47 protein-coding genes and 2 tRNA genes (2 of these 49 cut by a window edge) are annotated in these 57671 nt (G+C 31.2%); 36 read left to right on the forward strand and 13 right to left on the reverse strand.

The window, feature by feature from the left end:
- Together DTL3_RS01635 and DTL3_RS01640 are read right to left on the reverse strand one after the other, a co-directional pair.
- On the reverse strand, nt 1-559 hold the beginning of the coding sequence (locus DTL3_RS01635) for a PD-(D/E)XK nuclease family protein (protein WP_045087246.1). Its footprint begins 2699 nt before the window's first position; 559 of the gene's 3258 nt are visible here — the first part of the coding sequence; the start codon lies at nt 557-559; its stop codon lies beyond the left edge, outside the window.
- A 17-nt stretch (nt 560-576) separates the two neighbouring features.
- Nucleotides 577-1026 carry an early set domain-containing protein gene (locus DTL3_RS01640; RefSeq protein ID WP_045087247.1) on the reverse strand — a complete coding sequence of 150 codons (450 nt, stop codon included), beginning with the start codon at nt 1024-1026 and terminating at the stop codon, nt 577-579.
- A gap of 233 nt (nt 1027-1259) precedes the next feature.
- Here DTL3_RS01640 and DTL3_RS01645 point away from each other — a divergent pair, with 233 nt between their 5' ends.
- Nucleotides 1260-2852: a DEAD/DEAH box helicase gene (locus DTL3_RS01645; protein ID WP_045087248.1), complete on the forward strand. Its 1593-nt coding sequence runs from the start codon at nt 1260-1262 to the stop codon at nt 2850-2852.
- Between the two features lie 104 nt (nt 2853-2956).
- Here the strand turns inward: DTL3_RS01645 and DTL3_RS01650 are convergent, their stop codons facing one another.
- Both DTL3_RS01650 and DTL3_RS01655 read right to left on the reverse strand, forming a co-directional pair.
- Complete coding sequence (locus DTL3_RS01650; protein WP_407919244.1) at nt 2957-3439, reverse strand: FumA C-terminus/TtdB family hydratase beta subunit; 483 nt, start codon at nt 3437-3439, stop codon at nt 2957-2959.
- 1 nt (nt 3440) lies between these two features.
- The gene (locus DTL3_RS01655) at nt 3441-4262 is read right to left on the reverse strand and encodes a fumarate hydratase (protein ID WP_045087250.1); all 822 of its coding nucleotides are present in this window, start codon (nt 4260-4262) and stop codon (nt 3441-3443) included.
- A gap of 228 nt (nt 4263-4490) precedes the next feature.
- Between DTL3_RS01655 and DTL3_RS01660 the strand changes: the two genes are divergently transcribed.
- From DTL3_RS01660 to DTL3_RS09505, 8 genes are all read left to right on the forward strand, one after another.
- Nucleotides 4491-5519, forward strand: coding sequence for a LacI family DNA-binding transcriptional regulator (locus DTL3_RS01660; RefSeq protein ID WP_062198228.1), 1029 nt, complete (start codon nt 4491-4493; stop codon nt 5517-5519).
- Nucleotides 5520-5588: 69 nt separating this feature from the next.
- Complete coding sequence (locus tag DTL3_RS01665; protein ID WP_045087251.1) at nt 5589-7949, forward strand: glycoside hydrolase family 94 protein; 2361 nt, start codon at nt 5589-5591, stop codon at nt 7947-7949.
- Between the two features lie 237 nt (nt 7950-8186).
- Complete coding sequence (locus DTL3_RS01670) at nt 8187-11210, forward strand: glucoamylase family protein (RefSeq protein ID WP_052670244.1); 3024 nt, start codon at nt 8187-8189, stop codon at nt 11208-11210.
- Nucleotides 11211-11252: 42 nt separating this feature from the next.
- Nucleotides 11253-12452, forward strand: coding sequence for a sugar ABC transporter substrate-binding protein (locus DTL3_RS01675; protein ID WP_052670246.1), 1200 nt, complete (start codon nt 11253-11255; stop codon nt 12450-12452).
- 78 nt (nt 12453-12530) lie between these two features.
- Complete coding sequence (locus DTL3_RS01680) at nt 12531-13409, forward strand: carbohydrate ABC transporter permease (RefSeq protein ID WP_052670248.1); 879 nt, start codon at nt 12531-12533, stop codon at nt 13407-13409.
- 32 nt (nt 13410-13441) lie between these two features.
- Complete coding sequence (locus DTL3_RS01685) at nt 13442-14275, forward strand: carbohydrate ABC transporter permease (RefSeq protein ID WP_045087253.1); 834 nt, start codon at nt 13442-13444, stop codon at nt 14273-14275.
- Between the two features lie 131 nt (nt 14276-14406).
- Nucleotides 14407-14565, forward strand: a complete 159-nt coding sequence (locus tag DTL3_RS09580) for a hypothetical protein (RefSeq protein ID WP_171820572.1) — start codon at nt 14407-14409, stop codon at nt 14563-14565.
- Nucleotides 14528-14719: an alpha/beta hydrolase-fold protein gene (locus DTL3_RS09505; protein WP_144403457.1), complete on the forward strand. Its 192-nt coding sequence runs from the start codon at nt 14528-14530 to the stop codon at nt 14717-14719. The genes DTL3_RS09580 and DTL3_RS09505 overlap by 38 nt, the downstream gene beginning before the upstream one ends.
- A gap of 59 nt (nt 14720-14778) precedes the next feature.
- On the opposite strand, the gene DTL3_RS01690 is transcribed toward DTL3_RS09505, so the two are convergent.
- The gene (locus tag DTL3_RS01690) at nt 14779-15045 is read right to left on the reverse strand and encodes a thioredoxin family protein (protein WP_045087254.1); all 267 of its coding nucleotides are present in this window, start codon (nt 15043-15045) and stop codon (nt 14779-14781) included.
- A 265-nt stretch (nt 15046-15310) separates the two neighbouring features.
- Here DTL3_RS01690 and wrbA point away from each other — a divergent pair, with 265 nt between their 5' ends.
- The 7 genes from wrbA to DTL3_RS01725 all read left to right on the forward strand — a co-directional run bounded on the left by wrbA (nt 15311) and on the right by DTL3_RS01725 (nt 23811).
- The gene (gene wrbA / locus DTL3_RS01695) at nt 15311-15922 is read left to right on the forward strand and encodes an NAD(P)H:quinone oxidoreductase (RefSeq protein ID WP_045087255.1); all 612 of its coding nucleotides are present in this window, start codon (nt 15311-15313) and stop codon (nt 15920-15922) included.
- A gap of 162 nt (nt 15923-16084) precedes the next feature.
- Nucleotides 16085-16741 carry a winged helix-turn-helix transcriptional regulator gene (locus tag DTL3_RS01700; RefSeq protein WP_045087256.1) on the forward strand — a complete coding sequence of 219 codons (657 nt, stop codon included), beginning with the start codon at nt 16085-16087 and terminating at the stop codon, nt 16739-16741.
- Nucleotides 16741-17910 (forward strand): DegT/DnrJ/EryC1/StrS family aminotransferase, encoded by a 1170-nt coding sequence (locus DTL3_RS01705; RefSeq protein WP_084217086.1) that lies wholly within the window; start codon nt 16741-16743, stop codon nt 17908-17910. Before DTL3_RS01700 ends, DTL3_RS01705 begins: the two co-directional genes overlap by 1 nt.
- A 34-nt stretch (nt 17911-17944) precedes the next feature.
- Nucleotides 17945-19252, forward strand: coding sequence for a nucleotide sugar dehydrogenase (locus DTL3_RS01710; protein ID WP_045087257.1), 1308 nt, complete (start codon nt 17945-17947; stop codon nt 19250-19252).
- Between the two features lie 43 nt (nt 19253-19295).
- The gene (locus DTL3_RS01715; RefSeq protein ID WP_045087258.1) at nt 19296-20369 is read left to right on the forward strand and encodes a Gfo/Idh/MocA family protein; all 1074 of its coding nucleotides are present in this window, start codon (nt 19296-19298) and stop codon (nt 20367-20369) included.
- A gap of 138 nt (nt 20370-20507) precedes the next feature.
- Entirely contained in the window at nt 20508-22265 is a 1758-nt protein-coding gene (locus DTL3_RS01720) for an LVIVD repeat-containing protein (RefSeq protein WP_045087259.1), read from the forward strand.
- 37 nt (nt 22266-22302) lie between these two features.
- Nucleotides 22303-23811 (forward strand): gluzincin family metallopeptidase, encoded by a 1509-nt coding sequence (locus DTL3_RS01725; RefSeq protein WP_052670252.1) that lies wholly within the window; start codon nt 22303-22305, stop codon nt 23809-23811.
- An 18-nt stretch (nt 23812-23829) separates the two neighbouring features.
- On the opposite strand, the gene DTL3_RS01730 is transcribed toward DTL3_RS01725, so the two are convergent.
- Genes DTL3_RS01730 through DTL3_RS01760 form a run of 7 tightly spaced genes read right to left on the reverse strand, consistent with a single transcriptional unit; the run spans nt 23830 to nt 34054 of the window.
- Complete coding sequence (locus DTL3_RS01730) at nt 23830-25806, reverse strand: glycoside hydrolase family 13 protein (RefSeq protein ID WP_045087260.1); 1977 nt, start codon at nt 25804-25806, stop codon at nt 23830-23832.
- 52 nt (nt 25807-25858) lie between these two features.
- The gene (gene abc-f, locus DTL3_RS01735) at nt 25859-27664 is read right to left on the reverse strand and encodes a ribosomal protection-like ABC-F family protein (RefSeq protein WP_045087261.1); all 1806 of its coding nucleotides are present in this window, start codon (nt 27662-27664) and stop codon (nt 25859-25861) included.
- Nucleotides 27665-27666: 2 nt separating this feature from the next.
- A complete protein-coding gene (locus DTL3_RS01740) occupies nt 27667-28608 on the reverse strand; it encodes an ABC transporter ATP-binding protein (RefSeq protein ID WP_045087262.1) in 942 nt (313 codons plus the stop codon).
- The gene (smpB, locus tag DTL3_RS01745) at nt 28595-29047 is read right to left on the reverse strand and encodes an SsrA-binding protein SmpB (protein ID WP_045087263.1); all 453 of its coding nucleotides are present in this window, start codon (nt 29045-29047) and stop codon (nt 28595-28597) included. Before smpB ends, DTL3_RS01740 begins: the two co-directional genes overlap by 14 nt.
- A 38-nt stretch (nt 29048-29085) precedes the next feature.
- Nucleotides 29086-30201, reverse strand: coding sequence for a DNA integrity scanning diadenylate cyclase DisA (disA, locus tag DTL3_RS01750; protein ID WP_052670254.1), 1116 nt, complete (start codon nt 30199-30201; stop codon nt 29086-29088).
- Complete coding sequence (radA, locus tag DTL3_RS01755; protein ID WP_045087265.1) at nt 30198-31550, reverse strand: DNA repair protein RadA; 1353 nt, start codon at nt 31548-31550, stop codon at nt 30198-30200. Before radA ends, disA begins: the two co-directional genes overlap by 4 nt.
- Nucleotides 31547-34054: an ATP-dependent Clp protease ATP-binding subunit gene (locus DTL3_RS01760; protein WP_045087266.1), complete on the reverse strand. Its 2508-nt coding sequence runs from the start codon at nt 34052-34054 to the stop codon at nt 31547-31549. Before DTL3_RS01760 ends, radA begins: the two co-directional genes overlap by 4 nt.
- Before the next feature lie 321 nt (nt 34055-34375).
- Between DTL3_RS01760 and DTL3_RS01765 the strand changes: the two genes are divergently transcribed.
- The 11 genes from DTL3_RS01765 (at nt 34376) to DTL3_RS01810 (ending at nt 47230) form a co-directional block, all read left to right on the forward strand.
- Nucleotides 34376-34451 (forward strand) — tRNA-Thr (locus DTL3_RS01765).
- Between the two features lie 28 nt (nt 34452-34479).
- A tRNA-Tyr gene (locus DTL3_RS01770) sits at nt 34480-34566 on the forward strand.
- 33 nt (nt 34567-34599) lie between these two features.
- The gene (rpmG, locus tag DTL3_RS09370) at nt 34600-34764 is read left to right on the forward strand and encodes a 50S ribosomal protein L33 (RefSeq protein WP_084217088.1); all 165 of its coding nucleotides are present in this window, start codon (nt 34600-34602) and stop codon (nt 34762-34764) included.
- 42 nt (nt 34765-34806) lie between these two features.
- Nucleotides 34807-35025: a preprotein translocase subunit SecE gene (gene secE / locus DTL3_RS01775; protein WP_045087267.1), complete on the forward strand. Its 219-nt coding sequence runs from the start codon at nt 34807-34809 to the stop codon at nt 35023-35025.
- Nucleotides 35026-35090: 65 nt separating this feature from the next.
- Nucleotides 35091-36155, forward strand: a complete 1065-nt coding sequence (locus tag DTL3_RS01780) for a transcription termination/antitermination NusG family protein (RefSeq protein WP_045087268.1) — start codon at nt 35091-35093, stop codon at nt 36153-36155.
- Between the two features lie 60 nt (nt 36156-36215).
- On the forward strand, nt 36216-36644 hold the full coding sequence (gene rplK / locus DTL3_RS01785) for a 50S ribosomal protein L11 (protein ID WP_045087269.1): 429 nt from the start codon (nt 36216-36218) through the stop codon (nt 36642-36644).
- Between the two features lie 19 nt (nt 36645-36663).
- Entirely contained in the window at nt 36664-37374 is a 711-nt protein-coding gene (gene rplA, locus DTL3_RS01790) for a 50S ribosomal protein L1 (protein WP_045087270.1), read from the forward strand.
- 188 nt (nt 37375-37562) lie between these two features.
- Complete coding sequence (gene rplJ, locus DTL3_RS01795; RefSeq protein WP_231854026.1) at nt 37563-38108, forward strand: 50S ribosomal protein L10; 546 nt, start codon at nt 37563-37565, stop codon at nt 38106-38108.
- A 19-nt stretch (nt 38109-38127) separates the two neighbouring features.
- A complete protein-coding gene (gene rplL / locus DTL3_RS01800) occupies nt 38128-38511 on the forward strand; it encodes a 50S ribosomal protein L7/L12 (protein WP_045087272.1) in 384 nt (127 codons plus the stop codon).
- Between the two features lie 113 nt (nt 38512-38624).
- Nucleotides 38625-42200, forward strand: coding sequence for a DNA-directed RNA polymerase subunit beta (gene rpoB / locus DTL3_RS01805; protein ID WP_045088539.1), 3576 nt, complete (start codon nt 38625-38627; stop codon nt 42198-42200).
- A gap of 83 nt (nt 42201-42283) precedes the next feature.
- Entirely contained in the window at nt 42284-47230 is a 4947-nt protein-coding gene (locus tag DTL3_RS01810; protein ID WP_045087273.1) for a DNA-directed RNA polymerase subunit beta', read from the forward strand.
- Nucleotides 47231-47298: 68 nt separating this feature from the next.
- Here the strand turns inward: DTL3_RS01810 and fliD are convergent, their stop codons facing one another.
- Complete coding sequence (gene fliD / locus DTL3_RS01815; protein ID WP_045087274.1) at nt 47299-48792, reverse strand: flagellar filament capping protein FliD; 1494 nt, start codon at nt 48790-48792, stop codon at nt 47299-47301.
- Nucleotides 48793-49012: 220 nt separating this feature from the next.
- On the opposite strand from fliD, the gene DTL3_RS01820 reads away from it, so the two are divergent.
- The 9 genes from DTL3_RS01820 to DTL3_RS01860 all read left to right on the forward strand — a co-directional run.
- Nucleotides 49013-50173: an RNA-splicing ligase RtcB gene (locus tag DTL3_RS01820; protein WP_045087275.1), complete on the forward strand. Its 1161-nt coding sequence runs from the start codon at nt 49013-49015 to the stop codon at nt 50171-50173.
- A gap of 82 nt (nt 50174-50255) precedes the next feature.
- On the forward strand, nt 50256-51233 hold the full coding sequence (gene trpS, locus DTL3_RS01825; RefSeq protein WP_045087276.1) for a tryptophan--tRNA ligase: 978 nt from the start codon (nt 50256-50258) through the stop codon (nt 51231-51233).
- Complete coding sequence (locus DTL3_RS01830; protein ID WP_045087277.1) at nt 51227-51907, forward strand: segregation/condensation protein A; 681 nt, start codon at nt 51227-51229, stop codon at nt 51905-51907. Before trpS ends, DTL3_RS01830 begins: the two co-directional genes overlap by 7 nt.
- Before the next feature lie 31 nt (nt 51908-51938).
- Entirely contained in the window at nt 51939-52475 is a 537-nt protein-coding gene (scpB, locus tag DTL3_RS01835; RefSeq protein WP_045087278.1) for an SMC-Scp complex subunit ScpB, read from the forward strand.
- Nucleotides 52435-53166 (forward strand): pseudouridine synthase, encoded by a 732-nt coding sequence (locus DTL3_RS01840; protein ID WP_231854028.1) that lies wholly within the window; start codon nt 52435-52437, stop codon nt 53164-53166. The genes scpB and DTL3_RS01840 overlap by 41 nt, the downstream gene beginning before the upstream one ends.
- A gap of 278 nt (nt 53167-53444) precedes the next feature.
- Nucleotides 53445-54077, forward strand: coding sequence for a sigma-70 family RNA polymerase sigma factor (locus DTL3_RS01845; RefSeq protein WP_045087279.1), 633 nt, complete (start codon nt 53445-53447; stop codon nt 54075-54077).
- Nucleotides 54074-54685, forward strand: a complete 612-nt coding sequence (locus tag DTL3_RS01850) for a hypothetical protein (RefSeq protein ID WP_045087280.1) — start codon at nt 54074-54076, stop codon at nt 54683-54685. Before DTL3_RS01845 ends, DTL3_RS01850 begins: the two co-directional genes overlap by 4 nt.
- Nucleotides 54686-54779: 94 nt before the next feature.
- Complete coding sequence (gene leuS / locus DTL3_RS01855; protein WP_045087281.1) at nt 54780-57281, forward strand: leucine--tRNA ligase; 2502 nt, start codon at nt 54780-54782, stop codon at nt 57279-57281.
- 99 nt (nt 57282-57380) lie between these two features.
- Nucleotides 57381-57671: the start of a redox-sensing transcriptional repressor Rex gene (locus DTL3_RS01860; RefSeq protein ID WP_231854030.1), read on the forward strand. 411 nt of this gene lie beyond the right edge of the window; the window shows 291 of its 702 coding nt (coding positions 1-291); it begins with the start codon at nt 57381-57383; its stop codon lies off the right edge, out of view.

Genomic DNA, 57671 nt, shown 5'->3' on the forward strand with positions numbered 1-57671 from the left:
TTGACATATCAAATTTGGTGGAAAGCACATCTTCCAAACTTTTTTCTAACTTATTATAAAGTTTATACAAATGAGAATCAACACTTATTGAATCATTTAATATTTTATATTCTTCAGAAGCAGAAACAACTTTTTCATCTTGTACCCTTGAGATTTCCCATTTTTTTTCAAATATTTCTAAAAGATATTCTACAGATTTTTGTGAATTAGAAATTACATTTAAATATTGAGAAAATTCTTCATCTTTCTTTTCACTTTCTATTAAACCTATAATCTCATGCTCTAAATAAACTTTTAAGAAATCTCTATCTAAAATAATCGCATCAGGTTCATAAAACTTAAGTAACTCTGTAATATATTGATTAATAACCATAAACGCATTACGATTGATAGTTTTATTCGTCTTCAATGCAATTTTTTCTGCTACTTGTTTTGCATAAAATCCTGAAGGAGCTATAAATAAAAAATCTAGAGGATTTTCTTCATAAAATGGAAAGATAAAATCAGAAACTTTCTCAAAATGGTCATTTTTTAAATCTAACATGTGAACTTTTTTCATTTCTTTTATATATCCTCCTACCAACTTTCTATCTCATCACGCACTACATCTCTATTATATTCAAACTTATATTTTCTATTTTCTTTTTCATTTCCATAGAAATCTTTTTCTATATAATCAGAGAATCCTAAATTATAATTATACAGAATTTCTGTATTCGGAGGCATCTTGATTATTAACTGATAGGTACCATCTTCGATCTTTTCAAATCTATAGTTTTCATCTCCAACAAGCCAATTGTTAAAATTACCCATCATATAGATAGTAGCATCTTCAGGAGTATTTTCAGGAACAGAAATTATAATAAAAGTAGTTTCAAAAAGATTTTCATCGTCCTCAGAAAATGAAGGTATTTGTGTAGAAATATCGGATGGCTTTTGAGAAGTTGTTGGAGCCTTATTGAACGAAACTCCTAAAAGAACGATAATTAATGCAAAAGGAATAAAAATTTCCAAAAATCCTTTCATAATAAGTTCACCTCTCAATTAAATAAGCCATTATTAGACAAATTATACCACGAAATGATGAATTTTTTCTTTAATTATTGGACTGCTATTCATAATTGAAATAATTTAACATTATAAGTAAACAAATTTTTATAAACAAGTAATTACTAATTGAAATAATTTGTGTTATAATGTTTTGAGAAGTTTATTAGAGACCCATTCTCAAATTTATGAACTAAAAGGAGTTATGTTACATGGAAAAATTTCAAAATATGGGTCTTTCCGAATCGACATTACACGCGATTTCGAATAAAGGTTACAATGAACCAACTGCCATTCAAGAAATGGTGATCCCATTCCTCTTATCGGGGGAAAGTAATGTAATCGGACAGGCTCAAACAGGAACAGGCAAAACAGCAGCATTTGGTATTCCTATGATTGAAAAACTTAAAGAGAAGGCAGGTTATGTTCAGGCACTTGTACTAACGCCTACGAGAGAATTAGCGGTGCAAGTATGCGAAGAGCTAGATTCTCTAAAGGGAAATAAAAAACTTAAAGTTATTTCAATATATGGGGGAGTTTCAATTAGTGAACAAATTAGAGCTTTAAAGAAACACGTTGATATTGTGGTGGGTACCCCAGGACGTATTATTGACCATCTCAATCGTGGAACCTTAGACATTAGCAATATTGAATATTTAATTATTGATGAAGCGGACGAGATGCTAGATATGGGTTTTATAGAAGATGTTGAGTTTATTATTTCAAAAACCAACGAAAAGAAAAAAGTACTAATGTTTTCAGCGACTATTCCAGCAAGAATTATCTCATTGGCAAAAAAATATATGGGAAAGTTTGAGATAATTTCTACAATCAAAGATAGCAAGGAAGATTTGACTGTAAAGAAAGCAAGACAAATTTATTTTAAAATTCAAGAAATTGATAAAATCAATCTTCTAATTAGACTCATAGATTTAGATGATGATTTTTATGCTCTTGTTTTCACCAATACGAAAGTTCAATCTGAAGAAGTTGCTAACAGATTAATTGAAAACGGATATGAAGCTGAGGTTTTAAATGGTGATGTATCACAATATCAAAGAGAAAGAATATTAAACAAATTTAAGGACAAAAAAACGAAGATATTAATTGCTACTGATGTTGCAGCACGAGGAATTGATATAGACAATCTTAAATACGTAATAAACTATTCACTTCCACAAAATCCAGAAAACTATATTCATCGCATTGGAAGAACAGCAAGGGCAGGTAATGAGGGTACTGCAATAACTTTTGTTACACCAAGAGAATTTAGAAAATTTTTATTTATCAAAAATTCTGTAGGCTCAGACATTAAAGAAGCCAAAATTCCTAATATTTCAGATATTATCAATTCTAAAATTGATAGAATTAAAGGCGATATAGTTGCTTCTTCTTCTGAAAATGTCGAAAAGATTTATAAATTATTGGCACAAAGAATTTTAGAAGAATCTGAAGAAGACCCTGAAACAATTATTTCTAGTATATTAAAGTATTTTCTAAAAGATACTTTAAATACAAAAAAATACGAAGAAATAAGAAAAGTGGAAAGAAATACCACTTTTAAAAACACTAGATTGTTTGTAGCATTAGGAAACAGCGATAATATATCTCCCAAAAAATTGGCTGAATTTATTGAAAAAGAAACGGGTATCAGCAAAAAAAATATAAGAAATATACAAGTGCTTGAAAAGTTTTCCTTTGTTTCTGTTCCATTTGAAGAATCTCAAGTAATTTTAGAAACCTTCAAACGTAAATCAAAAGGTAGAAAACCACTTGTTGCTGAAGCCAAAAATCAAGGAAAATAGAAACTTTTTTAATAATTCAATAAATTAGAGATAAAAAAGCTTCGGAAATTTAGAGTAATAACCGAAGCTTTTTATTATTTATATTAGAGAAAAATTATATATAATTAAAAAATTTGATTCCCTAAGCTATCTATTGCAACCATCATAGGAAAATCTTTGACTTCTATTCTGTAAATAGCTTCTGGACCTAATTCATTAAAGGCTACTATTTCTGCATCTACTACACATTTTGAAAGATAAGCTGCTGCTCCACTTGGGGAAATGAAGTATACTCTTTGATATTTTTTACACAGTTCAACTGCAAGATTTGATCTTTTTCCTTTCCCTATAGTTGCTATAACTCCAAGATAATACAACATTTCAAGAAATTCGTCCATTCTCTCACTTGTTGTGGGACCGATTGCTCCTATCTTAAGGTTTTTTGGAGGCTTTGCTGGTCCTGCATAGAAGATTATCTTCCCACCTAAATACACAGGAATTTCTTTACTACTAGCAATTAGTTCTCTCAGTCTTCTTTGCGCTGCATCACGCATTACTATTAATTCTCCATTATATTTTAAAGTTTCACCCACCTTTAATTTCGCCATCTCATCGATCTTCAATGTCAATCACACCTTTTCTACAAAGATAACAATCAGTTGAAATACCAACAGGTAGAGTTGCAATATGAGTAGGAAAAGCCTCAATATGAACTGAAAAAACTGAAACTCCTTTCCCTAATCCTTGAAATCCAATCTTTAATTCATTCAATCTTTTTATCAATTCTATTTCTAAGCTTGCATATCGAGATTCAATATTTCTTTCTTTAAAGTTTTTTGTTAATGCTAATTTTGACAGAATCATAGCTTCATCTGATGTCCCACCAACTCCAATACCAACATGCAAAGGCGGGCAACCTTTGGCACCATTTTCCTTAATGTGTTCTATTATAAGTCTCTTAAAATCTTCTATATTTGAAGAAGGTCTCATCATGTACAATCTTGAAAGATTTTCGCTGCCTCCCCCTTTAATCAAAAACCTTATCTCTAAATTATTACCCTTGGTCTGAAATATATGAATAATAGGTGGGGTGTTGTTTTGTGTATTTTTTCTTTCAAAAAGTGGATCTTTTACAACAGAATATCTAAACGGATTCTGAGAATATACATTTTCTACAATTTCATTTAAAGTATCGGTTATAGGCTCTTCTAGTCTAACTCCATAACCAATAAAAACAAAAAACTCTATTACACCGGTGTCTTGACAAAGTGGAATTCCTTCTACCTGAGCAATTTTATAATTTTCCTTCAATACTTCACAAAAAGGGCCTTTATATTCATCCACGAAGTATTTTACCTCTTCGTTAATTATACAATTCTTCTCAACTAATGATTTACTTAATTTTTCCACTATTTCATTTTTAAATATCATTATATATGTACTCTCCTTTTAATTAACATTAGCTGGAAAACAATATAATTTTATCACAATTATTCTTTAAGTTATATTTGTTAGATCTTCAAAGATATTCGCTAATAATTGCTTTTATTTCCATTTATTCTTATCTTATCGGCTGTAATCCGATTTTATTTTCTGTCTAATTATGATTATAATACTAGTGAAGCGGTTAAGAAAAATAATTTATCTGGAGGATTATAGGTGTCTGCAAAAAAAATAAAGAATTCAAAATTAACTATAGATGATATTGCAAAATTAGCCGGAGTATCTAAAGCCACTGTTTCATACGTAATTAATGACAAACCAGGAGTTAGCCAAGAGCTTCGATGCAAGATTAAAAAAATAATAGAAGATTGCAATTATGTTCCCAACTCTGCTGCAAGAGGCTTAGCAGGTGAAAAAACGCATTTTATTGGTCTGGTTATTCCTGATGTCTCTGATATGTTTTACGCTAATATTATTAGAGGTGTTGAAAAAACATCTAATAAATATAACTATTTATTAAACTTATATACAACTCACGGAGAAGAAGAAAAAGAACAACGCGTTATAAAGTTGATAAACAGTAGCATGGTTGATGGTTTAATTATAATGGCTTACTATATTAAAGATAATTTCATAGATTTTTTAAAAAATGAAGGAATTCCATTTGTATTCATCGATTATCCAACTAAGGACGAGGAAATATATTCAGTTGTTGTGGATAATGAAGCTGGAGCATTCGAAGCTGCTGAATACCTCATTTCATTGGGACACCAAAAAATTGCATTTTTGGAAGGTCACGAAGCAGCGTGGGATTCAAGAGCTCGCTTCATAGGTTTTTTAAAAGCTTTAACAGTAAATTCGATTGAATTCAATCCTTTACTGGTTGAAAAAGGAGATTTCACTAGAGAAGGCGGCTATAAAGCAACTAAAAAATTGTTAGAAAAAGGAGAAGAATTTACAGCTATATTTGCATCAAACGATCAAATGGCAATTGGTGCTGTAAGGGCTATAAAAGAAAAGGGATTAAAAGTTCCTGATAATATTTCTATTATAGGATTTGATAATATAGAAGCGAGTTCAATAATTGATCCTCCTTTGACAACTGTGATGCAACCAATATACGAAATAGGAAAAAAAGCCACAGAAATTTTAATACGTTTAATAAATGAAGAAAAGATTGAACAAAAGAAATTTATGTTAAAGACTAAATTAATTAAGAGAAATTCTTGTAAGGCTTTAAATTAAAAAAGTTATTTTTTGGTTTAAAACTTAACCGATTAAGTACCATTCAATTATAAGTAGGAGGTTCTAAAAATGTTTGAAACAGAGTACGGTTTTTTCACTCCTGATGGGAGAGAGTACGTTATCAAAACACCTATAACTCCAAAACCATGGATTAATGTAATTTCAAACGGTGATTATGGTTTTGTTATTTCTCAAGCAGGATCAGGTTACAGTTGGAGAACTCACGCAAGCCTAAATAGAATTACTCGTTGGGAACAAGATTTAATAAAAGATGACTGGGGAAAATACATCTATATTAAAGATGAAGAAAGTGGAGAATTCTGGTCTCCAAGTTGGAAGCCTGTGTGTAAAAAACCACAAGATTTCAAAATAAGACATGGACAAGGTTACTCAATATTTGAAACCAGATACTTTGATATTGAAACAAAACTTACAATGTTTGTTGCAAAGGATGATCCAATAGAGATATGGCATTTAAATATCAAAAACGTCTCTAATAAATCGAGAAAATTGTCTACTTTTACTTACTTAGAGTGGAATTTAGGTGCAGCTCCTGATTGGCATCGAGAATTTCATAAAACATTCATCGAAACTTCGTTATTAAATAATTTGAACTGCATAATAGCTGAAAAGAGAATGTGGGAAATACCCAATGAAAAAGGTCAAAACTGGAACAGAAGCTGGGAATATACAGCTTTTCATGCTGTTAATGAGAAGGTAAGTGGTGCAGAAGGATCGAAAGATAAATTTTTAGGTAGATATAATTCACTATCTAATCCTCAAGCTCTTTTAGACAGTAAATTAACGAACACTTTTGGAAAATGGGAAGATTCTATAGCTAGCTTAAAAAACGATATTTCTCTGGAACTTGGGGAAGAAAAAACCTTGATATTTTTATTAGGAGCGGTTAAAAAAACAGGTGAAAAGGAAAATTTGACTTCTCTTATCAAAAAATATCAAGATGAACAAAATGTAAAAACTGAATTAGAAAAAGTTAAAAAAATGTGGGAGGAAATGTTCTCAAAATTTACGGTTGAAACTCCAGATAAAGGACTTGATTTTTTAATTAATAGGTGGCTAAAGTATCAAGCTATTTCTGGTAGATTATGGGGCAGAACAGCTTATTATCAAACTGGTGGTGCTTATGGTTTTAGAGATCAGTTACAAGATAGTCAAATATTTCTATATATAGATCCTGAAAAAACTAAAAATCAAATAAAACTCCATGCAGCTCACCAATATAGTGATGGAAGTGTTCTTCATTGGTGGCATCCTATTTCTGAAATAGGTCTTAAAAATAATATATCTGACAATAGATTATGGCTCACTTTTGTAACCGTCAAATATTTAAAAGAAACGAATGATTTCGAATTTCTCAAAGAAAAAGTTAGCTTTCTAGATGGCGGAGAAGGAACTATATATGAACACTGTATTAAAGCCATAAACTATAACTTAGAAAGATTAAGTAGTCGTGGTTTACCTTTGATAGGTGATGGTGACTGGAATGATGGAATGAATGCCGTAGGAACAGAAGGCAAAGGAGAAAGTGTTTGGCTTGGACACTTTCTTTATGGAATACTTCAAGAGTTTTCTTACGTATGTCAAAAGGTAGGAGATATAAAAAATAAGACAAGATTTTTGAAAGAGGCGACAACACTAAAGGAAAACATTAACAAATACACTTGGGATGGAGAATGGTATACAAGAGCCTATAAAGATAACGGTGAGCCTTTAGGAAGTAAAAATTGTGAGGAAGGTAAATTATATTTAAATGCACAGACTTGGGCGATCATAAACGATACTGCAAATCAAGAGCGAAAAAAAATTGCATATCAATCTATCAAAAAATACTTGTTTAAAGATTATGGTCCACTTCTTTTCCAACCTGCATACAAAACCCCAGATCCCAAAATAGGATACTTAACAAGATATGCCCCAGGTGTAAGAGAAAATGGAGGATTATATACACATGCTGGGACATGGGCAGTTTTAGCAGCAGCAAAAATGAAAGATCCTGATACCTACAATATATATAAAAGCTTCATGCCTATTTATAGAGGTATGGAACCTGAAAAATATCTTGCTGAGCCTTATGTAACTCCAGGAAATGTCGATGGACCCGACTCTCCATACTTTGGAAGAGGTGGATGGACTTGGTATACTGGTTCTGCAGCATGGTATTTTATTGTAGGAGTTGAGGGAATTTTAGGTTTAAAACCAGATTGGAACGGATTAATAATAGATCCGCTTTTGCCAGAAGGATGGAAAGAAGCTAATGTCAAAAGATATTTTAGGGGAAAACTTTTAAACATTACCTACAAAAAAAGTAGTGAAAAAAAGATACTTGTAAATGGGAAAAAGTTAGAAGGTAATCTTTTGAATCCAAAAGATTACAAAGAAGAAATTTTAAATGTAACAGTCTATTACTAATTTTTGGGTTTTAGAAACGAAGTTTTTCGAAAAAACGTTTTGAATTTAAAGTGTGTCGAGTGCGGAGCCTTCCCTATTCCTTAGAACAAGAATTGAAAAAGTTAAAGAAATTAAGAATTAGTAAGGATTCGAAATAGTGAGGTATTTTGTAAAAAAATCAATTCTAAAACATATATAATAAGGATTTTAGAATTTCTAAGGTGGGTAAGTACATATTATGCGAGGAGGTAAGAAAGAATGAAAAAAGTAACGTATTTACTGATGGCTGTAGTACTACTTTTTAGTTTATCTATTTTTTCACAATCCCTTATTCACAGTTTTGAATATACTCATGATTTAAACAATGATAACTCAGGATCGACCTTTGAATTAAGCGAAAGATTTGTATATGAGGGTAAATACTCAGCAATCATAGTGCCCTCTGGAGAATCAGCCGAAACAAAGATGGCTTTTGAATTATCTGGAGAAAGATTGAACAATTGGTTAGGGAACGACACTTTAAGGTTAGCAGTTTATACCAAACCTGTCACATCTTTGAAGCCTAATAAATTCTTTTTAGGCATGGCAGATGTTACAGAAGGTTGGAAATGGGTAGATGGAATATTTTCTGAAACAGAACCAAAAGATGGATGGAATATTGTAGAATACAAACTTAATGATAAGATGAAGGATGTAATACTAGATGGAAAATACATGCTTTATTTCTCTTTTATGCATACTCAAGGAGTTACGAACATTCCTTTGAAAGATCCTTTTTACGTAGACAATTTAATAGCTTTAAACTCAGAAGAGCCTGAAATCGAAAGAATATATATTTGGTCTATGGATAGTGAAGAAGAGATAGGAACTTTTGGTAATGATAATACAGGGGCAAAATTTGAATTAGTAAAAGATTTAGCCGCTGAAGGTTTATACGCAATGAAAGTAATTCCTGATGGTGAAGCAATCGAAGCAAAAATCGCTATTGAACTATCTGGTGAGAAAGTACCTCTTTGGATGGGCAGAAACGAAGTAACGATGAACGTTTATATTCCAAAAGAAAATAAAATTAAACCTACTATGTATTTCTTAGGTATGGCAGATGTTACTTCTGGATGGGAATGGGTTGGAGGAGTATTTTCCGATACTCAAGTAAGTCCTGGATGGAACAAAGTAAAGTTTGAAATTGCAGGTAACATGAGCAATTTGGTAGAAGGAAATAAATACATGATTTATCTCGCATTTGCTGGTTTCAATGAAAACAACGTAAAAACTCCTCTATATGAACCATTCTATGTAGACGGAATATTTGTTGAAAAATCAAGCAAGCCTACGTTCGAAGAACTATTAGCTATGGCTCCATCAAACATCAAAGAAGAAGTACAAACCCTTTTAGAATTAGATGATGAAGCTTTGCTCGAAGAAATTCAAAAAAGAGCTTTTTTATATTTTTGGAATGAAGCGAACCCTCAAAACGGTTTAATAAAAGACAGAAGCACAAACAATTCTCCAGCTAGTATAGCAGCTGTAGGAATGGGACTGTGCGCTATTCCAATCGGAATAGAAAGACACTGGATTTCCTATGAACAAGGATATGAAAGGGTATTAACAACGTTAAAAACTTTTGTTGAAGGAAAGGTAGAGGGATTAAATGGTTTCTTTTATCATTTTGTAGACATGAATGACGGGAAAAGAGCCGGCAATAGTGAAATCTCTTCAATAGATACTGCCATACTTATTGCTGGAGCACTAACATCAGGCGCTTATTTCAAGGATACGGAAGTTGAAATACTTGCAAACAAATTATACGAAAATGTAAATTGGCAGTGGATGTTAAACGGAGAAGACACTTTATCGATGGGATTCAAACCTGAAGCAGGCTTTTTAGGAGCAAGATGGGATTCATTTAACGAAGGATTATTAGCTTATGTATTAGCAATTGGTTCTCCAACATATCCTATATCACCTGATTCTTGGGACAAAATATTTAGACCTGTTAAAAATGATACATACATATATTTGCCACAAGAAACTCTATTTGTGTATCAATATCCAAATATTTGGATAGACTTTCGAGATAAAGAAGATAAATACGCAAATTATTTCAACAATGCAGAAGCTGCTACCAGATATAATTGGTTGTTTGCGGTGCAAAATAGATTCAAATACGAAACATATGACATGGATATTTGGGGCCTTTCTGCAAGCGACGGCCCAAATGGATACAAGGCTTATGGTGCGGTTGATGGTAATCATGATGGAACTGTCGCTCCATATGCATCGATATCTTCGATACCATTCACTTATGATCTTTCAATGAACGCTATCAGAGGTATGTTAAGTAAATACGGGCCTTTGGTATGGGGAGAATATGGATTCTATAGTGCGTTCAATGTTGACGAAATTTGGTTCTCAGATCAATATATAGGAATAGATCAAGGAGATATTATCTTAATGATTGAAAACTATAGATCAGGATTGATATGGAATTTGTTTATGAACAATGAAAATATTCAAAGAGCTTTAGATGAAATAGGTTTTGTTAATAAAGAATCAGATTATGCAGTAACACCTTGGTACGTTGAAGAGTACAAGAGACTTCTTACCAGCTCGGAAGAAAAGCTTGCAGAAGCTCCTAAAATTTCTCATGTAATGATTGATGGTAAATTAACTGAATGGGAAAACATTCCAAGATATTCAGTAACAGAAGATATGAATGTACCTGCAGGTGGTATAAAACCCATTGATAAAAAAGCTCAAATATTGCATAGTTATTTTTCAGTTGCTTGGGATGATGAAAACCTATATATTTCAGCAGATGTATATGATGAATACGTTGTAATCAATATTACTCCAGATGACGTTGGAGGATACTACAGAACAGATTCTGTTGAATTCTATATAAATCCAAGTATCGCAGGTTCTAATGCTGGATTATTTAAAATAGCAATTCTCCCTTTTGATACAGAAGGAAATGTACAAGCTGTAAGACACGAAGATGCTAATCCTGGACCCATATCCAAATCTGCTTCAAAAGTTGAAGTTGCATCTAACAGAACTGATTATGGTTACATAATTGAATTAAAAATCCCTTTTGAATATTTAGGAATAACAAATCCTCAACCAAACCTTAAATTAGGTTTTAGCTATACAATCCATAACTCAAATAAAAAAGATGCTTCTCTTGGAGAATACGTTAGAGAGAATATTATATCTTGGAATCCTTTACCCGATATCTGGGCTAATCCACAAAATTGGGGAACAATTGAATTAAAGGAGTAAAAGTAAAAAATAAAACTATATTAATATAGGAGGTGCAACGCTATGAAAAAAAGTGTTATGATTCTCAGTATTTTATTGTTAATAATTTCATTCAGTTTTGGAGCAAAAAAGATAACTGTATGGGCTATGGGTGAAGAAGCTAAAAGTCTAGATAAGTTGGCTCAAATATTTATACAAGAATATCCTGAGTATGAAGTTAATATACAAGCTATTCCTTGGGCAAACGCTTTTGATAAAATTTTAACTGGAATTGCAGGAAGACAAGTCCCAGATGTAGCCCAGATGGGAACTACATGGATGGCTCCTTTCGGAAGTATGGGAGCTTTTGAAAACCTTGAACCTTTTGTTAAAAACTCAGAAATTATACAAGAAGATACTTTCTTTAAAGGTTCTTGGGAAACTGGAATAGTAGATGGAAAGCTACTAGGTATTCCTTGGTATGTAGATACAAGAATTTTATATTATAGAACTGATCTACTATCAGAAGTAGGTTATGAGCATGCTCCTTATAATTGGGATGAATTGTATAACGCTGCAAAAAAATTGACTGAAAAAGGAAAATACGGTATTACTTTATATCAGCCTCAGGACAATTACCAAATTTTATTACCCTTCGTTTGGCAAAATGGTGGAGATATCTTGGACGATAAAGGAAGAGTTATTGTAGATCAGCCAGAATTCGTTGAAGCATTTGAATATTATACAAGATTTTTTACAGAAAAACTTGCACCTATTGGAGGAGGAGGAAATTTATTCCAAGATTTTGCATCAGGAGATACACCTATGTTTTTTTCAGGACCATGGATGGTAAGTATGATCAGAGAACAAATTCCTCAAATCGAAGGTAAGTGGAATGTTGCTTTAATGCCCCAAAAGAAAACAAGAACTTCATTTATGGGAGGAAGTAACCTAGTTATATTTAAAGATTCAAAAAATAAGGAAGGAGCTTGGAAATTCATTGAATTCCTTTCAAGACCAGATATACAAGTTAAGTGGTATCAATTAGTAAATTCTCTTCCAGCATCTATAGAAGCATGGAATAGTCAAATATTACAAGCTGATCCAATGATTGCGTTATTTGGCGAACAATTATTTGATGCAAAAGCTCCTATTAATAAACCAGAATTCCAAGAGATTTCTGTGTCAATAGATAGACGAGTTGAAGAGGCTATATATGGTAAAAAATCCCCAGTAGAAGCAGCAAAAGATCTAAAAAATGATATTGAAAAGATTCTTAAATAATAATTTTGTATTATAAGACCCTCTCTCCAATAAGGAGAGAGGGCATTTAGAAATCTAAACAAGCAAGGAGAGATAAAATTGAAAACTCCATTAAAGGCAATTATTGCTTTTATAGGTCCTTCAATAATTTTACTACTGATTTTTATGTTAATACCAATATTAGTATCACTAACTCTCAGCTTTACTGATTTTAATGTGTTTGCAATATATGATTGGAGCAACGCTAGTTTTATAGGTTTTGAAAATTATAATAATTTAATGAAAGATCCACTTTTTTGGAAAGCGTTGCTTAATACTTTATACGCCTTAGTAGTAGCAATGCCATTAACAATAATTTTAGCTTTAAGTTTTGCTGCATTACTAAACAGAGAAACTACATATTTTAAAAATTTTTTCAAAGTTAGTTTTTATCTTCCTTCTATCACAAACACTGTTGCAATTGCCATAGTGTGGGCCTGGATGCTGAACCCAGATTATGGATTAATCAACTGGTTTTTGGGTTTATTTGGAATTCAAGGTCCAAACTGGCTTGGAGATCCTGCATGGGCTATGCCATCTGTAATAATGCTTGTAGTTTGGAAAGCAGTTGGATATAACATAATTCTTTTTACGGCAGGCTTACAAAATATTCCAGATTATTTATACGAAGCTGCAGAATTGGATGGAGCTTCAAAGTTTCAACAATTTCTTCATGTTACCATCCCGGCATTAAGACCAACAATTTTTTTTGTAACGGTTATGACAATTATAGGTTATCTTCAACTATTTGAAGAACCTTATATGTTAACTAGTGGAGGTCCTCTAGATTCGACCCTATCTATAGTCTTATATCTTTACAGACAAGGATTTAGATTTTTTAAATTGGGATATGCTTCTTCTATTGCTTTTGTATTGTTTATAATGATATTTGCACTAACTTTTATTCAAATGAAAGTTGGTAAAAATATTGAAGTCTAAATCTAACTAACCTAGATTGGAGTGTGCTTGTTATGAGAAAAATAAAAGTATCACCTATAGAGCAAATCGTTGTACACCTAATATTGATAATTTGGCTACTTATTTCGGTAATTCCCTTTTTGTGGATGCTTTCCACATCGTTCAAAGGACCCGGGGAAATTTTTCTCTTCCCACCTAAATGGATTCCTAAAAATCCAACACTCAAAAATTATAAGGATTTATTTCAACAAATGAATTTTGGACGACCTTTCCTAAATTCTATAATTGTTTCTCTTTCTACAACCTTTTTATCTGTTGTATTAGCAACTATGGCAGGTTATGGTTTTGCCAAGTTTAATTTTAAAAACAAAAATGTTTTATTTTTGATCATATTAGGAACGGTCATGGTTCCAGGACAAATTACTATGATTCCTGTTTTCTTATTATTAACTAAACTGAATTTACTAAACACTTATTGGGGTTTAATATTGCCTGCATTAGCAAATGCATTTAATATATTCTTTATGAGACAATTCATAAGTGGCATTCCGGACGAATTAATAGAAGCAGCAAAAATGGATGGTGCTAATGAAGGATGGATCTTTTTCAAAGTAATTCTTCCTTTATCAAAACCCGCAATGGCAGCTATTACTATATTTACTTTTACAGGATCATGGAATAACTTTTTATGGCCATTAATTATAGCTACAGATGAAAGCATGTATACCCTACCTGTAGCAATTTCAGTACTTGGAGGTCAATATACGGAAAATATCGCAATGCAAATGGCCGGCTCTGTTATCGTCATTTTACCTTTAATAATAGTATTCTTATTCACACAAAAATATTTCATCAAAGGTATTACTTTTACTGGATTAAAAGGATAAATTAAGATCGTTGAATGTTATTCATTTAGTAGATAAATAACATTAATTCCTTAATGATTTACTATAATGGATAAAACAAAAATCAAACTTATTACGTCTAAAATATGTGTCTTTATAATGGAGGAACTAATATGAAGAAAAATAATACAACTATTTTAGATTTATTATCTATTGAAATGATGAAAATATCAATGCATGAAGAAAGAGGAACTGTCGAACATAGATATTTTTTTCTAATATTCTTCAAAAAAAGTGGCGTACTCTATTTATCTACCAAAATGTTATGCTAATTCTAATTTACGCTATCCTGTTATTTATTTACTACACGGATCTGGTGGAGATGAGTATCAATGGATAAACGGTGGAAAAATAGATATTGTCGCAGAACTACTTATAAAAAAAGGTGAACTACCCCCCAGCATCAAAGTTTATGTCTCAGCCTAAATAAACTCTAATTAAGAAAATTTTAGTTTAGCAATATTTTCAACTTTTTTAGGCAATGTTTAGTAAGTTGAATAATATCTATCTAAAAAGTTTTTGATCTCATAGCTTCCAAAATAACCTGAAAATCTTATTAGTTCATAGTTTTCTTCATTCAAAAAAATAATAGTTGGAACAGAAAAAACCGTCAATTGACCAGCTTTTTCCTGATTATCAGATAAATCAATAATCTCATAAGGTATATTGTATTCATTACAAATTAGAATAAACTTAGGTAAAAAGTCCTTACAAACAGGACAATTATTACTTTTAAAATAAAGTGCTTTCATTATATGTATTCCTCCTTTATCCATTTGCAATTACTAACCTTAAAAATTGTTAAAATTTTAATCTATATATATCGCTTCCTAACCGACTACAATTTTTTATACTATTGAGTCACATTCGAAAATATGAATAGAATTATGCCCTTGTTAATTTTATAAATTCTTTTTTATGTATGCTCATAAATTATTATATATTTTAAATATTTTTAAAATATTAATGTTATCATAAAAAGAGACTAAAATTGTCTTAATTAAAGGAGGTTATTTTATGGCAAGAATAAGTATAATTTTTTACAGTATGTATGGTCATACATACAAAATGGCAGAAGCAGAAGCTCAGGGGGCTAGAGAAATTGAAGGCGTTGAAGTAAATATTTATAGAGTTCAAGAAACTGTTCCAGAAGATATCCTAATAAAATCGGGCGCAAAAAAAGCCCAAGAAACCTTTAAACACATTCCTATTGCTACACTTGATTCTTTAACACAAGCAGATGCTATAATATTTGGAACGCCAACAAGGTTTGGAATGATGGCTGCTCAAATGAGACAGTTTTTAGACACGACAGGAGGATTATGGAGTAGAGGAGAATTAGTTGGAAAAATTGGAAGTATTTTTACTACTACTAGCACGCAACACGGAGGACAAGAATCCACTATATTGAGTTTTCATACAACCTTGTTACATCATGGAATGATAATTGTGGGGTTACCTTTTACTTTGCCTGCTTTAAGTGATACTTCTAGCGTTCACGGAGGAACTCCTTACGGTGCTTCAGCAATTGTTAATTCAGAAAATAACTCCCCTACAGAATTAGAATTGGAGATCGCAAAAGTACAAGGAAAAAGAGTTGCAGAAATAGCAAAAAAACTTTTTGTGTAAATTTATAAATAAAATCACTAACCCTAAAGCGAACGCTTTGGGGTTATTTATTTTAGTTAAGAAATGAGATAAATTAAAAACTTGACATTGATTATATGAAATGTTATAATGAAATAAATCATTCACTTAGTGAGTGAATTAAAGTTTTAAGGTGGTATCTTAATGTTAAACATAGAAAAATATACTTTTTTTAATCCTTCTCCAAATTTCAGGGAAATGATGATATTAAAACTAATCTCTGAAGACAACGATATTTCTCAAGATAAAATATCAAAAAATGTTGGCATTGTCCCATCTATGGTTAATAAATATTTAAAAGATTTTGAGGAAAAGGGATATATACTAAAATCTGGAGAAAACAAAAGAAATATGACCTATCAACTAACCGAACAAGGAAAAAAGAGGTTGCAATTCCTTACTGTAAGTTTTGTTGATGAGGTATCAGAATTATACTTTGATACAAAAGAATCTTTTAAAAAGGTTCTCCATACAATAAAAAAAGATAACCTTGAAAACATCTTGCTATATGGTGCTGGTGTGGTTGGTGGAATAGTTTTAAAAATATTAAAAAGCGAAAATGTTAATGTTATCGGCTTCCTGGATGATTCTATCTCAAAACAAGGTGATCAGTTAAAGGGTATAGATATATATCCTCCAGAAAAAGCTAAGGAAATAACTTATGATGCGTTAATAATTGCTTCTTTTAGACATTATGAAAAAATTTTAAACAAGGCTTTAGAGAGAAATTTAGAAAAATTATATGTTTTTCAAATAGATGAGGAAGGAAATATCTCATTAAGAAAGGGGGAGCAAAACTAATGGAGGAAAAGATGCAAGTTCCTCTTTTTGATTTAACTCGTCAATACAAAAAAATAAAAAAAGACGTGCTTAAAAATTTAGATGCTGTTTTTACATCTGGAAATGTAATTATGGGAAGTAATGTTAAAATGTTTGAAAAAGAGATAGCTAATTATCTTGGAGTAAAATATGCTATAAGCGTGGCAAATGGTTCTGATGCCCTTAGACTTTCGGTTCAGGCACTTGATATAACAAAAGGAGATTACGTTATTACTACACCATATACTTTTTTTGCAACAGCAAGTGCTGTAGTTTTAAATCAAGCAACTCCTATTTTTGTCGATATAGAAGAAGATTTTTACAATATAGACTTAGATCAAGTAGAAAAAGTTCTACAAACACATCCAATGAAAAAAATGATAAAAGGTATAATCCCTGTACATCTTTTTGGCAAGACTGTTGATTTAGAAAGATTAGAAAAAATTAAAAATAATTATAAAATAGCCGTTATTGAAGATTGTGCTCAATCTATAGGATCTGTTTGGTACTATTCAAATGGCAAAAAAAAGTGTAGTGGAACGGTTGGAGATCTAAATACATTTTCATTTTTTCCTACAAAAAATCTTGGCGGTTATGGTGATGGTGGTTTAGTTGTTACAAACGATGAAAAGTTAGCCGATCGAGTTAGAAAACTAAGAGTTCACGGAGCAGCAAAAAAATATTATCATGATGAAGTTGGATACAATTCACGATTAGATGAAGTACAGGCAGCTATTTTGCGCATAAAATTAAAAAACTTAGACTATTACATTGAAAGAAGAATAAAAAAGGCACAATATTATAGCAAATTTTTTGAAGAAAAAGGTTTGGATAGATATATAGCCTATCCAAAATATTTTAATAACCGAGTTCATGTCTACCATCAATATGTAATTTCCGTCAAAAACAAAGAAGAACGTGACAATCTGAAGAAATTTCTTAAAGAAAACGGAATTGAAACGGGAATTTACTACCCATTAGGTTTACACCTTCAAAAATGTTTTGAAAATCTTGGTCATAAAGAAGGTGATTTTCCAATAACCGAAAAAGCTACAAGAACAACGTTAGCTTTACCTATGTTTCCAGAATTAACCAAATATGAACAGGAATACGTTGTTAATAAAATAAAAGAGTTTTATACCAGTTTGTAATTCTTTTTAAAATAAACAAAGGGGGTAAAAATCGATGGCTTTACTAGAAAAAATACAAAATAAATCCGCAAAAATTGGTGTAATAGGGCTAGGTTATGTTGGATTACCACTAGCTGTAGAAAAAGCTAAAGCAGGATATACCGTACTAGGATTCGACATTCAGGAAGAAAAAGTTGATAAAGTTAATAAAGGTATAAATTATATAGGTGATGTAGTCACTTCCGAACTAGAAGATATAGTAAGAGATGGAAAATTAAGTGCAACAACTGATTATGATAGAATAAGGGAATGTGACGCAATAATGATATGTGTCCCTACTCCACTCAATAAATACAAGCAACCTGATTTAAGTTTTGTAATTAATTCAACTAATGAAGTTGCTAAAAGAATGAAAAAAGATACTCTTATAGTTTTAGAAAGCACCACTTACCCAGGAACTACAGAAGAAGTTATGCTACCAATATTAGAGCAAAATGGTTACAAAGTAGGCGAAGACTTCTTTTTAGCTTTCAGTCCCGAAAGAGTGGATCCGGGTAATTTGGTTTATAAAACAAAAAATACCCCTAAAGTTGTTGGTGGCGTAACAGAAAAATGTACCATGCATGCAAAATCATTATATGAAAGGGTTTTAAACGCTGAAGTTTTTACAGTTTCCTCTCCTAAAGAAGCTGAAATGTCAAAAATTCTAGAAAACTCTTTTAGAATAGTAAATATAGCTTTTATCAACGAAATGGCTATTCTTGCTAAAAAAATGAATATTAATATTTGGCAGGTAATAGATGCCGCTGCAACAAAGCCTTTTGGATTTATGCCGTTCTACCCTGGACCTGGTGTCGGTGGACATTGTATACCAATAGATCCTTTTTATTTAACCTATAAAGCACGAGAATACGATTATCATACTAGACTCATTGAGTTGGCTGGTGAAATCAATGATTATATGCCTGAATATGTAGTTGAAAGATTAATGGATATCTTAAATAACAATAAAAAATGCTTAAATGGTGCAAAAATTTTAATGCTGGGTGTCAGCTATAAAAATGACATTGATGATTTGCGAGAATCCCCTTCCTTAAAAGTTCTAGAGCAATTGGAAAGTAAAAAAGCCAATGTATTAATACATGATCCCTATGTTAAACAATTCAAATATAAAGATCATTTATATACAACTATAGATTTAACAAAAGAAATATTAAATGAATCTGATGCTGTTATTATTACTACTGGACATAAAAAAGTTGATTATGAATTCGTAGCAAAAAATGCAAATATTGTTTTTGATACCAGAAACGCTACTAAACATATAAAAGACAAATATCCCCAAAAAATAATATTAATTTAATATATTAATTCAAAAACTAATTTTATCTATGGTAGGTGTTGAGATGTTAAGAATGGCTATAATAGGTTGTGGAAGAATTGCTCAGCAAAAACATTCAGAAGCTTTAATAAAAAATTTGGATTTTATAGAAACAGTTGCAGCATGTGATTTAGTTGAAGAAAGAGCTGAAGAATTTGCAAACAAAATTGAAAATGCAGGTTTAAAAAGGCCAGAAATTTATATAGATTACAAAGAACTTTTGAAAAGAAATGATATAGACGCTGTAAGTATAGCTACAGAAAGCGGAAATCATTATGAAATTAGTATGGAGGCTTTAATAAACAACAAGCATGTTTTAGTAGAAAAACCTATGGCTTTATCAACAAAACACACTAAAGAAATGATTAAAACAGCAAAAGACAAAAATGTAAAGCTAGCGGTCTGTTTTCAAAATAGGTTTAACCCACCAATACAAGAATTAAGAAAAAAAATCGAACAAAACGCATTTGGTAAGATTCTTCATGCTCAAGCTTCAATAAGATGGAATAGAAACAGAGCATATTACGAGCAGGCAAAATGGAGAGGTACTTGGAAAGATGATGGGGGCACCTTAATGAATCAGTGCTCGCACAATATTGATTTGTTAATATGGAATATGAATTCCGAAATTGACGAAATATACGGTGTCATAAAAAATTTTACCCATCCTTATATAGAAGCAGAAGATTTTGGAAGCGCAATAATTAAATTTACAAACGGCTCTGTTGGTTTAATAGAAGGCTCAGCAAATGTTTACCCAAAAAATTTAGAGGAAACTTTGTCTATCTTTGGAGAAAAAGGAACGGTTGTTATTGGAGGAATAGCTGTAAATAAGATTAAATGTTGGAGATTCCCCGACGAGGATGGGCATCCATTTCAAAATCTACCAGATCCTGATACTGTTTACGGAAGCGGTCATATCCCACTATACAAAGACTTCTATGAATCGATCAATAATGACAAAGAACCTTATATTAATGGAGTTGAGGGTCAAAAAGCGGTCGAAGCAATTTTAGGAATTTATAAATCCTCAAAAGAAGGAAAACCTATTAAATTCCCTATAGAATTTTCAACATTGGATATGCTTTCTGACATTTAAGTTTGGTGAGTACACAGTGAATCTTTATTCCAATTTATTAAATGTCATTATTATGGTATAATTTAAATACTATAATAATAAAAGTTAAAGGAGGACAGAATTTTCCGTATTTATATTTACGGAAAATTCTTTATTTTTATGTTAGATGAAAAAAAACGGATTTCCCTGCTTTTCTTTTATGTCACTATTATTCTTATTATTTTCTTTTTAACAATTGTTTACTATAAAACTTTTCAAACAAAACAAATTGAAGAAAAAACACCTACAGAAAAAAGATATGGAGTAATACTCGCAGGATATGAAGGTTTTTACATATACGATATTATTCAACAAGATATCGTATCCTTACATAACACAGGCCAGTACGTAAATGATGCAAAAATAATTGGAAATTATCTCTATTTAGTAGATAGAAGTGGAGTTAAGATATATGATTTCTCTAATCCCCTTGAACCTGTATTAGTTAATTCTTATAGTACTTTTGGGACTTCTCTTTCAATTACTTTGGTTGATAAAACTGTTTATGTTGCTGATGGTCAAAATGGTTTGGTCATTTTTGAATTAGACGATGATATTTATTTAAAGTTAAAAAATCATCTAATTCTTCCAGGTATAATAACCCAAATTGAGATTTATGAAAATTACTTATTTGCTTTAGGACCAGGACTAGGGTTAAAAGTATTTAAAATAAAAGAAGGTTTCAACCTAGAAGAAATTAACTCATACAATGAGTTCGTTTCGCCGCGAATGATGACCTTAAGCAACGAATTTTTGATAATTAATGACGATCTTATAGGAATCTTATTATTTAAAATATCTGATCTTATTAAATCAAAGAATGTAGATTTAAAATTGTTTAGTACCTTAAACTATAAAGCCTTTTCTATTTCATGTATAGACGATGTGCTTTATTTTTCAACAAATACAGGTATTTATATCATAAATTTTTCTACTCAAGAGATAAAAGAAATAGTATCCAACAACTTTTCTAGAGCAAATATTACAGTTTATAATAATATGATTTATCTGTGTAATAATGAAGATGGTTTATACGTATATGACTTAAGCACCGGAAACTTAATAAAAAGATTTAATATAGTTAATTTTATAAACGATTTCATTGTTTTAGATGAAGGAATCTTAATTGACGATGGTTTAAACCTTGTATTTTTAAACTATCAAAAAGAAAAAGTTTTCGAGCAAGAATACTTAGGAAGAACTTATAAAGGTAAAAATGGCTTTTACATAATTAAAGATAATGTTGTAAGTTTTTTTAACCCTAAGAATACCCTCTTAAAAGAATTTCCCGAGGAAATACTAAATGTAAGGGAAACCGAAAAAGATGTTTATGCAATAGGAAAGGAAAATGTTTATTCCTTTTTAAATGAAGATGTCATTTTTAATGAACCTATAAACGACATCGAAAATGTAAATAACTCCTATTTTTTAGCTCAAGATAATAAGATACTTGAATATAACCCAAAAACAAAAAATGTCTATTTAAGATATTCTATAAAAGAACAAATCAAAGCTGTTAATTATTCAAAAAATCAATTTTTAATAATTACGGATAATGGAATTTATAAATTAAACTCTAATTTTGAATTGTTAGATTATTATAATTTTCTTTATATTCCTGATATTATATTAAATAGTGAGCAATACATCTTCTTATCAATAGGTCAGCAAATAACTATAATTGATAAGTCTAATTTCAATCTTTTTAAAGATATTAATCTAGGTTTACCCATACTCGGAATGAGTATAAAAGATAATATTTTATATATATCATTTGCTTCAAAGGGTATAACAAGCTACGAAATTGGCTCTAATTTTGAGTTTAATAAAATAGAAGACGTTTTATATTTATTTAATCCTAAAAAATTTATAATTTAGAATAAATCAATCTTTTTCAAAAAAAGGGGTGTTTTTTGTGGATATCGAACAAGTGGTAAACTTATTTCAAAAACTAAATAAAAAAGAAATTAAAGCTAGTAAATTAGGTTGGACACAATATACAACAGGTTTTGATTTAGGTATAGAGCAAGCTTATCAAGATATAACTGCTTTCTTAGAAGATGAGGAAAATTTTAGGATTGTTTGTAAACACAAAGAAAAAGAATTAAACACTATTGATAAGCGAAGAATGGAAATAGCATATAATATCTTCGAACCTTTTCACAAGAATAAATTAATAAACGAACTGAATCTCAAAATCAGAAGAAAAACGAATGAACTTTCTCAGATACTTAATACTTATAGATTCACAATAGATGGCAAAGAAGTAACTTCTGTTGAAATAGATCAATTATTAACTAATGAAGATAGAAATCTAAGAAAAAAGGCTTATTTCTCAAGAAATCAAATTAACAAAGTATTAATAGATAACGGTTTTATAGAACTTATTAATCTAAGAAAAGAATTAGCAAAAGCAGAAGGTTCCATGGACTTTGTGGAATATATGTTGAAAAAAGATGAGTTAAGTCCAAACATATTTAATGGTTGGAAAGACGAGTTAAAAAATCATATAAATAAGTTAAACAACAAAAGAAAGGAACTCGCTAAAAACTATATAGATGCTGATGAATTGAAACCATGGGATGAAGAATATTTGAAAAATATAATCTCCCCTTCTTTGAACACAAAAGTCGATATGACCAATTATTATTTTGTCTTAAGAGATTTTTTCTTAAACTTTGGAATTAATATGGATAAATATAACATAACCTATGATATTTTTCCTAGAAAAAACAAATCTGAATGGGGATATAATTTTCGAATAGAAGTTGGAAAAGACTCCAGAGTTCTTGCAAACGTAAAAAATCGATATTCAGAATATAAGACCCTTTTACATGAAAGCGGACATGCAATTCATTCTTTTCTACAAGATCCAAATGAAATAATACTAAATGAAGGAATAAGTGGCATAGTTACTGAAGGTATAGCAAATCTGTTTGGAAGTTTTATATATGACAAATTATTCTATAAGTACTTTTTTGATGATAGTGTGGAAAATGAATTTAACAAAATTAAAGAATATGAAAAATTAAATTATTTAAGATTCATAGGAAATATATTTTTTGACCATGAATTGTATAGAAACAATATAACTTCTTTGGAAGATATATATGATATTTATTATAAAGTCTATAAAGATTTATTTGGTGATAAACCTCTTGAAGAAGAACCGCCCTTTGGATACAGGATTCATTATACTACACATCCCATATATATGCATAACTATTTTATGGGAGATGTAACTTGTGAAATGTTAAGAAAAGTATTCTGTGAGAAACAAAGCGTTGATAATATTACTGAAAAACCCACCGAATTTATTCAATTCCTAATAGAAGATGTCATTAAACCATCTGGATTATATAAATATGAAGAATTATTTGAAAAAATAAGTGGTGAGCCATTTTCTTTAAAATGGTACTTCTAATATTATTTATATTCAATATTAATTTACTTTTATAATAACGGCAGTTTTTTCCGGAATTTTTAAATTTTTCCTACCTTCATTATAATATTTATTTTTAATATCCACTTCTTTTGTTGAGAAGAGGATCTCTATTTCTCCCTTTTTCTTGTCCAATAACCAAAGAGGTATCTCAACCTCAACTACTTTTTCTTCTCTATTTACTATTGTAACAATACTTTCTTCTTTATTCCAAGAGGCATAAGCTAGGTATCCTTTCTGCCAATCGATAAAATCAAAAGAACCTCTTCTTAATGAAGTCGAATTTTTATATACCTTAATTAATTCTCTCGTAAATTGCAATATTTCCAAGCCTTCTTCTGTTTCTCTTCCCCAAGGATAAGGTCTTCTATTGTCTGGATCTGTCCATCCTGGAAGACCTATTTCATCTCCATAATATAAACCAGGTGAACCAGGTAATGTAAACATCATTACAAGTCCCATTTTAAATACATCTAAATCTCTTCCTTCGATAGCTTCCTCGTGGGTATTTGGACCTAATCTGCCAACTTTTTGAGTCGTTCTTGTCATCCATCTTGAATGATCATGATTGCTAAGTTGATTTAAAGCTATAAACTTACTATTCATAGGTAATTGTGAAAGACCCCATTTAACAGCATTAACAAAGTAATCAGAATTTTTTAGCAATTCGGGTTTTAAGTAATCGTTATGCTTTTCCATACCTGTTAAAAAATAGCTAATAGGATCCATACAAGTTATATAATTCATTATTGAATCCCAACATTGTCTTTCTAACCAAGGAAGCGGGGACTTATATATTTCTGAAAATATTATTGAATCAGGGTTTGCTTTTTTTGTAACTTTATAAAAAAACCTCCAAAAAGAAGTATTCGTTTCAAAAGATTTTCCTAAATCGTCTGCTACATCTAACCTCCACCCATCAACACTAAAAGGCTCGCTCACCCACTTTTTAGAAATATTTGCAATATACTTCCACAAATTAATATTTCCATAATTTAATTTAGGAAGGGTTCTGTAACCCCACCAACCTTCATATTCGTTTTTTGAATTCCAATAAAAAAATCTTCTGTATGGCGAAGATTCATTATACAAAGCTCCATTTCCATACAGATTCATCTCATCAATCCATTTATGAAAAGAACCACAATGATTAAATACCCCGTCTATTACAACTTTTATATTTCTTTTATGACAATCCTCTACCAACTTTTGAAATAACTCGTCACTCTTATTTAGATTAACTTGAGAAGTCGTTCTTACTTTATATTTTTTAGTTAAATCTTCAGTATCCTCAACAATAACCCCAAAATGAGGGTCTATGTGCTCGTAATCTTGAGTATCATATTTATGGGGACTAGGAGAAACAAAAATAGGATTAAAATAAATTGTCTCCACCCCTAAATTTTCTAAATAATCAAGTTTTTCTAAAACGCCTTTTAAGTCTCCTCCATAAAACTCTCTATGTCCATTTTTAGGATGGGGAAGCGTTCCCCAATCTTTTTTTACAACAACCTGTCCATCATAATGATATTCATTGTTTACAGGATCGTTAGTTTTATCTGCATTATAAAATCTATCAACAAAAATTTGGTAATAAACAGTACCGTGTGCCCATTCTGGGGTTTTAAACCCTGCTATTAAAGTAAAATCAACTATTGACCTGTTTTGAAGAACCCCCATTGCGTCATATATAATACTCTTGTTCTTATCTAATAAATTAATTTCAAAATGATATCTTAAAATCCTATCTGGCATATTAAAATTACTTTCAAAATAATAATAATATTCACTTTCTTTATATAAAGTCATTGATTTATGCTGATATCGCTTGGCGTTTTTTTCGGGAGCAAAAATTACATTTCCTACACTCTTACCTAAATACTTTGGTATCCTCAGTCTAACAGTTACAAGATCCCCTAAATCTGGTTCTTCAGGGAAAAGATAAAAACTTGTTTGGTCAGAATAAATCCCTTTCATGATCTCATTGTCCTCCAATTAATTGTATATATAAATTAAACAATAATTTATTTTAACTTAAATTTTTATTTTTTTCTAATTTAAGCAGCTCTTCAACAATCTCTTTTTCCATATTTTCTAGTTCCAATAACTCTTTTTCTAATTTTACTTTTTCCTCCATTAATTCTATAACCTTATTATAATCGTCCCCAAATTCAAAAAGATTAACTTCTACCTTATCTAATTTTTTAAATAAGGTATCAGCTTGTGATCTTACATATAAAAGTTGATTGTTTAAACTTTTAATTCTATTTTTAATTCTATTTTTTTCTTTATAAGAAACATTTTGAACCTTTTTCTTGTCTAATTTGAAAGAAGAACTTTTAATATTATCTAAAATATCATCAAGATTTTCAGACTCGATACTTTCACCATCATCGATCAACAAAAATTTATCTGCAATATTTTTAATGAAATATTCATCGTGAGACACAAAAATTATAGCCCCTTTATATTCTTTAAGAGTCTTTTCTAATGATTGAATAGTTAAAACATCCAGATTATTTGTAGGTTCATCTAAAATCAAAACGTTAGGTTTTTCAAGTAAAATTTTTGCAAGTGCTAGTCTAGTTAATTCTCCACCTGAAAGTTCTTTAACTTTCTTAAAAACTTCCTCACCATAAAAACCAAATCGACCTAGATATTTTCTTACTTCATAATCTTTCCAATTCTGGACTATTTCCCAAGTTTCACTCAATACATCCAAATCATCAGAAAGCTTCTCAACAACTTGATCCAAATATCCTACCTTTATATTATATCCCCATTCTACTTTCCCAGAATAAAAACTTATTTCTCCCAGTAATATTTTCAAAAGAGTTGTTTTTCCACAACCATTTTTTCCTAAAATTGCTAATTTTTCCCCCTCATATAATTCAAACGAGATATTAGTTAATAATTTGTGAAATTTGTCGTAAGAAAAAGAAAGATTTTCCACTTCTATTACCTTATATCCAGTTTTTTCAGGTTGGGGAATTTTTATTTCAATTTCCTTTTCTTGCTCTAGATTTTCAATTTCTTCGTATTCTTTCTTTAACTCTTCTAATTTTCTTTCTCTTATTATAGCTTGTCTCATCATTTTTTCAGTTCCCCATGACCTATATCTCTGAATCATTCTTTCTAGTCTCTGAATTTCTTTTTGTAAGTTTCTTTGACGTGCATTAAGAGAATTAATATAAATTTCTCTAGACGAAAGATATTCTTCATATTTTCCTTTAAATTCCCAAATTTTTGAATTATTTATCTCCCAATATTTATCACATAACTCTCTTAAAAAGGCCCTGTCATGAGATACTATAACCATAGCACCCTTATAATTTTTTAGATAGTTTATTAACCACTCTATTGAATATAAATCTAAATGGTTGGTTGGTTCGTCTAATAACAGCAAGTCGGATTTTCCAGATAAAGTCCTTGCTAAAGATAATCTAGTAATCTCTCCACCACTTAAAGTAGAAACTTTTCTATCCCATTGTTCTTCTGAAAAACCCACTCCAACAAGTAAACTTCTTGTAATGCGATCAACCATATGTTCGGCATAATCCTTTAAAACAGCTTCTTTTATAAAATTATAAATTGATAAATCATCATTATCAGCACGATATTGTTTCAAGATAGAAATATTTAAATTATTTTTCTTTATTACTTGCCCTTCAATTGGTTCTAGGTTTCCATAAATAATATTCAATAAAGTTGTTTTACCGCTTCCATTTTTACCTATTAAAGCTATTTTATCCTTAGGATTTATAACCAAATTTACATCGTAGAATAAATAAAAATCCCCATAATTGTGAGAAACATCTTCTAACCTAACAAACATTTTTAATCAATCCCTAAATTATTTGAATTTTCAATTATATAAGAATATATATCCTCTAATGTTGGTCGTAACTTAATTTGAGATACTTCCAATTCATTAAGAGAAAAGTTTGGATCTTTTGTCTCCACAATTATTTTTTCATCAGAAACAGGTTTAATTGCTGTGATATTAGGAAGACTTTTTACTTTTTCCAAAACACTTTGATAATCATCTTTTTTAATAGTAAGTTCAAATATATTTATTTTAGTATCAAACCTCTCATACAACTTGTCAATACTGTCTTTAATAACAATCTTGCCGTCAACAATTATACCAACACTTGTAGCTAATTGTTCTATTTCCCATAAGTAATGAGAAGATATAATGATTGTAGTCCCCTTAGTAATATTTTCATTCAATATGAATCTTCTTATAAATCTAGAAGATTCAACATCAATAGCATTTGTCGGTTCATCTAATAAAAGTATTTCAGGAGATTTTAACAAGGCTCTAGCTATATTAAGCTTTTGCTTGTTCCCTGAAGATAGATTTTTTGTAAGTTTACGTTCATGCTTGTCTAAATCAAAACTTAATAAAAAATTATCGATTTTTTCTTCAGCATTTTCCACATCTGCAACAGTAGCAAAAAGTTTAAGATTTTCATAAGGAGTTAAATCTTCTTCGAGAACAGAATAATCTGAAACTAAGGAAATATATTTTCTTAATGTTTGCTTATTTTTGTACAAGTCTTGACCAAAAACTCTAACTTCACCAAAAGTTGGGGTTAATAGAGTAGATATCATCTTCATTATTGTAGATTTTCCGGCACCATTAGGTCCAATGAGGCCAAATATCTCACCTCTATTTATTCTCAAGTCAACATTATTAACAGCTATTGTATTTCCAAATCTTTTGGTTACCTTTTCAAAGGAAACAGCTTCATTAACCCCTTCAAATATTTTCATACTTTTCTAACTTTTTAACCCTCCTTTCAAAATCTCTTTCAGCAATTTTTTCTCTTTTATCGTATTTTTTCAGTCCTCTAGCTAAAGCTATTTTTACTTTTATCAAACCTTTATCGTTCACATAAAACTCTAAAGGAATTATTGTTAATCCTTCTTTTTTAACTTTACTATTCAAACGAATAATTTCTTTCTTGTGCATTAGTAATCTTCTTGGCCTTTCCGGATCATGATTGAATACGGTAGCACTTGAATAAGGACTTATATGAACATTATACAAAATTAATTCACCGTTTTCAATTTTACAAAAGGCGTCTTTTAGATTTATATTTCCCTCTTTTGCTGACTTAACCTCAGTTCCTTTCAATTCTATTCCACATTCAAAGGTTTCTAAGATTTCATAATCATGAAAAGCTTTTTTGTTTTTTGCTAAAACTTTCATTTACAGCACCTCAATTCAAAAATTCACATGCACCTGTTTTAAGTTCCAACCTTTGGCGCTTTTTCTTCACTATTAGCCAAAAAATTTAATTCTTCTTGGTTCCTCTTCTTTTTATCTAAGGCATTTAATATTACTTCTGCCCTTCTCTTTCCTACACCAGGTATAGTTGTAAGATCTTCAAACTTTGCTTTCATTAACTCGGGAAGTGTCTTAAAAGTTTCTACCACATTTCTCACAACTATTGATGGAAGATTTGTTGAATAAAGTAACCTATAACCCTTTGAGGAAACTCCATATTCTTCCAATTCATCTTCCGATTCTATATCATTATAGCCAAGAGCTTTAGCTACTTCTAACGGTCTAACTAAACTATCCACACCAAAATCATTAAAGATTTCTAAGGCTTCTTCAGGTCTTTGATATGATAAATTCTCAACACTATAATCCATAATTACAGAACCGACAAGCTTAGGAACAGATCTTAAGATCTCTTCATACTCAAGTCTGACACTTCCAGCAATTTCACCCAACTCTAATAAATATCTTTCAGCTTTTTGAGTAATACATATTGTAAGCATTCCTTTTGAGATAACTTCAACTACATCTCTTAGACTAACTTTTTCTTTTATTTCTTCTATATTCAAATATTCTAATAATCCCATAAAACTTTGCCTATATCGTTGAGCAATTGTAATCTCCTGATTCAACCGTGCAAACAAAACATTTTCAGGTAATAACTCATGCTTTAATTTATCATAATATACAGATATAATATTCCTTCTTTTAGAAATAGCAACTGTTAAATCCCCTGTTTGTATGGCAATTTTTTCTGCTGTTTTATGTCTCATTCCTGTTTCTGAACTTGGAATATTTTTATCAGGATTTAGAAGAGCGTTCGCATACAAAATTTTAGTTCCGTCACTATTTAATACAACAGCTCCATCCATTTTAGACAATTCATATATTTTCTCAGGTAGAAAATCACAATTTAATTCAAATCCTGGTTGTATAAGTCCTTCTTTGATGTTATCTTCAGGATGAGACGAAAAGAATAAGAGTGCACCCAGATTTGCCTCCATTATTCTATCTACACCTTTTCTAATAGGCTTACCAGGTGCAAGTAAATTGAAAATTTTTCCCAATTTTTCGTTCAAAGGACACTTCCCTCCTTCCCAAATAATTTTATCAAATCTTTGACGTTTTCCACAACTTTAAAATTATTATTATCAATATTTTTATTTTTTGGAATCAATACAGCATCTGCACCGAGTTTCTGAGCTATTTCAATTCTCTTTTCTAAAAGCGAAACCCCTCGAATTCTTCCATCTAAACCTATTTCTCCTAAAGCAATTACAGAATATAAAAGAGGTTTGTCTAGCATAGAAGAGATTAAAGAAAGAGCAATTGCTAAATCCATTGAACTATCGGTAATTTTTAAACCTCCAGATGTATTAACAAATATATCTTTGTTTTCCAAAGGAAATTTAAGTTTTTTAGAAAGGACCGCAGTAATCATTAACAATCTATCTATGGGAACACCTGATGTAACCCTTCTAGGAGAACCATATACTGGATTACTTACCAAAGCCTGTATCTCAATGGGCAAAAATCTTTGCCCAACCTTGGCTACTGTCAAAGTATTACCAGGCTCATTTGAATACTCTGAAAGAAAAAAAGATGTAATATCTTCAATTGGTTTTAAACCAGTTTGGGTGATCTCTAATATTATTATTTCATCTGTAGGACCAAATCGATTTTTTAAAACTTTCAGTATTCTAAGCCCTGAACTTCTCTCCAAATCAATTTGAATCACACAATCAACCATATGTTCCAAGACTTTCGGCCCAGCTATAGCCCCTTCCTTATTCACATGGCCTACTAATATAACAGGTATTTCTGTCTTCTTTGCATAATCAACTATTTTTCGTGTACATTCTCTAACTTGAAGCAAACTACCAGGCGCAGAATCAATTTCATCACTTTTTAAGGTTTGAATAGAATCTATAAAAATAGCTTCAGGACGGTGCTTACTATTAATCAAAGCACTGAGAATTAGCTCTATGTTACTTTCAAACATCAAAGCAATCCTTTTGTTACCTATATTCAGTCTTTCAAATCTTTGAAGAACTTGATTTACCGATTCTTCTCCTGAAATGTAAAAAATGAATCCTTCTTTAATATCTAATGAATCTGCTAACTGTGTTAGAAGTGTACTTTTTCCTATTCCAGGCTCTCCACTTAATAAATACACGCCTCCTTTAACTAAACCTCCATTTAATGCGTCATTTATTTCTTTTAGTTTGATTGATATTTTTTGTGGAGGAGAAATTTCCTGCCCTATAAAAACTATCTCAGGAGCATCTTTAATATTCTTATCAAAAGCAATATCCGCGGTATATTCTACCGCGGATTCTAATTCTTGACATACCGGACATTTTGCAAACCATTTATCAGACTCATAACCACAATTATTACAAACATAAACTTTTTCTGATTTTTTCAAGTGTTAACCACTTTCTTTTCCGCTTTTTTACGTTTATTGGGAGATCTTCTAAAACTTAGCTTATCGTCATTCTTCCTATGAGTTATGATAATTATATCGTCTTCTTCATATTTGTTTTTAAGTATTTCTTCAGATAATGGATCTTCAATATACCTTTGAATTGCCCTTTTCAGTGGTCTAGCGCCAAATATTGGATTATACCCTTTTTCTAGCAGAAAGTCTATCGCACTTTCCTTAACTGAAAGGCTAAGATTCTTTTCCTCAAGTCTGCTTTTTAAATCAGAAATTTGAATGAATATTATTTCTTTAAGCTGCTTTTTGGTCAACGGATGGAAAACTATAATATCATCCAATCTATTTATAAATTCGGGCCTAAATGTTTTTTTGACAGCAGACATTACTTGTTCCTTCATATTTTGATAATCGCTTTCAAAACTGTCATTTTCAACGAAACCCATAGACCTCTTTGTCTTGCTAATTTGCTCAGAACCAAGGTTTGACGTCATTATTATAATAGTATTTCTAAAATCTACAGCCCTTCCTTGAGAATCTGTTAATCTTCCTTCATCCATAATCTGCAACAAAATGTTGTAAACATCTGGATGAGCCTTTTCTATTTCATCTAACAATATAACAGAATATGGTCTTCTTCTTACAATCTCGGTTAACTGTCCACCTTCTTCATATCCAACATATCCAGGAGGTGCACCAACAAGTCTAGAGACACTGAACTTTTCCATATATTCGTTCATATCAATTCTGACCAAATGCGTTTCATCTCCAAAGAGATATGAAGCTAATGCTTTAGCCAATTCTGTTTTACCTACACCGGTAGGTCCTAAAAACAAGAATACACCTATAGGTCTTCTTGGATCTTTTAATCCGCTTCTTGCCCTTCTTATCGCTTTAGATACAGATCTAATTGCTTCATCTTGGCCAACAACTCTTTTATGTAAAACATCTTCAAGATTCAATAATCTCTGCATCTCTTCAACTTCTAATTGTTGTAGAGGAACTCCTGTCCAATTTGAGATTATCTCGGCAATATTTTCCTCATCTATATCAATTATGTTATTTTCTGCTTCATTTCTCCATTTAACATAAGCTTCTCTGTATTTTTCTTTCATTTTCTCTAGTTCATTTTCACTCTTATCTTTTGATTCTTCACGAGATATTTTGTACACTTCTCTCTTTTTTTCTAATTCTTCAATTTTTTCAAGTTCTAACCTCAATTTAGGAGGTAATGTTAAAGCCCCTAACCTTGCTTTTGCACCAGCTTCGTCTATGACGTCTATTGCTTTGTCGGGTAAATGTCGATCTGTTATATAACGAGCTGAAAGATGAGCTGCTGCTTCAAGCGCACTGTTAGAATATTTTACCTTATGATGTTCCTCATATTTATGCTTTATCCCTTTCAATATTTTAATAGTCTCTTCTATTGATGGTTCAGTAACATAAATTTTTTGGAATCGTCTTTCAAGTGCAGGATCCTTTTCTATAAATTTTCTGTACTCTCCAGATGTAGTTGAACCAATTATTGTTATTTTCCCATTGGCTAATGCAGGTTTCAAAACGTTAGCAGCATCCATTGATGATCCCTCTGCTGCACCTGCTTCAACTATCATGTGTAATTCATCAATAAAGAGAATTATATCTTCAGTTTTTTCGAGTATTTGCATCAATTTTTTCATCCGTTTTTCAAATTCCCCGCGGTATTTAGTGCCAGCTACTAAGGCCGTTATATCTAAAGAAAAGATAGTTTTATTTTTTAAGATTTCCGGTACAGTTCCTTCCACAATTTTTTGAGCTAAGCCTTCTACTATAGCACTTTTACCTACTCCTGCTTCACCAATTAGTACAGGATTGTTCTTCTTCCTTCTAGCTAGTATTTCCATTACTCTATTTATTTCTATTTCTCTACCTATAATTGGATCTAATTTGTGATTTTCTGCTAATGCAGTTAAATCAATACCAAAATCTTCTAATTGCTTAAGTGCATTTTGCTTTTGACGCTTTCTTTCCTCTAATTCTTCGCTTTTAACAATATCTGTTTTTCCAGGTAACTCGCCTTTCATCATTATTTCAGACAATTCCTTTCTCATCAAAGATAAATTAATACCTGATCTCTTAAGTATATGAGACGCAATTCCTTCTGCTTCCCTGCATATACCTAATAACAAATGTTCTGCATCAATTCTATCAAATCCCATCAATTCTGCTTCATCATACGCAAGTTCCAATATTCTTTTAGCTCTTGGTGTTGGCTGTGGAGAACCAATAATTCCTTGTGTAGAATTGGTACCCACAACATTAGTAATCTCCATTTTAACACTATTATAATGAAGGTTAAATTCATCAAATATTTTATCTAAATGTCTTCCTCCAACCTTTAAAAGTCCCAAAAGAATATGTTCGGTTCCAACATATGGATGTCCCATTTCTTTCGCTTCATTTTGAGCCTCTATAAACACTTTTGCGGCCCTTTCCGTAAAGTTATCAAACATGTCTTCTCCTCCTTCACGATACCGTCAACCAATAGAATTCTATTCTCAATATGTTAATATTATTAGTGTAGTTCGTATAAAAAACATACGTTCTTATAAGAATAAATAATCTATATAACTTCTTTAAACTACCTCGTTTTTCATTATTATTGTACCATGATTATTATTAAAAACAAAGTAAATAAAGTTAAATTATATAGAAATTAGCTTTTCTGATACTTGTTTGACATAGTATATTCATCTTAATCTTTTCTTAACTCAAATGCAATTGACAATTGCACACTGGTTTGATATAATCTTTTGCAGTTGAATAATGTTCATGCCGATGTAGCTCAATTGGCAGAGCGGCTGACTTGTAATCAGCAGGTTGGGGGTTCAAGTCCCTTCATCGGCTCCAAGTTATAAACAATTTATTATGTTGATTTGGTGAGGTGCCCGAGAGGCCAAAGGGGGCGGACTGTAAATCCGCTGGCAGATTGCCTTCGAAGGTTCGAATCCTTCCCTCACCACCAATATACATGTGATTTAACAAGAGAGGTGAAATTATGGCAGCAAAGACTCCTATTATCAACTTTTCGTTAAAATGTACAGAATGTAATAATAGAAACTATTATAAGACAAAGAATAGAAACTTCAAGAACAAAATTGAATTAAAAAAGTATTGTCCAAAGTGTCGTAAACATACCTTACATGTTGAATCAAAGATTTAATTTTGATTTTGGCACATATTTCAAAAAGTAGGAGTGTTTTATATGTCAAAATTTTGGATTTTTCTAACATCTGTGTGGCAGGAAGCAAAAAAAATTAAATGGCCAACAAAAAAAGAATTACTAAATTCTACATTGGTAGTTTTAGTTATTCTGGTAGTTGTCTCTGTTTATTTGTTTCTTGTTGATTTCGGGCTAGTTCAATTTTTTACACATTTGGTTTATCCTTTTTTCTTAGGTATTCCAGCTTCTCCCTCACCTTAGTTAAATCGATTAGTTGATAAATAAGTTAATAAATCAAATTTAAAAACGTGGTGATTTTTTAGAAGATGCGTAAAGAATGGTATGTTTTGCAAGTATATTCTGGTATGGAAAACAAAGTCAAAGAAAACATTGAAGAGAAAGTGAAAAATCTCGGATACGATAAGTATATTGGAAAAATAGTTATTCCTGAAATTGAAGAATTAAATTATACTAATAGACGAATAGACAGGATGTTTGTGTCTAAAGATGCTGAGTTGTTTGTTAAAAAGGGTAAAGATGTAAAAAAGGGAGACTTACTAGCTAAAGAACCAGCTATAAAGATCAAATCAAAAGGTAAAATTGTTGAAGCCAAAAATTATCGAAAGATTATGGTGGAAACAGAAGGTAAAAAATATTCAAAAACCTTCCTTATACCTGAAAGTGTTGGTGTAATAGCAGGTTTAAGAGTAGGAAAAAAGGTTGTTTCTGGAACTCCACTCAGCAAAAATTTTGAATATGAATGTGATGTAGATGGTGAAATTGTTAGTATAGATAAGGTTAAAAGAGTAATAGTTCAATCTGAATCTGGTGAAAATGAAGTATATATAGTTCCAAAAGAAACATTTAAATCAGATATTTATAAAGTTGGAACAATTGTGGAACCTGAGGAAATAATTGGTGATGCTAAAGAATATAGAGCAAAATTTGCGGGAAGAGTTGATATACGAGAAACCGCACTAATTAAAGAGATTAGATTGATAAAAACAAAAAAGAAAAATTTATTTCCAGGATATGTTTTCATAGAAATGATGTACACTAAAGAAGTTGAAGATACAATAAAGAAAATTCCTTATGTCTCAACCTTTTTAAATATTGGTGGAAAGCCTGTTAAACTTCAAAAGAATGAGATTAGCGCAGTATTGAGATTGATAGGAGAAGAATCATTTGAAAAGAAAAAGCTTCAAGAAATTAGAACTGATTTTGAAATTGGTGAACATATAAAAATAATTAGTGGACCTTTTGAATATTTTACAGGCAAGATAAAGGCTATCGATTTAGAAAAACAAGAAGTTAAAGTTGGAGTAAGTATGTTTGGAAGAGAAACCACCGTTACTCTTTCGTTAAGTGAAATAGAAAAAATAATTGATTAATATTAATATAACGTGAGTGGGAGGGATTTTTCCCGATATACCACAAGGAGGTACGATAGAATGGCAAAAAAACTTATTAGAGTAGTAAAGCTACAATTAGAAGCAGGTAAAGCAACTCCTGCACCTCCAGTCGGACCGGCATTAGGTCAATATGGAGTAAATTTGATGGAATTTTGTAAAAAATTTAATGCCGTTACAGCTGATCAAGCAGGAACTTTATTACCTGTGGAGATTTCTGTTTATGAAGATCGATCTTTTTCCTTTGTAGTTAAAACTCCTCCCGCTTCATTTTTACTCAAAAAAGCAGCTGGCGTAAAATCTGGAGCGAAAGAACCCGGAAAAGAAGTGGTCGGGAAAATCACAAAATCTCAGCTAAGAGAAATTGCTGAGATTAAAATGAAGGACCTAACTGCTAAAGATATAGAAGCTGCCATGAAAACTATAGCCGGAACAGCAAAAAATATGGGAATAGAAATAGTCGAAGGCTAGAAAGGGAGGAGAATAAGACATGCCAAAAAGAGGTAAAAAATATAAAGAAGTATCAAAGTTGGTTGACAAAACGAAAACGTACAATATTGAAGAAGCCATAGAACTTATTAAAAAAGTTTCCTATACAAAGTTTGATGGAACGGTCGAACTACATATAGTTTTAGGAATAGATCCCAAAAAAACTGATCAAAATGTTAGAGGAACAATATCTCTGCCAAATGGTACAGGTAAAAGTGTAAGAGTTTTGGTATTTGCAGAAGGTGAAAAGGCCGAACAGGCACGTCAAGCAGGAGCAGATTATGTGGGTTCAGATGATTTAATCGAGAAAATTAATTCTGAAGGATGGACAGATTTTGATGTAGCTATAGCCACTCCAGATATGATGCGTAAAATTGCTCGACTTGGTAAGGTCCTAGGTCCTCGTGGACTAATGCCTTCACCAAAAGCTGGAACTGTTACTGAAGATATAGCCCAAGCCGTGAAAGAATTTAAAGCTGGAAAAGTGGAAGTTCGAAATGACAGAACAGGAAACATTCATGTGCCAGTGGGGAAGGTTTCCTTTAACAATGAAGCTCTTAAAGAAAATATTCTTTCTGCTCTTGAACAAATCAACAAAATGAAGCCTGAGAGTTCAAAAGGAAAATTTATAAAAAAAGCTACTATAAGTCCTACAATGGGTCCTGCAATAGTTATAGATTTAAGTTCTCTTGGTGAGATTAAAGTAGCGTAATTAGATAATTTAATTATTTACACAATTTATTTTTTCAATAATGCGTACCAAAGAAAGTGGGTCTTTTAAGAAAGATAAAGAGTATAATGCTCGCCTACAGAGGTACGTGGAATAAAGAAATAAATAGATGAATATTACATTTATTTCTTTTATAGTCCGCGGCCGTGTGCCGCTTTTTTTATGAGGAGGTGTTCTTTTTGTTAACCAAAGAACTAAAGAAAGGCTTGATTCAGGACTTCGTAGATGCTTTGGAAAAAGCTAATTTAATACTTTTCATTGACTTTACTGGTATGAATGTTCCCTTATCTCATCAGTTTAGGATGGAGTTATATAACAATTTTGGTGAAGATGTTATCTATAAAGTCTATAGAAATTCTTTGTTAAAAACAGCTATCAAATTATCGAAAAAATCCGAAGATGAGTTTGAACCTTTTTTAACTGGACCAACAGCTGTCTTATCCGCTAAAAATGTAGATCCAATTGAAGTATTAAAGTTTGTCAAAAAATTTTCTGATTCCCAAAAAGGCTTACCTTTTATTAAAGGTGGAATATTAGAAGGCCAAATAATAGATTCTGAAAAAGCTAATGAATATGCTAAACTGCCTTCTAAGCAAGAATTATATGCTATGCTTGTTAGAAGCGTAAATTATCCTATATTTGGTTTAGTTAATGCCTTAGCCGGCAACATTAGAAACCTTATTTATGTTTTAAACGCTATAAAAGATAATAAGTAAATTTGGAGGTGTATGGTAGATGACAAAAGAGGAATTCATTAATGAAATCAAAAAAATGACCGTTGGAGAACTTGCTGAATTAGTCAAAGCTCTTGAAGAAGAATTTGGAGTATCCGCAGCTGCTCCAGTAATGGCAGCAGCTATGCCAGGCGTAGCGGCAGGTCAACCAGCTGAAGAAGAAAAAAGTTCTTTCGATGTAATTTTAAAAAGCTTTGGAGAACAAAAAATTGGCGTAATTAAAGTTGTTAGAGAAATTACCGGATTAGGTTTAAAAGAAGCTAAAGACTTAGTAGAAAAAGCTGGTACACCTGAAGCAAAAATAAAAGAAGGGGTACCCAAGGAAGAAGCAGAAGAAATCAAAAAGAAATTAGTTGAGGCTGGAGCAGAAGTAGAAATTAAATAATTTAACTAATATTTTAACACGATTTTCAAGAAAAAACGATATAATTGAATTCGCATTGGACTTTTTGTCTAATGCGAATTTTGCTGCTTGATTTAGTAAGAAATATTTTTCATATGCCGAGGTGGTTGTTTTTGAATACTATCACTAGGAAAGTAGGTAAAAGGTATAGGAAATTTTTCGGGAAAGTTCCTGAAAATTCTGATTTATACGAAGATTTAGTCAAAATACAAAAAGATTCTTTTGATGATTTTTTAAACCGTAAATTGTTAGAGAGCATAAAAAGTTACATGCCTATCCAAGTATCTGTAAAATCTACCGGAAAAAAAAGTAAGGATATTTTAGTTGATTTTTTTGATTGCAGACACGAAAAGCCAACTGTAAGTGAAGACGAATGTCGCGATAAAGGCTTAACTTACGCTGCTAAAGTCTATTTAAGTGTTAGAATTACAGATACCTCAACAGGCGAAATCATTGAAAAGGATGACGTGTTTTTGTGCAATGTTCCGTATATGACTGACAGAGGTATTTTTATAGTCAACGGAGCTGAAAGAGTAATAGTGAATCAACTTGTACGTTCTCCTGGGATTTATTTTATAAAAGAAGAAGAAACAGATACCACAAAAGAAATGTTTATTGCTCATTTTCTACCTGTTAAAGGTGCATGGTTGGAAATACTTTACAACCCTAACAAAGAAATTCTTCAAGTAAGAATCGATAGAAAAAGAAAATTTAATCTTTTCTTGTTTTTAAGGGCTTTGGGATACGAAAGTGATTTGGACATTCTCAAATTATTTCCTGAAAGGATAAATTTAGAAGATGACATTGAGGTTTCTTCCTATATTGATTGCACTGTTTTATCTGACTTGCGATTTGAAGAACTTGAAAAGCTTGACCCGGCAAGAAAATCCACACTGGGAATGCGACTTTCTGAAGTTCTAGATATATTAAAAGAAAACGATGTAAAAATGGTCACCGTATGTAATCGAGTTGCCCAAATAACCTTAGACAGAATGAAAAAGAGGTATGAAAAAGATGGCATCGTGACTCCACTAGATGCATACAAAGAAATTTATTCAAAATTAAAACCCACAGAAATTCCAAGACCTCAAAAAGCTAAAGAAGAAATTGAAGACATGTATTTTAACCCTTCAAAATTCGATTTTTCGGACATTGGTAGACAAAAAGTACAGACAAAACTCAGAGGTGCATATATTGAATATCTCAAAGAAGTAGAAAATAAAGAAATTACTCAAGACATGGAAGAAAAGATAAAATATCCTTTTAATTCTTTTGCTATCGAAAAATTAGATATTATATTATCTACTCGTTATTTATTAAAGTTACCAGAAAGGCCAGAAGGTTTGGATACGAGAGACCATCTTGGTAACAAAAGGGTACGATCAGTTGGCGAACTTATGCAAGTCGAATTTGAAAGAGCTTTTTCTAAAATTGTTCAACATATTCCTGAAAAAGTTGCTGTTGCTCAATCTATCAATAAAATAAACCCTCAATCTTTAATAAACTCTAGAGCAATAATGACAGCTTTTCATCAGTTTTTTGCAACCAGTCAACTATCTCAGTTCCTTGACCAAGTGAATCCCCTCGCTGAATTAACACATAAAAGGAGATTATCAGCAATTGGTCCAGGCGGTTTAAAAAGAGAGCACGCTAAATTTGAAGTTAGAGACGTCCATCACTCACATTATGGTAGAATGTGTCCAATTGAAACACCAGAAGGCGCTAATATTGGGCTTATTACCTCTCTAGCAATTCTGGCAAAAGTTGATGAATACGGATTTTTAACCACTCCATATTACAAAGTGAAAAAAGGAAAAATACAATATCAAGAAGTAACTTACTTAACTGCAGACGAAGAAGAACTTCATAAAATTGCTCCAGCATCCGTTGAAGTTAATAAAGATGGTACCATTGCTACAGAATATGTTGAAGCAAGATTTCTAGGAAAAGTATCGCTATTCCACAGAGATGAAATAGAGTACATTTCTGTTACTCCTAAACAAATAGCTTCTGTATCAGCTGCTCTGATACCATTTTTAGAACATGATGATGCCAATAGAGCTCTTATGGGTTCTAATATGCAAAGACAAGCCGTTCCACTTTTAAAAACTGAGGCGCCTTTTGTTGGTACAGGTGTAGAATGGTTAGCAGCAAGAGATTCAGGATATTTAATTCTTGCTAAACATCGTGGAATTGTCGATTATGTCGATGGCAGAAAAATAGTAATTTCTAGATTAAATGATAAAGATGAACCTATAATAGATTCAGAAGGTAAAATTGTTAAAGATGAATATGTTCTGATGAAATATGTAAGATCTAACCAAGACATGTGTATAAACCAAATGCCATTAGTAAACCTTGGCGAGATTGTTGAGAAAGGCGATCCTTTAGCTGATGGCCCTTCAATGGATATGGGAGAACTTGCCCTAGGAAAAAATGTTTTAGTTGGATTTATATCTTGGGAAGGTTATAATTTTGAAGATGCCATTGTGGTAAGTGAAGAATTGTTAGAAAATGACACGTTTACTTCTATTCACATAGAAGTATATGAAACTAAAGCTATGGATACACAATTAGGACCAGAAGAAATTACAGCAGACATTCCTAATGTTAAAAAAGATTTATTAAGAAATTTAGATGAAGACGGAATTGTTAAAATAGGATCTTATGTTTCTTCTGGAGATATTTTGGTAGGTAAAGTTACTCCAAGGGGTGAATCAGACACTTCTCCTGAAGAAAAGCTTATTAAATCAGTCTTTGGAGATAAAGGCAGAGACGTAAAAGATACTTCTTTAACCTTGCCTCATGGAGTTGAAGGTAGGGTAATAAACGTTCAAGTTTTTGATCGAAAAGATATTCCTTCTTTAGAGATAGGTGTTAATAAATATGTTAAGGTTTTCATAGCAACCAAGAAAACTCTTGAAGCTGGGGATAAACTTGCTGGAAGGCATGGAAATAAAGGTGTAATATCTACTATCTTAAACAAAGAAGACATGCCCTTTATGCCCGATGGTACACCTTTGCAAATGCTCTTATCCCCATTAGGTGTTCCATCTCGTATGAATATAGGGCAAATTCTAGAGTTACATTTAGGCTGGCTTTCGATGCTAACCAACGATTATTACGCATCCCCCATATTTGATGGAGCCACAGAAGATGAAATAATGAATGAACTTCATAAAATTAGAAAGGAGAAAGGTCTTGATTTAGGAGAAGATGAAGATTATCCCACAGGAAAGATAGTATTAAGAGATGGTAGAACTGGTGAACCTTTTGACTTTCCTGTAGCTATTGGTTCTATGTACATGCTTAAACTTTCTCATATAGCTAAAGATAAGATTCACGCCCGCTCCACAGGACCATATTCGTTAATTCATCAACAACCTTTAGGAGGTAAAGCTCATTTTGGAGGGCAAAGGTTTGGTGAGATGGAAGTCTGGGCTTTAGAGGCTCATGGAGCAGCCCACACACTTAATGAAATGCTCACCTATAAATCTGATGATATTAGAGGGAGAAATGAGGTATACAAAGCAATTTTAAAAGGTGAAAACTTGCCTGAACCAGGTATACCTGAAAGTTTTAAAGTTTTAGTAAAAGAGTTACAAGGTTTGTTGCTTGATATTAAGATATATGATGAAGAAGGTAATGAATTAGACATTGATAAAATTTAGATTATGTCGTTTATTTAGTAGGATACGGTTAATTTCATGCTCCAAGCAGCAGAGAAAATTAATCCTCAAGGAGTGAATTTTTAATGGCGAATGTTTCTTCCTTTCAAAGAAAAATTGCTAAAATCAAGATTGGGGTTGCTTCACCACAAATAATTCTAGCAAATTCTAATGGTGAAGTTACAAAACCCGAAACTTTAAATCATAGAACAGGAAAACCTGAAAAAGACGGTTTATTTTGCGAAAAAATATTTGGACCTACAAAAGATTACGAATGCGCTTGTGGAAAGTATAAAGGTAAAAAATATGAGGGCACAGTTTGTGAAAGGTGTGGGGTTAAAGTAGAATCAAAAGAAGCAAGAAGAAGAAAAATGGGACATCTGGAATTAGCTACCCCTGTTTCTCATATTTGGTATCTTAAGTCATCTCCTTCCATTCTTTCTATTCTTTTAAACATAGGCGTTAAGGATCTAGAAAATATCATTTATTATGGCTCAAAGAGAGTGGTAGAAAGAGCTTATTTAGTTTTAACCAGTCCTGAAAATGATGCTTTAGGATATTATCCAGGTGAGATTTTATATCAAAAAGAATATGAAATTTATTCACAATATTTGGATATACATGTTGAGCCAGCTGTTAAAACCTCTTCAGTTAAAGGGTTGCCTGTAGCTGATATAAGTGGAAAAGTTGATATTAAATCTGAGTTGACAGAAACTGAACGTGAACTAACTTGGATAATTATCAAAGACGAAACGGGTATTGAAAGAAAATATCCAGTTTTTGAAGGTGCTTCTATAATGGTCGAACAAGACCAACAAGTTGAAAAAGGAACACCTTTAGCTGATCGTTTTTTGTATGAAGACGATTACCTAACACAAAAAGAATATTCTTTATTTATGGAATATTACCCAGGTACAATAGAAGTTGAAAGAGATATAGAAAGAGATACTCCTATTGTTGTCATAACCGATTTAGATAAAAGATTTGCCAAAAGAATTGGTAAAAAAATAGGTGATATTCTACTTGAAGACGAAGCAAGAGCTTATGAAGAAGTAATGAAAATTTTGAATTCAAGAATAAAAGAAGAAAGAGAAAAAATAATAAATAAAACATTAGCTGAAGACATCGATTTCCCTGAGAAAAAATTTGAAAAAGGTCTAAAAATTACTCAAGATGTGCTTAATCAGCTATTAGAACTTGGCGTCAAGGATGTTTTAGCAAAAGATGAAGAAGATAACGAACGAATTTACCAGATAAACAAATACGAAAAATTTGAAGCAGGATTTGGTGCAGAAGCTGTTCAAAAGTTATTGAAAAAGATAGACCTCGAGCTGCTGAAAGCAAGGCTAGAATCTGAGTTAGATAAGTTGGATAAGAAAAGTCAAAAGGCTTTAAAAATTTTAAGAAGGTTAAAACTTGTAAACGATTTTATTAATTCTGGAAACAAACCCGAATGGCTGATAACAAATTTAATCCCTGTTATTCCACCTGATTTAAGACCGTTAATCCAAATAGAAGGTGGAAGGTTTGCTGCAACTGACTTAAATGACCTGTACAGAAAAGTAATAAACAGAAATAACAGATTAAAGAAGCTTCTAGAAATGGATGCACCCGAAATAATTGTAAGAAATGAAAAAAGAATATTACAGCAAGCCGTTGACTCCCTAATTTACAATGGACGTGTTGGAAAGCCTATGACAGACAGAAACAGAAGACCTCTTAGGTCTTTAACTGATCTGTTAAAAGGTAAAAAAGGAAGATTTAGAAGAAATCTTTTAGGAAAGAGGGTCGACTATTCAGGTAGAGCAGTTATTGCTGTAGGACCGGATTTAAAACTTCATGAATGTGGTTTGCCTAAGAAAATGGCGCTAGAATTATTTAAACCTTTTGTTTTAGCAGAATTGCTTAAAGGTTCAAATGCTGCAAGTAAAAGCGCAAGAAAGTTCAAAAAAACAATAATAGAAAAAGAAATGCCTGAAGCCTGGGAAGTCCTTGAAGAAGTTATAAAAGGCCATCCTGTTTTATTAAACAGAGCACCTACTCTTCATAGGATTTCAATTCAAGCATTCATACCAAAACTAATCGAAGGAAATGCGATAAGATTACATCCTTTGGTATGTCCTCCATTTAATGCTGATTTTGATGGAGACCAAATGGCTGTACATATTCCGCTTTCTAACATAGCTCAAGCAGAGTCTAAATTCTTAATGTTGTCTAGGTATAACATTATATCTCCTGCAAATGGTAAACCTATATCTATGCCTGGAAAAGATATAATTGCGGGAACTTACTATTTGACTATGCATGAAGACGACAAATTTGAAAGCACAAAATTACCTAAAAATCCAAAAGATATAGGTAAGGATGGATTCGTTAGACATGTTTTTTCTGATAGTATGGAAGCCATCTATGCCTATGAATACTTCAAAATAATTGACTCTGATATTTACCTCAATGAAGACCACTTAGAATGGAAAAAGTCAGATTTCACATTACATGAACCTATTAGTTTCCGTTATGAAAACAACAATATGGTAAAGACAACCATAGGAAAAGTTATATTCAATGAAGCCGTACCAAAAGATCTGATTAATTATTCTAAAAAGATGGATAAGAAAGAATTAAAAAATCTAATCTTTGCTACTTTTGAAAAATATGGTATTGACAAAACCGCAGAATTATTGGATAGCATAAAAGATTTCGGTTTTCACTACTCAACTCTATCGGGATTAACTATATCTATAAGAGATGTTCTACTATCTCCAAAAAGAGAAGAAATAATAGAAGAAGCTAAAAAACAGGTATTAGAAATCGAATCATTATATGAAGAAGGCTATCTAAATGATACTGAAAGATATAAAGAAATTATACAAATTTGGGAAAATACAACAAATAAAGTTACAGAAGAGACTGCTAAAACTTATAGAAAATATCCTTTCAATCCAATATGGATGATGATAGAATCAGGAGCACGAGGCAACATAGATCAATTAAAACAATTAGCTGGTATGAGAGGTTTAATGGCTGATCCATCTGGTAAAATTATTGAGGTGCCTATTACCTCGAATTTTAAAAATGGATTATCAGAACTAGAATTTTTCACATCAACACATGGATCAAGAAAAGGGTCCGCAGATACTGCTTTAAGAACATCTACAGCAGGTTACCTCACAAGAAGACTCGTGGATGTTGCGCAAGCAATTACAATTACAGAACATGATTGTGGCACTGAAAAAGGAATAGAAGCCAGAGAACTTTGGTCTGACGGTTCAAAAATTGAAAATCTATCAGATTTTCTATTTGGCAGAATATTAATTAAAGATGTTTTAGATCCTGAAACAGGCAATCCTGTTAAGGATAAAAAAACTCATAAAGAATATAAGAAAGATTTGATGTTAAATGAAGAAGATGCAAAATCCCTAGCTAGTTACAATAAAGAAATTTCTGTAAAAAAGCTCCTTGAATACGAAGAAAAAACAATAGACTTTGACGATTTGACTAATAATATTTATTCTTATGAATCACTAGAAGATGTAATAATTGACAATAAAACCCTTATTAAAAAAGGTGAAGAGATTACAAAAGAAATCGTAGAAGAGTTATTATTACGCAATATACAATCATTACCTGTAAAAGCATATAAATCAGCAGTTTATGTAGGCGAAGACCTTAAGATCAATGTTGATGGCAAGCAAATTACTCTTCTCAAATATCAAGAAAGAATTGATCTAAAAACTGCAAAAATGCTAGATAAATACGGAGTTGAAAAAGTATTAGTAAGACCTTTAATATTCATAAGATCTCCTTTAACCTGCGAAGCCGAAGAAGGAATATGCGCAAAATGTTATGGAATGGATCTATCAAATTATAGGTTGGTTAACATCGGTGAAGCTGTAGGAGTAATTGCTGCTCAATCGATTGGTGAACCGGGTACACAGTTGACCATGAGAACATTCCACACTGGTGGTATTGCTACCGCACAGGATATTACTCAGGGATTACCAAGAGCCGAAGAATTATTTGAAGCAAGAAAAAAGACTAAAGGTCCTGAAGGAATCTTTGCAAAATCAAAAGGCATAGTTAAAGCAATAGAAAGAGACGAAGAGAATAAAAAAGGTAAAAAACTAAGAATAATCTTAGAAACCTCTGATGGAGAGTTAGATATTTACGAAGCGGATTACAAAACCAAGGCCTCAGTCGAAATTGGAGATAAGGTACTACCTGGCCAAAGATTGACTTCAGGAAACATAAAGCCAAGGAAAATACTTAAAGATTTAGGTGTAGACGAATTATCAAACCATCTTTTGAGTGAAATAAAGAAAATATATGCAGAACAAGGTGTTGACATCCACGATAAACATTTTGAAATTATCATTAGACAAATGATCAACAAAGTTGAGGTAATAGATGGCGGAGATACACATTATATGCCTGGAGATTTAGTACCATACAACAGAGTTATAAAAATTAATGAAGAGATAAAAAATAAAAATTCATCAGTTGAAAAAAACAGAGAAATCGTAATTGGTAAAAAATTAGCAAAAAAAGTAATTATTGCTTCGGAAAACGATGACGAAGAAAGCAAAATATACGACCAGGGAACAACTATAACAGAAGACATAATTAAAGATATAATAGAAGCAGGTATCAAAGAAATAGAAGTATACGAAGAATATAAAGAAATTAAAACTGAAGACGGTACAAGCCAATTGGTTGGAACCTCTAAAAAGTACCTAATCAATCCTAAAAATATTATTCGATTTGAAAGAAGACTTTTAAGAATAACTAAAGCTTCACTCGAGAGGGAAGGATGGCTCTCTGCAGCTTCTTTCCAACAAACTGTACAAATATTAACTGAAGCTGCGATCGAAGGAAGAGTTGACAAACTTAAAGGATTAAAAGAAAACGTCATAGTTGGTCAACCTATCCCAGCAGGTACTGGTCTAAGTTTATACACAAATCTTAACTATGAGGTTGTCCAACCGGAAAAAGAGGCTGAGATTGCTACTGGTAGAGAAAAATCTGTAGGATGATTTAGATATTATAAACCACAAAAAATGGTGCTGTTAACTAACAGCACCATTTTTTTGATTATTTGTTGTTATTGATTTTGTTTAGAGAATGCGTTTTGAATATAAGCACCTTGCATTGATAACTTTTGAACAGCTTGTTCCATTGCCGTAAATCTAGCGTAATAGTAAGCTTCCTTCTTTTGCAGTTTATCCAAAAGATTTGTCATTTCTTTAGCAAGGCTTCTCATTTGATTCCCTATCGTACCGTTAGTGCCGGCAATTCTGTCAATATAGCCATTAAATTTAGTGACATCATAGACATAATTCTGTATTTTTTGCGCAACACCATATTTTTCATTAGTTTTATCGTTTGTTGCAAATAATTTCCAAACATCTTCTGGATTATTATTCAAAGCTTCTCTAAGTTTATCCTCGTCTAATTTAATAAGTCCTTTCATGGTGCTTTCATAATTTCTACCTGTATCTCCCGAACCTATTCCTATACTTAATAAACTTTTAAACTCTCCGTCTACATTAGTAGAAGAATAAACCATATTTCTTAATTTATAAAAAATGTTCTCTAAATTTCTATCTCTAGCTAATATCCCTTTCATATAATCTTCTTCAGTCATGTCCTCGGCAGCTTTATCAGTAACCTTACTTTCATGAAGTAAATCATATACATAAGTAATTGTTTCATTATACTTATCTACAAATTGTTTGACAGTATCGACACTCTTATCTATGTCTTGTTCTACTGAAATTTTAACAAACTCATCAGAAAGTGATTTTAATTCTATCGTTGTACCAAATATATTAATTGTATTTTCATTTAACTGTTCGTATGTTGTTGAAGGATTTATACCATCAAAAGACAACTCAACTTCTGCATAACTACCTGTAGTTGTTTCCCCACTTAATAATCCCAACTTCTCTAATAACACTTTCCCTAAAGAACCTTCTTCGGCAGATACACTAATATTTTCTGGACCATTTTTATCGCTAATTAAAAAAAACTTACTGTTTGCCTCATCAAACTTTGCACTCACGTCTGCTTCAGAACCTTTTATCTTTGCTATTAAATCATTAATGGTATCAGTTGAAGAAAGAGTAATCTCTTTAGTTGATCCTCCATCTTTTGAAATCGAAAACTTTATTTCTTGAGTATCATCCTCAATTTCCAAAATTGAGCCTATCGTAGATTTCTTTTTAATTGTTGAATCTGTCACTTCGCCAACAACCACTGTAGGAGAAGCTAAAGAATTAACCTTTAAATAAAAAGTTGCATTGTCTGCATCCGCTGAAGAAGAAGCTGTTAAGACTTTTTCATCGGAAGAAACAGCCTTTTTAGGAATTAAATTTCCTTGCAACTTAAACTCTATTAAAAAATCATAAAATTCTTCTAATTTCTTATCTACCTGCATCCATACTTTTTGCTGATAGTTAAGAGTATCAAATTTTTCTTGTGCCCTATTTAAAGGCTGCATTTCGACTTCCATCAATTTGGAAACTACGGAAGCTGTGTCAAAGCCTGAAGCAATACCAGGCATTTGAAAAGAACCTAAATAAGGATTATATGCCATTTTATCATCCCCTTACAAAAATAACTACTAGACAAATATACAATTTGCTCCTACACAGACTCTCAAATTTATTATCGTCTGATTTTAAAGAAACTTTAAAATAAATACCTTAAATGGAAAAAATTAATTATCTTCATGATTATTATATCCTATTTTAAGATTTTTAACACTTTTATGTTATTATTTTGATAGATAAAATGTAAGATAAGGAATGAATGATATGTTAGTAATTAAAGGACAGTTTAATGAAGCAAAAATTTTTGCTAAAAGTTTAGAAGAAGAAGCTATAAAACAAATTAAAGAACTTTGCAATCAAGAATTTGTAAAGGGAAGCAAAATTCGGATAATGCCAGATGCACATACTGGAGTTGGATGCGTAATAGGAACAACAATGACTATAAAAGATAAAGTTGTTCCTAATTTAGTTGGGGTAGATATAGGTTGTGGAGTAAATGTTTGTAAAATACAAGAAAACAAAGTAAATTTTGAATTACTTGATAGTATAATTCGGAGAGAAATTCCTTCTGGATTTAGAGTTAGAACAACTCCTCACCCCTATGTCGAAAATACAAACATTTTTAATCTAAAATGTAGGGACTATGTTGATCTTGAAAGGGCGCTATTGAGTATAGGCACTTTAGGCGGAGGAAATCATTTTATAGAGTTAGCCATAGATAAAGATGGACATCTATACCTTCTTGTTCATTCGGGAAGTAGATATTTAGGAAAAGAAGTAGCTGAATACTATCAAAATTTAGCTTACGCATTATTATCTGGAAGCTCCCTTCCTACAAAAAAGTCTAAGAAAAAAAAGAAAAAAAAGCTTGTTAATTCTGAAAAAACAAATATTCCAAAACATTTGGCTTATCTTGAAAATGGACCTTTTAATGATTATCTACACGACATGAAGATAGTTCAGCATTATGCTCAAACAAATAGAAGAGCAATGATTGATATAATTGTACAAAATTTAAATTTAACAGTTTTAGAACACTTTTCAACTATCCACAATTATATAGATCTAGAAAAAATGATTTTAAGAAAAGGTGCAGTTTCAGCTCAAAAAGGAGAAAAATTGATAATACCAATTAACATGAGAGATGGCAGTTTAATCTGTATTGGGAAAGGAAATCCTGACTGGAATTATTCCGCACCTCATGGGGCTGGTAGAATCATGAGTAGAAGACAGGCAAAAAAAGAATTAGATTTAGAAAAATTTAAAAATAGCATGCGTGGAATATATTCAACTTCCATAGGTTTTCAAACAATAGATGAATCTCCTATGGTATATAAACCACTTGAAGAAATTGAAGAAGCAATTAAAGATACTGTAGAGATAATAGAAAGAATAAAACCCATATATAATTTTAAAGCCCCATAAATCAATATAAATCAATTGTGTGTTATAATTTTATATATGATCATATAAATATGACTAATTATTCCAAAGATGGAGGCATAAGATGATAATAGTTAGTGGTATGAGAGCCACAGGAAAATTACATATTGGAAATCTTGTCACATTAAAAGAATGGGTAGAGATTCAGGAAAAGTCGCCTAATAACTTCTTTTTTGTTGCAGATTGGCATGCATTGACTTCACACTTTGATAGTGTGGAAATTATTGAAGAATCAACGTTAGATATTCTCAGGCACTATCTTGCTGTTGGATTGAATCCTGAAAAAAGCGTGCTGTTTGTTCAATCGGCTATTAAAGAACATGCAGAACTATATTTATTGTTAAGTATGATAACCTCTGTATCACGTTTAGAAAGAATCCCCACCTACAAAGATCAAATTAATAATATATCTGACAGAGATTTAACGAATTTAGGTTTCTTAGGATATCCTTTACTACAAGCTGCTGACATCTTAATGTATAAGGGTGACATAGTCCCTGTTGGTGAAGACCAGATTTACCATATAGAGTTTACAAGAGAAACTGCTAGAAAATTTAATCTCCAATATCGTGAAGTTTTTCCCGAACCTCAAGCATTAATATCCAAAGTTAAAAAGTTACCAGGAACAGATGGAAGAAAAATGTCAAAAAGTTATGGAAATATAATTAATATTGAAACAAATGAAAAAGAGTTGAAAGAAAAAATACTACCCATGATGACAGATCCAGCTAGAATTAGAAGAACTGATCCAGGTGATCCTGAAAAATGTCCTGTATGGGAATATCATAAAGCATTTACAAAATTACAAGATGAAAAAGAATGGGTAATTCATGGATGTACAACTGCTTCAATTGGTTGCGTTGATTGTAAAAAATTGCTTATCAGAAATATGAAAGAAGAAATGCAGCCAATTTGGAATAACCTAGCAAAAATATCTAAAGATGATGCTAAAAATATTGCCTTAGATGGTAATGAAAAAGCGAGAAAAGTTGCCAAACAAACAATGCAAGAAGTTAAAGACGCTATGCATCTTAGGTGGTAAAAGAGAGGGGAACTAAAGTAAATTTTGAGGAAGTTAGTGTACAATTTGACATATTTTCAGGTCCTTTTTCTAAATTAGTTGAATTAGTTAAAGAAAAAAAGATATCGGTTAGACAGATATCTGTTAGTGTTATTTCAGATCTGTTTCTTGACTATGTTAACACTAATTACAAAGATTTAAATTCAATAGGAGAATTTTTAGAATTAGCATCATATTTAACTTTCTTAAAATCAAGAGAAATATTGCCCAATTCTTCTAAAGACAAGGATTTCAAAAGGCAGAGAGAGTTCATATACACAACAATTGAAAATTATGATATATTAAAACAAGCTAAAGATTTAATAAAGGAAGATTTTGGCGAAAACAAAAGAAAAGCTGTTAAAGTTAAAAAAACTGCTACCTTAGATAGTGAGGATGTTGGATATCAACTAGTGAAATTTTTTGATGACTACATTACTAATCAAAAAAGACTAGAAATTATAAAAGACGATTATAATGTTGAAAAAGCTATAAAAGATTTAGAAAAAATTAATCGTTTTAATGTGTATAACCTCTTTGAATATGCAAATTACAATAAGCTTAAGTTCGTAGTTTTGTTTTTAGCAGCTTTGGTACTAGTTCAACACAAAATATTTGATTATAAAGAAGGATTTTTTTATCGAATAGAGACATGATAACGATTTAGCAAAAGGAAGTAGGAATAATATGGAAAATAAAAAAATCGATGTTGAAATAAGAATGATAGAGGCGTATATATTCTCTAAAACAGATGGAGTTTCACTTCAAGAAATTTCAAGGCGATTGAAGATAAAAAAGGAAGACGTAAAACAATATTTAACAGAAATAGAATTGCATTACATTCAAGATCAACATGGAGTAGAACTGGTAAAAAATGGAAATAAATACAGATTTGAGATTAAACCGGAAATTAAATCTATGATTTTCCCTAATCCTAGAAAACTTGAACTAACAGAAACTCAATTTGACGTATTGACCATACTATTTATGAACGGGGAAAGCAGATTAATAGAAATAGAAAATATTAGAGGTAAAAATAGCTATTATCAAATTAAAAAACTTACAGAATACGGCCTAGTTAAAAAGATTAAAAGAAAAAAACAACCATACTATATGCTAACTGAAAAATTTTATGATTTATTACCTGATAAAACAATAAAAAAACTGGAGGATATGAAAAAAAGTGAATTTGCAAAAGGCACTTCAGACAATGTTTCTAAGTAGAAGAAAATCCTCTGAGTATATCTTAACTAATGGTGTAAAAGTCAATGGCAAACTTATAAAAGAACCTTGGTATGAGTTAAATGATACCGACATTATTGAATTCGACAACACATTTATCAAAGTTAGCGACATAATAAAAACACAAAATAATAAGGTTTATTATTTATTAAATAAACCAAAAGGTTATTTATGCACCTTTAAAGACGAATATGGAAGAAATACTATTCAGGAACTTATAAAAAACAAGATAAAAGAAAAAGTTTTTTATGTAGGAAGATTAGATTATGATTCAAGCGGTATACTCCTTTTAACCAATGACGGAAAATTTGCCAATTTTCTTTTAAGGCCAGAAAATAATATAAGTAAGGTGTATAATGTCTTAATAAATGGAGTCTTATCTCAAAAAGAAATATTGAAGTTGAAAAATGGCGTATTGTTAGAAACAGGCTATAAAACTCTACCAGCTAAAATAAAAATCTTACAAAAACATGATAATTCTTCACTAATTCAAATAACAATAAACGAAGGAAAAAAACGACAGATCAAGTTAATGATTAAATCTCTAGGATATAAAGTTATTGAATTAACAAGAATTAAATTTGGGCCATGGAGTATACGAGAGGTTCCACATCCAGGAGATATTAAAAAAATTAATGAAGTAGACTTTGCTAAAATAGGATATAAAAAATGAGGACGCAACGCGTCCTCATTTGGATGGGCCGAAATATCAATTATGATGTTTCGGGGGGATGGGTATATTCATTATACATTATGATTATTAAGGAATAAAATCAAATGAATTAATTTAAGTTGCATTTTTTTCTCTTTTATGTTTAATTCAAAAAATGGAAAAACTGAGTATTTCGGAGGGTGAAATAATTCACCCTTTTTCTTTTCTGAAGAACTATGTAGTATAATAAAAGTAAATTAGAATTATCTTTTGCAAACCATTTAGAAATAGGGAGTTTTATGAGCAGAAATATTTACAAACTTAGAGGATTACATTTAAATGAACTTATAGAGTTATCTCAAATTGGTGATAAGGAAGCTTTAGGACTTATATTAGAAAAATTTGAACCTATGGTAAAATCTATTGTGTCTAAATATTATGGAACATGGGTAGAATTCGAAGATTTTTTACAAATAGGTTTTGTCGGTTTAATTCAAGCAGTTTATAATTTTAGGGATGACGCAAATACTAAGTTCTCGAGTTTTGCCTATATGAACATATCTTCTGAAGTTAAATCTTTTGTAACATACCTTAATAGAAATAAGCATAAGGTTTTAACTGATGCTATAAGTATTGAAAAAACTGATGATAATTTCAGTGAAAATCCCGATTACTATTTTGAAGGCGTCGATTCAGAAAAAGAAGACTTCTTAATGGATTATTTTTTTACAAAAAGTATGGAAGAATTACAAGAAGAAGAAAAAGAAATAGTAAAATTATGGATGAATGGGTACACATATCAAGAAATAAGCGATATATCTAATGTTAACACAAAAAAAGTAGATAATACCCTTCAGAAAATTAAAAAAATTTTAGAGGGTAAAAAAGATGAATACGATCAAATTAAAGATATTTTTGGAGGGTCAATATGAAATATAAAATAACTCTCATAGTAATGACTCTTGTAGCTATAACAATTGCAATAACTAATGAGATCAGAATTATCGAATTAAAAAGAAGTTTTCAAAGTCAATTTAATAGACTAAATTCTAACGTAACACAAAAAATTAATGAAATTGAAAAAGAAGTCAGTACACTTCAAGGATACTATGATCCAAATGGAATAGTAGAAAAATTCATTGTCTCTAAAAGTTTTTTAGAAAAAAACTTGAATGATTTAGATAAAATTTTAACACATCTAGATGAACCATCTAATGCAGGTTATATTCAAATATATATAATAGGACACAATGAAGTGTGGGTATCTTTTAAAAATCCGGAAGGAAAGTATGTTTTTCAAGGAAACTTAAAACCCGGATTAAATCCTTACAAATTCTATTTTTTCAAAAATCCATCTATTGAAACCCAATATACATATCAAGTTCCTTATAACTCTTCTTTCAAGAGCGGGGTCCCGGATAATACATATTTCCTAATAAAGGAACCTGGGCAATATAGGTTAATTAAACATCCAACTAAGGAAATCAGTAACCTCATGAAAGATTTAAATCTTTATATTCCAACTGTTACAGGACAATAAATGTGGTATAATTAACAACGTAACTCATTTTTTAGTCAAGGGATAGATCATTATAAAATTGTCGATTAATCTTAAAATGGAGGAAAATGCTGAAATGTCTATAACAAATAAAAATTATAATCCACAGGAGATTGAACAAAAGTGGCAGAAAATTTGGGAAGACAAGAAAATCTTCAAAACATCTAACAAGGATAAAAGACCTAAGTACTACGATTTAGTTATGTTCCCTTATCCATCTGGTACATTACATGTTGGTCACGTTAAAAACTACGTAATTGGGGATGTTGTCGCTAGATATAAAAGAACAAAACAATTCAATGTACTACATCCGTTTGGATTTGATGCTTTTGGATTACCTGCAGAAAACGCCGCAATAGAAAAAGGAAAATTACATCCTGAGGAATGGACATTTAAAAATATTGATATTATTAGAAAACAAATTAAAAAGATTGGTATAAGCTATGATTGGGATAGAGAGGTTATTACCTGTAAGGAAGATTATTATAAATGGACTCAATGGCTATTTCTTCAACTATATAAAAATGGCTTAGCATATAAAAAGAAGGCACCCGTTAATTGGTGTCCTCACTGTAAAACTGTTTTAGCGAATGAGCAAGTAGTTAACGGTAAATGTGAGAGATGTGGTACAGAAGTTACCATCAGAAGATTAGAACAATGGTATTTTAAAATTACTGATTATGCTGAAAAACTCTTAAATGATTTGGATAAACTTACCGGTTGGCCAGAAAATGTAAAAACTATGCAAAGAAACTGGATTGGTAAAAGTGTCGGGGCAGAAGTAGATTTCAAAATAGATAACATGGATAAAACATTAAAAGTTTTTACTACAAGGCCTGATACCTTGTGGGGAGTTACTTTTATGGCGTTAGCACCTGAATCTCCATTAGTAGAAGAGCTAACAACCCCAGAAAATCAACAAAAAGTTGAAGAATTTATTAAAATGATTAGTGTTCAAGATAGATTTAAACGCACTTCTCAAGACGCCCCAAAAGAAGGCGTTTTTACAGGTAGTTATGCTATTAATCCTGTTAACGGAGAAAAAATACCTATATATATTGCAAACTATATTTTATATGAATACGGCACTGGAGCCATTATGGCTGTGCCTGCTCACGATCAAAGAGACTTTGAATTTGCAAAAAAATACAACTTACCTATTAGAATTGTTATAAAACCTAAAGATTCAGAAAATACGAATAATAGTGAAAGTTTGGAAAATGCTTATACAGATGATGGAATTTTAATCAACTCTGATATATTCTCTGGTTTGGAAAATCGAGAAGCCATTAAAAAAATTTGTGAATGGTTAGAAAGTAAAAAAATTGGGACTTTCACTGTTCAATACAAATTGAGAGATTGGCTTATTTCAAGGCAAAGATACTGGGGTGCTCCAATCCCTATTATTTATTGTGAAAAATGTGGCACTATACCTGTCGCTGAAGAAGATTTACCCGTAAGATTGCCTAGGGACGTTGAGTTTAAACCTACTGGTACAAGTCCGTTGATTGATCATCCTGATTTTAAAAATGTTAAATGTCCTATATGTGGTGGTGACGCGAAAAGAGAAGTCGATACTATGGATACATTTGTTGATAGCTCCTGGTATTACCTAAGATATATCAATCCTGACCTAACCGATAAACCCTTTGAAAAAAACGACGTAAATTATTGGCTACCTGTTGATCAATATATAGGTGGGGTAGAACACGCCATTTTGCACCTACTTTATTCAAGGTTTATAACTAAAGTATTGAAAGATCTTAATTTTCTTGATTTTGATGAACCGTTTGAAAATCTTTTTACACAAGGAATGATTTATAGAAATGGTGCAAAAATGTCTAAATCAAAAGGAAACGTTGTGTCTCCAGATGATATGATTGAAAAATATGGAGCTGATGCCCTAAGAACATACATATTATTTATGGCACCCCCAGAAAAAGATGCTGAATGGAACGATTCAGGAATTGAAGGAACTTATCGATTTTTAAATAAAGTTTGGAACACATATATGAAAATCATTGATAAAATTGATAATATACAATTTCACACAAAATATCATCTTAAAAATCAAATTGAAAAAGATTTGAGAAGAAAATTGCATAGCACTATAGAAAAAATAACAAATGATATAGAAGGAAACTTCCAATTTAATACGGCTGTTAGTTCCTTGATGGAATTACTGAACGATTGTAGCAATTATCTAAACTCAGTAAATGAAAATGAATGGAATTCATCATTATTAAAGGAGTTTGCGGACGATTTCGTATTGATGCTTTCTCCCATTGCTCCACATATCTGTGAAGAATTATGGAGCATGCTAGGAAAGGATGATCTTATAATTAATGCAACTTGGCCCGAAGTTGACAAAGAGGCATTGAAAATAGAAGAAGTTACAATAGCAGTTCAAATCAATGGTAAATTAAGATCTCAAGTTACTATAAATCTAAACCTATCTGAAGAAGAAATTAAAGCCATCGTTTTAGAGGATGAAAAAATTCAAAAATATATAGAAAATAAATCTGTCAAGAAGATTATATATGTTCCTGGAAAAATAGTCAATATCCTAGTCAAATGACACAAAGTAATTGCATTGGCTGTATTTTCAATATTAAGACACATCCAAAAATTTATAAAGGAGGTGTAAGGGTTTTTCTGCCTTTGAAGTAGCTAATTTATGCAGAGAAACTATACAAAAATGAGAGATATTAAAGTACCAAAACCTACTATAAAAAGAATTGCAATGTATAATAGATTCTTAACACAATTAAAAGAAGAAGGAGTAGAAAAAACATCTTCTAAAGAAATAGCTGAAGCTTTGAATATAAAAGCTTCTCAAGTAAGAAAAGATCTTTCTTATTTCGGAGAATTTGGAAAAAGGGGTGTAGGTTACAACGTAGAAAAACTATTGTCAAAAATACACATTATTCTAGGAACTGAAAGGGTTTGGAATGTTGCTATAATAGGT

This window comes from Defluviitoga tunisiensis (assembly GCF_000953715.1).
GTDB classification, from domain to species: domain Bacteria; phylum Thermotogota; class Thermotogae; order Petrotogales; family Petrotogaceae; genus Defluviitoga; species Defluviitoga tunisiensis.

Coding starts and splice junctions, on each gene's coding strand:
- DTL3_RS01640 (WP_045087247.1), bottom strand. CDS start 1,026: ATGAAAGGATTTTTGGAAATTTTTATTCCTTTTGCATTAATTATCGTT.
- DTL3_RS01645 (WP_045087248.1), top strand. CDS start 1,260: ATGGAAAAATTTCAAAATATGGGTCTTTCCGAATCGACATTACACGCG.
- DTL3_RS01650 (WP_407919244.1), bottom strand. CDS start 3,439: ATGGCGAAATTAAAGGTGGGTGAAACTTTAAAATATAATGGAGAATTA.
- DTL3_RS01655 (WP_045087250.1), bottom strand. CDS start 4,262: ATGATATTTAAAAATGAAATAGTGGAAAAATTAAGTAAATCATTAGTT.
- DTL3_RS01665 (WP_045087251.1), top strand. CDS start 5,589: ATGTTTGAAACAGAGTACGGTTTTTTCACTCCTGATGGGAGAGAGTAC.
- DTL3_RS01670 (WP_052670244.1), top strand. CDS start 8,187: ATGAAAAAAGTAACGTATTTACTGATGGCTGTAGTACTACTTTTTAGT.
- DTL3_RS01675 (WP_052670246.1), top strand. CDS start 11,253: ATGAAAAAAAGTGTTATGATTCTCAGTATTTTATTGTTAATAATTTCA.
- DTL3_RS01685 (WP_045087253.1), top strand. CDS start 13,442: ATGAGAAAAATAAAAGTATCACCTATAGAGCAAATCGTTGTACACCTA.
- DTL3_RS09580 (WP_171820572.1), top strand. CDS start 14,407: ATGAAGAAAAATAATACAACTATTTTAGATTTATTATCTATTGAAATG.
- DTL3_RS01690 (WP_045087254.1), bottom strand. CDS start 15,045: ATGAAAGCACTTTATTTTAAAAGTAATAATTGTCCTGTTTGTAAGGAC.
- wrbA (WP_045087255.1), top strand. CDS start 15,311: ATGGCAAGAATAAGTATAATTTTTTACAGTATGTATGGTCATACATAC.
- DTL3_RS01700 (WP_045087256.1), top strand. CDS start 16,085: ATGTTAAACATAGAAAAATATACTTTTTTTAATCCTTCTCCAAATTTC.
- DTL3_RS01705 (WP_084217086.1), top strand. CDS start 16,741: ATGGAGGAAAAGATGCAAGTTCCTCTTTTTGATTTAACTCGTCAATAC.
- DTL3_RS01710 (WP_045087257.1), top strand. CDS start 17,945: ATGGCTTTACTAGAAAAAATACAAAATAAATCCGCAAAAATTGGTGTA.
- DTL3_RS01715 (WP_045087258.1), top strand. CDS start 19,296: ATGTTAAGAATGGCTATAATAGGTTGTGGAAGAATTGCTCAGCAAAAA.
- DTL3_RS01720 (WP_045087259.1), top strand. CDS start 20,508: ATGTTAGATGAAAAAAAACGGATTTCCCTGCTTTTCTTTTATGTCACT.
- DTL3_RS01730 (WP_045087260.1), bottom strand. CDS start 25,806: ATGAAAGGGATTTATTCTGACCAAACAAGTTTTTATCTTTTCCCTGAA.
- abc-f (WP_045087261.1), bottom strand. CDS start 27,664: ATGTTTGTTAGGTTAGAAGATGTTTCTCACAATTATGGGGATTTTTAT.
- DTL3_RS01740 (WP_045087262.1), bottom strand. CDS start 28,608: ATGAAAATATTTGAAGGGGTTAATGAAGCTGTTTCCTTTGAAAAGGTA.
- smpB (WP_045087263.1), bottom strand. CDS start 29,047: ATGAAAGTTTTAGCAAAAAACAAAAAAGCTTTTCATGATTATGAAATC.
- DTL3_RS01760 (WP_045087266.1), bottom strand. CDS start 34,054: ATGTTTGATAACTTTACGGAAAGGGCCGCAAAAGTGTTTATAGAGGCT.
- rpmG (WP_084217088.1), top strand. CDS start 34,600: ATGGCAGCAAAGACTCCTATTATCAACTTTTCGTTAAAATGTACAGAA.
- secE (WP_045087267.1), top strand. CDS start 34,807: ATGTCAAAATTTTGGATTTTTCTAACATCTGTGTGGCAGGAAGCAAAA.
- DTL3_RS01780 (WP_045087268.1), top strand. CDS start 35,091: ATGCGTAAAGAATGGTATGTTTTGCAAGTATATTCTGGTATGGAAAAC.
- rplK (WP_045087269.1), top strand. CDS start 36,216: ATGGCAAAAAAACTTATTAGAGTAGTAAAGCTACAATTAGAAGCAGGT.
- rplA (WP_045087270.1), top strand. CDS start 36,664: ATGCCAAAAAGAGGTAAAAAATATAAAGAAGTATCAAAGTTGGTTGAC.
- rplL (WP_045087272.1), top strand. CDS start 38,128: ATGACAAAAGAGGAATTCATTAATGAAATCAAAAAAATGACCGTTGGA.
- rpoB (WP_045088539.1), top strand. CDS start 38,625: ATGCCGAGGTGGTTGTTTTTGAATACTATCACTAGGAAAGTAGGTAAA.
- DTL3_RS01810 (WP_045087273.1), top strand. CDS start 42,284: ATGGCGAATGTTTCTTCCTTTCAAAGAAAAATTGCTAAAATCAAGATT.
- fliD (WP_045087274.1), bottom strand. CDS start 48,792: ATGGCATATAATCCTTATTTAGGTTCTTTTCAAATGCCTGGTATTGCT.
- DTL3_RS01820 (WP_045087275.1), top strand. CDS start 49,013: ATGTTAGTAATTAAAGGACAGTTTAATGAAGCAAAAATTTTTGCTAAA.
- trpS (WP_045087276.1), top strand. CDS start 50,256: ATGATAATAGTTAGTGGTATGAGAGCCACAGGAAAATTACATATTGGA.
- scpB (WP_045087278.1), top strand. CDS start 51,939: ATGGAAAATAAAAAAATCGATGTTGAAATAAGAATGATAGAGGCGTAT.
- DTL3_RS01845 (WP_045087279.1), top strand. CDS start 53,445: ATGAGCAGAAATATTTACAAACTTAGAGGATTACATTTAAATGAACTT.
- DTL3_RS01850 (WP_045087280.1), top strand. CDS start 54,074: ATGAAATATAAAATAACTCTCATAGTAATGACTCTTGTAGCTATAACA.
- leuS (WP_045087281.1), top strand. CDS start 54,780: ATGTCTATAACAAATAAAAATTATAATCCACAGGAGATTGAACAAAAG.